Raw genomic sequence first — 57671 nt, forward strand, 5'->3', positions numbered from 1 at the left:
AACAGATATAAAAAAGCCCGAATATTCGGGCTTTCTCTTAGCATAGTGTTCAGGTTAGATCTATTATGTTATAAAATAATAGACAGTGAGTTGAAGGATTTATCGGAACTAGATATCTGCAAACATATTGTTGAATATTGAAGGCGAAAATTGCCTCAATACACAAGATATTAATTTTTCAATCTATCGAAAATAAGCGATTAAACATTGCTTGACCAGCGCTTGATAATACGTACCTATCATCTAAGTTTTTAAACATTAAACCACGTTCCAAAAGTGTATTGTTAAGCGGTTGGCTTAATGGTTGTTTCATACCACACGCCTTTAGAATTTGAGCTGCTTCTGTTTCCGCGCCCATCTCATCCACAAGCTTGGTAGATATACCTGATTTTTCATCAAAAAGAATACCTGGAGCAATTCCTTGCTTTCCTATGCCCCTAGAGAGTATTAATAGAATGGTTTGTGCATTTGCAGCAGTATCATTCAATTCATCGGCCTTATCAGGTCTTGTGATAAAGTATGCTACACCGTCTATTCCTTTAAGGGTAAAGCCTAGAAGAGTATAAAGTTCTCGATATTTATCAATATCATTTACTAACTCTCTGAACTTTGTCGATTTGACTAACTCACCGTCTATATATTCCGTTTCATTAATCATCTTTCCCGAGATTAAATCTTTATAAATGGCTTGAGAAGCTATGTGGTTTAAGCCAAAGTTATTCATTTGGTTTTTCCTCTAAACGCTTAATCATGTAGCTAAGCTTGTGCTGTTGATAAGTGATATCATTTTTGCTTAAGGTTTTCTTTAATTGCCACTTTTCATCAATAAATGGCAATGCATCATAGATATCTGACAAACGGTAATCGCTCATTCTGTGGCAAAGTAGTTCGTGTATTTCCAAATAAATATCTTCTATAGATGCTTTAGCATCAAAATCTGACATTATCTTTTGTATGTCACGAATACGTTTTCTTTCTCTAAGGGTTTCTTTAGCTGACTGGCGCTTTGCGGAAGGTTTGCGCTTATTACTACTTAGCGCTTCTACACGTTCTAGTTTAGCTCTAATATATTCATCAAGAACAAATCTTTCATTATGTTTAGGAAGTTGAAACAAGGGAGAAGTTAAGTTAGATCGCGACCAGTTATGTAGGCCTCTTATTACTCGTGAATCTTCGAACAAAGTAGACGTTGATGATAGAAGCTTGCCTTTAAGCTTTGCATCCATTGTTAATACCGCCGCATTGTGCAGGTTATTAAAGCGCTCTTCAATGCGGTTATAAAGCACGCGTTGCGCTTTATCCATGTCTACATAGCGATATAAACGCTGACGAATATCCCTTACAACCTCAGCATATGACAGCAATTTCATTTCGATTGAAGAAATATTGCGATGTTGAGCGATAAAAGGTGTAGATTCTAATTGTTGACGCATTTTTCGAATCATATACATTGCAGATGAGTCTTTAACCATTGCTTTTTCATTCAAGAAAATGAGTGTAGGTTGAATATTTCGTTTAGATATTTTAATAATTTCGTCTATAGCACTTCTTACTTGTTCCGTAGCGACAAGTTTATTGAAATCATGGCTTTCTAAAACTTCAGATAGACGTTTTGAGCTACCATCTAATGCACGAACGTTATGTGCAATTTTAGCTAAGATATCCTGCATAATATCCATCAAAGAAACGAGGTGTTCAGCAGTCTCAGTATTTTTAGTGCTTAAATCACAGTCCGAAGACTTAAAGAAGCGAAATAAGGTTTGTATTTGTGCCCTAATAATATCTAAATCGGGTTGACCTAACTCCCTAATTCGCTTTGAATCCAAACACTGTATGGTTTGCAACAGCCCTGACTGTATTGCAAAAATGCCTCGTTGGTTATTAACAAAGCTTAGTAACCCACAGTCATTTAAGTTATTCAAACTTAAAGACGCGTTGATACGTAACTTTTCTTTTTTATCTTCTATTTGATTAACCACATAATGATCAAGTACTGCCTCATATTCAGAAATCTTAAAGCAAGTCGAAGATTTGGATTCGAGGGCATAGTAATCTAGAAGGGAATAATAGATATCTACGTGTTGAAAAATGAGTACCAGCGTACTTTGAGCGTTAGTTTCCATATCTTTACTCTGGCAGCTCCGCTTCTATAGCGACATCTGGTATCACAGCTAAACGCTCTTCCATACCAGGAAAGTAAATTGCTTCGGCTTTATGGTGAACATCTACATCAGTCGCTTTAAAAATTGATAAGTCATGGGAAACTTCCAGTACATTAACGATGGTGCCAGTAGGAGCCGGATTGGCGGCGAATAAAGTTAAGCCGTTTTCTTGCATAGCCTTAAGTACTTCCTTAAGGTTATGCGCATCAAGCTTGCCAACTTCGTCAAATATGACAGGCATTCTTAAATGTAAATCTTCAGGTACTAACCTTTTTAATAGTTGGGCCAACATAACGGCATTGATCATACTATTCGTACCATTTGATTGTGGTACTGCTTCTACGCCATTTCCTCTATCAAATAGGTAGGATATAGATTCAATAATTTTAGAAATATTTATTTTGTTATATTTTCGAATATAGAACTGAGTTTGAAAAGCTGATATTTGTTTATAAAACTCTTCTGATATTAAGTTATCTGTGACACTGGTGTGTCGTGATAGACTTTTAATCATATCTAAGTACTGAGGATGCAATTCTGCTTTGATTTGTACCTTGTCTAAATTAGATATTTTATATCCTGAGAGCTCAGTATTAATTCCTGATATTTCAGACTCAATGATTTCTTTTACATTTTCAATAATACGTGCAGAAGTAGCTGCATTATTGTTGTGTGCATTCAATCTTAATTTAAATCTCTCTTCAGCCGATTTTACATTTTCAAAAACCGACTCTAATGCTGAGTAATGAGTATCAAAGCTTTCTTTATTTAATGTAACTTGGTTATGTTCTTCAACAGCTACCTTAATAACATCAGCTTTTAGGAGTTGTAGAAAGTCATCAAAAACATCTGTTCTCGATTCCCTAAAAGAAGACAGTAAATTTTTGATTGCCGTTATTTCTTGATGAATAATCTCAGCTTGGAACAAAGGTATATTAGACGGGACGTCAATAGCATCAGAAACGGACTCATAACTTACAGATCTGAATGATTCATTAGCAATTGATTTTAGGCTAGTCACAAATTGGTTAATTGATTGCTGATTTTCATGGTTGTCCTGAAGTTCATTTTTCAGATCACTTAGCTGATTTTTTAATGTGAAAAAATTGTTTTGTGCATGTTCTTCGGTTGCTTCTACCTCAGAAACTTTTAAAGTAAGTGAATCTACTTTCTTTTGTGCCTCACCTTGCATGGAAGCAATAACAGAATAACCAGACAGCGCTTCTTTTTGTTTGTTATAACTTTCTAATTCAGTATTTAATTCTACTAATTTTTCAGCCCTTAACGTTGAATTCATCTTAATAAACGCAGAGTTTTTCTGTAATTCTTTCGATAATTTTTCTTGTTTATCTTGAAGTTCATCAATTTGCTTAATCAGTTGTTCTCTAGCATCTTGGTCCGATAATTCTAGTACCTTTATAGGAGTTGTCTTATTACAAATAGTCAAATATTCACCATCTTGACCAAATAACTTTACAAATGATTCGACTATTGCTCCTTGTTCACTACTTAATTCACAAGATACTTCGGATAAACGTTTGTTTAAACTTAAAAGAACTGCTTTTCCATGGTTGGAAAGTTGGTTGAATAAACCTAAGTTATTTTCAATCAAACGTAATGATTCCGTTAAAGTTTCCAGTGTCGTCTTATTTTTCTTACTGGACTGATTAATAGTTTGCATCACTGATTGCGCATTTTCTTGGCTATTCAGAGATTCAATATCTTGTGTACATATCTTAATTTCGTCATCTAATTCTATAGTTATTGCATGATCAGAAGGTTGTTCGCATAAAGGTGATAACCTTGCTCTAGCATCATTTGCTAGCGTAATTTTTTCATTACAATCGCTTACCTGCTCAGAATATGTTGTCAATTGAGCTTTAAAGCCTGAAAGCTCTTTACCTAACTTAGTCCTAAGTTCTGATGCCTTTGTTACTTTAGGATTTAATGTTGTAATTTGACCTGATAAATTTTGCTGAACAGATTTGAGGTACTGTTCGAATATGGCTATTTGTGAAGCTGTACCAGCAAAGTCTAAGGCTAGTTTTTCTCTTAATTGCTGATAGAGGCCTTTGTTTTCTTTTAGTTTTAGCCATACAGGTTGATTAGCTTGTATTCTTGAAAGGTGATTTTCCACTTCTTTCAGTTCATTGAACTCATTTAGCGCATCTGTTATATCAATGATAATGCCGTCGTTTTTAATTACACTCATGCCACGACCATCAATCATATTACCAATAGCTTTTGGCAAGGATGTAGTAGAAGCGTCAGCTAGACTAAATGCCATTCCTACTAAGGCACGAACAGTTTCTACATTTGCTGTCGTGTATCTATTAGCCATAGGTAACAAGCTAAAGCGGGTATTGTTATTATCACTGGAAGTTCGGGTGTAAATAGCTTCACCAATCGCTTGCTTATCGGTAAATAACACACCTTTATAATCATTACTTAGTAGTACTTTTTTTACGTCAGTAATATTGATGTCTGGTTGTAATTGGCCAGCCCCTTCATTTGCCTGGGAAGTTTCGTTCCAAAATAGATGTTCAATATCATTATAGTCTTTTGGGAGTGCAATTCGTTGATAACCCAAGTCAGTTGTTTTAAATAAAATCCAGCAGAAATTACTCTTAGGGTTCTTAGCATTACAAATGATGTAAGACTCAGGTGACGGAAAATAATATCGAAAAGAGTCTACATTAGAAAAATAAGAGCCACCTGACTCAAATCCAAACTTATTTTCACAGTCTTTAAAATTAACTTCTGGTAGTAAAAACAATTTTAATGCTGCTAACGAAGATGTCTTACCTTCATTGTTACCGGCAAACAAAGCTGCATTCAAATCAAGAGGGATTCTAGAATAATAATTAGATCCGCTATTAACAAAAATCAGCTCTAATAACTCGTAATTAGTAGGTAATGCTAATGGCAAAGAATTAGAGTTCATATCGGTAAGTTTCCTGCTCAATAGTTGAGTTATAGTGACGAATTAAAGTAATTATTTGATTTGTTGTTTCCGATAAACCATAAATAGATGACAGAGCATTTAGTTCTTTAGTTGTGGCTTTACGATTAGAGTTCTTTAATCGTTTTTGAATGTCGCTGGGGATAAGGTACTTTGTGTTTGATGGCTCTAAACTCGCTTTTAAAAGATTTGAATAAATAGTTAATCCACCTAAGTCTATATCAAATAAACACATAACCTTTCCTTGAAACTTTTTTAAGTAAGGGATAATCAATGTATTTGAAATACTGTTCCCAGCTGCCCATAAAAACTCTATGTCGTCTATATCAACTTCAACATCACAGTAGTTTTTAGCAAACTCAAAAGTACGATTGAAAGCCAAGAAGCATTCAAGATTTTCAATAATTAAACAATGTTGTTTAACTGGGGTATCTACATCTCTATCTTTACTAAATAAATGATTATATGGCACATCATTATTAGCTACATTAGCAACTAGTAATGCACCATCGACATTTACAGCATGAGAATTTCCTCTATATGAAGCCGCAGATCTAGATTTAACTGAATAGCTGTTAATTATATTGATAAACTTTTGTAGTAAATCTTGAGATAAGACTTCAACACTATAGTCGTTTTGACTGTACCTCGTAGCTGCAAAGGCTTGATCAATTTCCTCCTGAATAATGCCATGTTTTATTAACTGCCCTGAAAAAGCTCTCCAGTTTAGTGATTGCTTCATTTCGATCTTTTGAAATGCCTTTGCTAATGAGGGCTTCATATCCATGCCTATTAAATAAAACCTATTTATTGAATCATATGATACATAAAAAAGTGTAAAATACCAAGCATATAAAGGCTTTGTTTTGGGTGTTGCCTTGTGTTATTGTATCATTTGATTCATAACTTACTGGACTTTAAGTTGGATAATACTGACATTCAAACGATAGAACGATTTAGTTTTCTAGACTTTCTTCTGTTATTTAAAGGTCAATTTACTCGTTCGGAGTTAGTTGAGCGTTTTGGTATAGGTGAAGCCACAGCAAGTAGAGCAATCAAATCTTATCTGAAAAAACATAGTAATCAAGCGAACTATCTGGGACCTCGCCTAGGGTACGTTACATCAGATACCTTTATCCCTAAGTTTAAACATCTCACTGACGATGGGTTAAATTATGTGGCTACGGGTGAATTAATTAGCAAGTTTAATATTTCTAATTTTGGGATAAGCATTCACTCAATTAATAAAAGCTTATCATTAGATGTTATTGCTCCGGTAACTAGAGCAATAGTTAGGTGTTCATACGTAAATATTGATTATGTTTCTACTACTAGTGGAATATCTAGCCGCGTAATAGCTCCTCATAGCCTCTTTAGAGCTTGTGGGACATGGTATTTTCGAGCCTATGACTTACAAACATCTTCTTTTAGAACATTTAAATTTAGCCGATTAAAGCAGACTGTTAATTTAGGGGGGGTAGAAAAAGATACTCATAATAAAGCGAAGGATGATGCGTGGAATCAGCAACGCCTAATTAAGCTTAAAGCACACCCCAAACTTCAACATGCAGCTGCAATTGAATTAGACCTTGAGCTTGAAAGTAACAAAACGAAGGAGTTGATAATGTCAGAGGTAACAGTGGGGTTTGCTATGTCAGAGCTGAGAGTTGATTGTTCAAAGAAGCATAAATTAAATCCCAAGGAATTTCCTTTAGTCCTTATTAATAGAGAAGAACTAGAATCAGTCGAGTCTATGATAATTGCTCCAGGATATTCCTATTCTGAAAATATGTAATTATTTACTCAAGTAAAGGCTCATATTATTTCTAATAAATAATCTGTCTATTTGTTTCCCTGTAAGAGGGTGATCTGGCCAACTTCAACAGGACACTTTTATTAAAAAATTTTCATAATCTATTGGGGACAGATCACCTTTAACGCAGTATAAAGGAGCCCATCCCCTCGAAATTGCTAGTACAGCACTTAATAAAAGTGGGTATGCTTAACTAGATAAAAAATCAGCCTTGAATTAATTATTATTTTCTAATATATTGATTTCAGGGATTTTGAGTACCCTGTTAGCCACCCTTGGCAAAGACCCCTACAGGTCATCTTTACTATTTACTAATTATTTTTTACGTATAACTTCGTGTGTGCGTTAGGTGGCAGCGTGTGCTAAATACGAGGATATTCCTATGAAAAATAATAACCGCAATAAAAATGAACAACTTCAATTCCCTTCTGGCCGTACAATCAAGCGCTGTAAAGACGATGCCAAAGCACTTAGAAAAGCGTCTAAAGAAACTGAAAACTATCTTAGTTACAATAAAGCTCTAGATGTCATTTCTGCTGATAATGGATTAAAAATGGGTTGGGATAAAGCAGTAAACTATATAATCAAATCCGCAATGACAGCAAATGAATTTGAATCGAAAACGCTCTTTAATAAGCTTGTTGGAAGAGTAGGAAACGAACAAAGCAATTTCAAAAAAAGAGGTATTAGCTAGGGGCTGTTGATCTTTCACATTGGCAGCCAAATCATTGAACATGCTAGAGCCAACATACTTTCAAACTGTAATTTTAATTTATCGTATCTTGTCGCTATGGCACGAAAGTGCTTCAGCCTTGCAAAGGCATTTTCAACTAAGTGTCTGTATTTATACAAACACCAATCAATATCACCATTTCCTATTTTCGAGTTCTGCTTCCTAGGTATTACAGGGCTTGAGTTTCGTTCACGAACTTTGTTCCTAATAGCCTCACTATCATAACCTTTGTCTGCTATGACAAAATCACTCTGCGGTAACAATTCAATAAGTTCATTCGCCACTTTACTGTCATGAACGTCACCACCTGTAATAATGAATTCAATCGGCAAGCCATAACTATCAACAGCTAAATGAATTTTACTGGTGTTGCCACCTCTACTAAGAGCAATAGCTTGTTCATGCTCTGAAGCCGCGCCTGTACTATATTGGTGAGCTTTAACATAACTGCCATCGATGAATTCCCATTCAGTATCGCTATTTTGGGCTAGTGACTTGAATAACCTCATTAATACGCCTTTTCTTGACCAGAGAAGAAACCGACGATAAATCGTATTCCATAAGCCAAAACATTCAGGTAAATCTCGCCAAGGACAGCCCACACGTAAACGATAAAGTATCCCTTCTAGCGTTTGTCGATGTTCAAGCTTGTTATAAACTCTATCTTCAAGCAATATAGCTTTTAGTTTCGACCACAGCTCATCAGTGAGCATTAATCGGGGCATGACAATCTCGTTTAGTTTGGTTTTGGCGAAGTGAATTATACGAGATTGTCACTCACGTACAAAATTCAAACAAAGATCAACAGCCCCTAACCAATGATAGTTATCATTAGCAACCTTAAAGGCCTTTGTTTCTGAACAACCACGCGCAAAAAACGTTTTCCATAACCTCAACCTCTCCTGGTACTATGGACTACCCTTTAGTTTTTATATTCAATGTTATGCTCTTTGAAATACATGACCATCTCTTCAGGAGAGTTAAATGCCCGATGCAACATTTCTATGGCGCGCTCTTGTACTGCCACATCTTCTGATTTTCTATTTTCATTCCACAACTTGACAAGAAGTAACTTGCCTTTATTTGTCAACACTTCTCCCGTGAAAGTTACCCTTAATTAAAGATACAATCTTCTTTATCTAGCTTGCCAACAGTTAAATATTTATTGAGAAAGCTATCAGCCTCGATACTTTCCAGCTCGCTAGTATCAATAGCTATATGCAGCAAAGACAAGCCAGTATCAGGATTACACATACCAACAGAAACAATACTTTGATTGTCTTGACGTGATAAAGAGTTAAACTCGTCTATATTTCCACTGATCACAAACCATGCATGAGGGCATTGAGAAGTCATTTCGTTATGTTTAATAAGAAAATCACTCTCCCGATAAACAACAGTTACTTCATCACCCTTTTGTGTTGTAAAAATCCAATTTGTAGACCCCATAAATTCGTATTTTTTCATTTAATTTTCCCTGCTATTTAGTTAAAAACTATTGTTGTACTTTTTAAGTATTCTTTAGGACATTTATCGCCTAAATAAACAGACTTAAAACCACTACCAATAACATACTTTCGTTTATTAAGGTCATGCACCATATTGTTAGGTGAAGTCTCTCGATAACACGTAAAAAGCTTACTAGATTTTTGTCTACCAAGAGCGCTTGCAGCTCCTAGACCTAAAACTAATCGCCATAAGTCACTTTTGTTAACTTTGCGACCTAAAATCGACAATACCTTGACTGTTCTGTTGGGTAATTCAGTTTCAAGTGTTTCGTATTTTTTACCTACCCTAATGTTATAGAGTAAGCCCGATGCTTCTTTAGCTGTAATCTCTAGCTTTACACCTAAAGTGGCAGCAGTAAAGTAACCACCACTTTTAAGCATTGCTTCGGCTGCTTCACCTGTACTGATTAAGCACATGGATATACACCATCTACATTTTCTTCAATCAGCCCTTGGTAAATACTTAAACAGAATTTTTCACAAATAAAATCTTGGCTATTTTCCGCATCGTATTTTAGCCTTTCTTCTAATGCCTCCTGCGTATCCATAGCAAGGTATTAATATCTTCAACATGTTCTGCACTACATTTATGAAATAACTCTTCATAAAAAGCGACCCACTCGTCAGAGCTTAAAGTGTCAATACCATTAATTAGTGACTTGGTTAATTGTGCTGTTGAAAATGCCATTGTGCTTCACTCAATTACTTAACTTGAGCATATTATCAGTTAAATATATTTAACTAATTTTCAGGTGCGGCAAACCATGAAGCATATCAATATACGCCTGTGCTTTTTTGTGACCTTGCTCTACTTCCACAGCAATTTGATGAATGCGAGTCTTGCTAATACCCCAACGCTCTGCAAGAGGTATTGGAGTCCAACCTCGCTTTTCATATTCATCTTTAAATTGTTGTCTATCCAATTCTAAATACACCCAGCAATAATAATTAATAAAACAATATACAGTTAAGTATATTTAATTTCAATTTATAAATTTTAATACATTAAAGTTGAGTGCAATAAAAGGGAACTTCGGGGAAAACGTTGGGCATTTATCTGAAGTCTGTTTTGTGAAACACAATTTGTCTTATTGAATTTATTTTAAAAACCATATAATAAATTGGCTCTATTGATCTTTCAGGGTTAAAATTTATTCAATTGAAAACGGGTTTAATCGCGGCGCGAGCTTTGTATCATAGTTGTTCTATTAAAAAAGCGAGCAACAATGAGTAAATTTGTTTTAAATGAACCCTAAAGGGCAGCACTTGTTTGAAATTTATACTACGTTATCGTATGTTCGAGTAGCCAGCTACACGTCACATACTCTTCCTTGTCTAAATACCAAACAAGTTGCTGTAAAAGTAATCTCGAAAGATCAACAGCCCCTAGTCTAATTGTGATTAATTATATCACCCTAAAAGATGCAGCAATCATTCATACGAACAAGTCACTAAATTCTGTAATTAACGGGCAGCAATCATGCTCATATCAACACTACAAAACTCTATAGCCGTTCTTATATGCCGACTTCGGGGAAAACCGTTGCACTTAGAGGAAATTGAAATGAAAAATCCGCCTTTCAAGGCGGATTTCGGAGTCAGCTATTAAGTAAAACGCTTGGCGCGTTTCAATAACGTCTGATAATCCATTTGTTGATGACAGAAAATGTGTAGATCAACCTCCACTTCGTCAGACGCTAGTTCCATTAACTCGTACACAAAGCGATAATCGCCTTGCAGCATTTCTTGAAATGCTGGATCATCAAGGTACTTACATTGAACCCCGCCATGAGGAAAGATACTTACTTTCTCTTTCCAAGCACTAATAATACTTTTGATATTATCTCTAACGACGCTCTGTTCTTGGGTTTTACTGTTCCAAGTAATAGTTTGCTTGACATGATGCTGTGCATTTTCTGAAATGGTAATACCTACGTTCATTTTTATTGCCTTAAATGGACTCTAAAAAATCATCTAAAGGCGCTGCTCTACCTTGCTTGATGTCTTTTCGAGAAGTTATTAATAACTCCATAAAAGCCAGCTTTTCTTGCACTTCGGCGTAAGCTTCGTGGGTTTGTACCACCAAAGATTCCCGCCCGTTTTGAGTTACGAACAAAGGTTCGTAGCCCAACTCGTCGTGCAAATTAGCAGCTCGCGCTTTCATGTCGCTGATGCTTGCGATTTCTAACATTATCTCTCTCCATATCATCCCACTCACCACCAATATAGCGGCTAGTGTGATATAACCCACACGGTTTTACTCTCTCAAGGTAATAGTGGACTAAATTTAGACCGACGTCAATATTTTGACCTAATTTAGACCGGAGCTAGATGGAGAACCCGATAATAGAATTAGCTTTTTGTGTTATATAGGAAAGGAAAGCGCGTTTTTGGTTTTACTTAGGGTATTCCGAACAATAAACGGAAAACCCCGTTACCGGTTGGTAGGGTTTTAGAATTAAATACGGAAATGAAATGCAAAGTTAACATCAGAGAATATTTTAACTATGGCTGGCTGGAATATACATACCCGCAACAAGCGAGTATATATATTCAGTCATTAATTTATTTTGAACCTGCTTTAACTGCTTGAGCTTTTACGCCACCAGCCACGCAACTTGAACCTTTAACACCTTGTGCTGAAGCTGATTTTGCAGAAGATCCCATAACTTGCCCTAAAGATGATGCTCCAAAACCAACACTACCTAGCAACGTCATCCATGTTATCGGTAATATATAGTAAGACATATTCACTGCCGTATAAACCCAAAGGGCAAGGCGATAATCGACCAACTACGTCGTTATAAAGTGGGGGTGGGAAACGCCACACCACACATTGTAAGCCTAGTATTTGGCACGATTCTCGTCTTGCTGAAATCGAGCATTTCCAAGTGGTTTGGGTATATATCATGGTGAGAATAAAGGTAGAAAAGGAAATAGTCGATTTACTAAAGATACTAAAATGTATAAAAATTTAGCAAAGAATCCATGGTTACTGGCGACATCAGATTCAAAATTAACAAGTCAGCAAACTGTTAATTTATATAGTGAAAGAATGAGAAAAGCATCAAATTAGGAGTTAAAACTAAACGGCTAAAAGCGGGCTGGGATGAAGCTTATATAATGAAGGCAATCACCGTTGGCTACATCTGTATAGTTTAAACCCGTTTACCCTGAGTAAAGAGTAATAATAAGTTAAAGCGCTTAGAAATAATGTATAATAAGGCACGGTAATTTTTTCTAATGCAAATAGTAATGGTGCTGTGTCAAAAATAGAGCATAACATTGTTCTTATCCGTGCATTTAAATTATCGCTACAACTAAAGTCGTAAGGATATCTATGTTAAACCCAGTGTTTTATCAATTTTCAATAAGTACAACTCTGATATTATTAGTTGGCTTTTATGGCCTTACATTTATCTTCTCAACTCTAGCTTCAAAAAAATCGGATAGCGTTGATGGCTATATGGTCGCCAACGGTGCAGTCGGATTCGGAATCGCAGCAGCAAGTATGACCGCCACCTGGATTTGGGCTGCCTCTTTTTACGGAGCGGCGAGTTCAGGTTATAAATACGGTCTATCCGGTTCTTTGCACTACGGGCTATGGGGAGCCTTAATGATATTATTTATTTATCCCTACGGGCAGCGCTTCCGTGAACTAGCCCCGAGAGCTCGTACCTTAGCAGAAATAATGCAAGCAAGGCATGGCTCGTCTAGCCAGCTAATATTAGCTATCTCAAACTTAGTCGGTAGTGTTATCAGCCTAATGGTTAACTTCACGGCTGCAGGCGCATTGGTATCGGTATTAACTCCACTGTCTTTCGAAGTCGGTGTATTAATCGCGGGTATTGGCGTTTTATCTTACACATTATGGTCGGGTTTTAGAGCGTCTATCTTGACAGACTTCGCCCAGGTTGTTGCTATGATGGTTGTCGCTATTGTTTTAATTCCTTGGGTTTATTTCAACATGGGCGGGTCAGAAGCACTCTTACAAGGTTTCGATATCATCACCACAGAACAAGCCGACTTATTCTCGACTAAAGCAATTTTAGAACAAGGTGCACCATTTTTTGTCGCTGTGCTTGCCTATGGTATTGGTAATCAAACTATTGCACAACGACTTTTTGCAGTACGTAAAGACCTGATTAAATCATCATTTGTGACAGCTACACTCGGCTACGGTTCAATTGTTATCGGTTTAGGTATGCTAGGTATGATGGCACTATTCATGGGTATTACGCCTCATGATGGTGATATGAACAACCTCATACCACAAGTCGCTTCAGCCTACTTGCCCGCTGTTGCTATCGGCATGCTATTTATCTTAGTTATTGGCTCTTTGTCATCAACGGCTGATTCAGATCTGTCTGCACTTTCTGCCATTGTGATGACGGATATCTACGCCAAGAACTTAGCTAAAAGGAAAATAGACAATAAAAAAATGCTGCTACTGGGGCGTATAACTATGATTATCGCGACCGCGCTTGGCTTAATCCTAGCTAGTTTCTCACTCGATATACTCGTTATGTTGGTCTTTGTCGGAGCATTATGGGGAACACTTGTGTTCCCTGTTATTGCCAGTTGTTACTGGGAAAGAGTTACCAATCGTGCTTTCTTAAGTGCTGTGCTAGGCGGTCTGATTTTATTTTGTGCGGTGCGTTTTGAGTGGTTCTCACTTGTGAGTGCATGGGCTTCAAGTCTAGAGCTCATTGCCGCTATCGGTGGCGGTACTGTGATTGGCCTAATGTTCTTTGGCTTTACAAATCACAAAGTCGCGCTGCTCGCAGGGGCTATTGTAGGAGTGCTATGCGCATACTATTTTCACGACTTTTTACGTGATTATAGTGTATTGCTTAGTTCTTTAGTTGCCTACGGTGCAAGTACCGTGATTTGTACTGCGGTTAGCCTAACAAGTAATGAACGCTTTGATTTTGCGTTGATCCATGAACGCATTCAACATTTTGATGATTAAAACTAGGAGTACAATATTATGTTATCACTCTATATTTTGATATGGCCCGTTATTTCGGCAGTAGTGCTATTCATTATAGTCAGGGCTTTTTTTAAAGATATGGCGGAAGCTAAACGCGAAGACCACGACATAATCTAAGTAAGGAAGTAAAGAAAAGTCACACATTGCTAGGGGCTGTTGACAGGGTGGGTTCACGCATTTCTGACAAAGAACACGGTATAATAAAAATACTTTGAACTTAATTGGCGTTGAACGTTCAGATCAGTATCAAAAACTCAACGTTGATGATGGTGCGAGAAACCTAGCCACAATCAGACGTAAATTATTGAACTTGATAAAGTCGCATCCGTTAAAAGATAGTGTTGCAGGAAAAATGCAGCGAGCATGTTGGGATGCTATATTTAGAGCGGATGTATTGTTTGGTTAAAAATCTACCAAAGCGTAATCCCGCCTGGATGAGCTAGTTAGCCAGTGGTAAAAATAAAAGAGATGGCAGAAACTAAGGGGTAAAAATAGACAGGGTTGTAGACTCCTATGAATAAGGAGTCTATTTGATCATGATTTGGCTTAAAATTTAAGATTCATCATCTCAGCCTAGCGTAACATCTATAAAATAAGATTAATTCTTAAAGCGACGTAATACTAACCCCATAAATCCTAATACGAAAATAGCTAGGGTAGACGGCTCAGGTACAGAAACAGTAGATGTAGAAAGGTTTTCAACGGCTAGGTCATAATTCGCGGAGCCTGCATTCCAATTATATAAAAATGATTGACCATTTGGGTAGATACCGTTGTCATTACCATCATCTGCAATAAAGTAATTAAAGTTTGTTCCATTTCCAGAGGAAACACCAATAACATCATCGCCATTATCTTCACCACTACCATTAAGCTCTAAATAATTAACTTGAATTGAGCCACTCTCAAATAGAATGGCTTGAAAACTGTTATAAAACTCTTCCTCATAATCGATTACATTAAGCCAGGTCATTATAAATCTCATATCACCAGCAGTTCCAAGCGTGTTTGTATAAATTTCACTATCACTGTCACACTCAGGACAAAGATCGGCAGAGAAAGCCGCAATCATTGGTCCGTAACTACCTTCTATGTCACTACCTATTCCGAAATCTTCCTCATCATCAAAAAAAAGACTACCATTAGTTGAGCCATAAACTTCATCATAATCAGTACCATAAAAGGTAAAATCGAAACCTAAGTCAAATAGTTCATTGTTATCATCATCATCACTTAAATCACTCAGCATGCCATAATTAGACTCCCACGTGGGCGTAATTGGAGCCGCATTTGCGGTCGCTATTAAAGTAAAAGTAATAAAACTAATGGTTATTAATTTCCAAATTGTCATAATTTGTCCTCTTATTGTATTTTAAGCGTTCAACAACACCCATGGTAACATAGCATTATCAGATAACATACCAGCACTAAATGCGCTGTTAAATCACCGCTGTTAGCAAGGTTAAGCGCTAACCAGCTTTTAGTGCTGATCTTTTTTTACGTCATTTTTACTTTGTGATAATGGCTTTTATTAAAGCCTGTATTAAATCGCTTTTGCATTAAATTCAACCCAAACAGGCTTATTTCAGTCAGCCCAGACTTGTGCTTATCTCGGTATATATTCAATTAGCCCTTATCGCTTTATGATTAAAGTCAAAGGGGTTTGAAAGATATAATTTATCCCTGTAAATTACCTAAAGTAAGTTACAGGGTTGCTATAGACCAAAAAATACTGTTTTAAGCCAGCAATAAGTTTATAGCGAAGTAAATTACTTAATAAAACGTCTTGTTACTAAGCCGATTAATCCCAAGCCAAAAATGGCGAGTGTTCCTGGCTCTGGCACTGCTGTAGTAGTTAACGATAACATCGGCGCACCGTTATTTGCATTTTCTTTACTTGCAAATTGAAATGAGCTATCTGTTCTTGCCGAATTAACTCGTCTTAAACCTAAGGTAACTAAGTTATCTGAATCATTGTTGATAAAGTTCACTAAAGCGTCGTTATCAAGTGTAAAACGATCGCCAACATTTATGTCCTTCAATGAGAGAGTTCCCAATAATGAAAAGTCGCTTGTAAAGCCATTCGAGTTAACATTATTTCCCGCAGCATTGTTCCAAGTAATGGCATTCTCGCTCCAGTTATTACCAACCGAGCTATCAAGTAAACCATAAACTTCGACATCAAATACATTGGCGACTAATGCATCATTATCGGTGAGGATGTTATAGGTTAATGCTAAATCAAATGAGGCGTTAGCCACGGTTTCAGTAATATCACTTAAATCAAAACGAATATAACTCTGGCGATGCCATCCATTATCACCATCATTTCTCAACAATAGTGTATTAGCACTCCCGTAATTGCTATCCTTGTTTCCATTATGAATGTACGAGTCGGCACCATTACCAAAACTGGTATCTATCTCAATAAGCCCTGCATTGGCAATCGACATAACAGACAAATTTAACGCAATAAATAATGGTTTTAACATATTTTGTTTCAATTGATGATCCTTACTACCTAGTTTGTAGCTCTTCTGAGTAACGCATTGATGTATGGTTGTATGATAAGCACAGATCATACCAGACTGTAAAACCCTCAATTTTTCAGGTGCATAACTCATCCCTTAAATTAAATAAATGAAAAGATGTAAAAAAAGCTGACACAACTCTACGTAGTGATTAAAGTTCATTTGATTTTTGAATGGTATATACCCAAGCCACTTCAAAATACAGGATTCAGCTGGAATTAGAAATGCCTTTAGACAAGGCATTGATTGAAGAGAATAGTCATTCTATTGTCGAAATTAATAACGATGTATAAAGCGCTTCTAAACCAGCCATTCTGGGACGTCTGAGCAAATCATGTTCATCGTTATGTAGTTAATTAAGGGAACAACCATTAATAAAATACAAGCCTTGACCATGAGTCGCTCAGGCGTCCTGAAACGAGCATTTTGAAGTCGCTTGGATATACAGTCAAAACTACGACTCTACGCCTGATTGATAGCGGAAGAATGTGTTGATATTATCCCTGCCAACATGTAAGATGTGTGATATGTGACAAATAATTATTACTTGATAAAAGCCTCTAAAGTTAGCTCAACAGCGATAGTCAGTTCATTTCAACAGACTGAATTATTCGATAATAAGAGGTAATTCTCAAACTATAATTGAGAAAATAGACGGTACTTAGATTTAGCAAAGCGTAATAGTTTATCTATTTTATACCCGTTACCATTCGATATGCATGTTTCAGAGCGGTTGAGCGATTTCAATTCAAGGCGCATTGATGAAGGAATGGTTATTCCCTTCTAAGTCACTGTAACGAAGAAGTGGAATTGCTCAAACGCTTCTACGATGGGTTTAAAATGACTTTATGCTGCGGTAAATAATCAAAACATAGAGTGACTATGCTTAAATTATTCTCCTTGCCTAAAGGCATTTTAATTCCCACTGAAATCGAGCACTTTGAATGGTAACGGGTATAGTAAGGTGACTTGAGAAAATCCTTATTGCCAAACAATATCAAACTAACAAAAAATCTTTTATCCTTTTGGATTATTTATGAAAAATATAAAAAATTATCGTTCCGCTATTATCAGTTTAATTATGCTGTTGGTTTGTAGTTACAATTCTCAAGCACAAAGCGTTGATGAATTTAAACAAAACAGTGCTAACTTAATTGAAAGATTAATTGGCAAAAATGATATTTTTCACATAGAAAAAATTGAACCTAAGAACAATAAGTCGCTATTTGAAGTTGAATTAGTCGATAAGAAAATTGTTTTACGAGGTAATAATATTACCGCAGTCGCCAGTGCTTTTCATACCTACCTCAGAGTAACCAAACAAGCTCATTTCTCATGGGGGAGAGATAGAGTAGATAAAGTAACAGTCCCTGCTTCATTTGATAAAATAGTAAAAACCAGCCCTGTTGATCTTTATTATCAATTTAACTTTACCGCACATGGTTATTCAACCCCCTACTGGTCATGGGAAGAGTGGGAAAGAGAAATAGATTTAATGGCGTTAAATGGTATAACACACCCTTTAATTATTTCAGGTATTGAAAGTGTCTATATTTCAACATTTATCCATTTTGGCTACACCGAAGAAGAAATCAGGAGTTGGTTAGTACTTCCCGCCCATATACCTTGGCAACTTATGGGTAATATTTACTCAACGAATGACGCCATAAGCCAGAGTTTAGTTAATAACCGTAAAGTATTGGGACGAAAAATTGCCAATAGATTACGTGAACTTGATATGACCCCCGTACTTCCAGGTTATTATGGGTTAGTCCCCAATGATTTTGCCAACAGAAATAGTGCAAGTGAGTCGGTAACCAAGCCCTTTATTCTACCTCAAGGAGGCTGGGCTGGTGGTTATGACAGACCCTCGTTAATAAACCCAAACCAAACAACCTTTTCACTACTTGCTAAACATTATTATGCCGCCATCGAGGAAGTATTTGGCGAGGTTAACTACTTTGCTGCGGATCCTTTCCATGAAGGTGGAAAAACCTCAGGCATTTTAGTACCCGCTGCAGCCAATAAAATCCAACAGTCAATGCTCGACCATGATGAAGACTCAGTCTGGGTTTTGCAGGCTTGGCATGGGAATCCAAGAAAAGATCTCCTTAGCTCTCTCAGTATAGACAATACCTTGGTGATAGATCTGTGGGGAGACGAAAGCCCCGCTTGGAATAGAGATGGCACTAACAATGCCGCATTTGAAGGCATGCCTTGGGCATGGTCTATCATTCAAAACTTTGGTGGCAACTCGGGTTTAACAGGGAATTTAGACACTATTGCTCAACAGTTTTCACCTTTAGGGGTATTTAACAATGCCAACCAAGACAATTTGATTGGTTTAGGTATGGCCATGGAGGGTATTGAACAAAACCCTGTAGTGATGGACTTTATGTTTGATATGCGTTGGCGCGACAGAAATGCAGGCTATCAGGATATAGGACAATGGCTTGATGATTACAGCGAAAGAAGATACGGAGCAACCAACCCGCATGCTCAAGCTGCATGGCGGATATTAGCTGATACCGTGTATCATTCAGGCCCATACCACCGAGAGGGAACCATCGAAAATATTTTTACTGCTCGCCCTTCGCTTACAACCTTAAAAGCTTCTAGCTGGGCTCCTAATTACGGGCCATATTATAATGAAAAAGCACTCGAGAATGCCCTTTCTTTATTAGTCGAGGCAGGCAGTAAATTAAAAGATATAGAAACATACCAATACGATCTTACTGATGTGGCAAGGCAAGTTGTTGCCAATAAAGGCAGAAAAATACTGGCCAAACTAAATAAAAGCTATCAGCGAAAAAATGTAGCCGACTTCAAAAAACAGAAGGATTTATTCTTAGAAACAATGTTGGTTCAAGATGATCTCTTAAGCTCTATTGAAGAATTCACCCTGAGTAACTGGCTTAATAAAGCAAATACATTTGCCGACAATGCAGACGATCAAAAAATCTTTGAAGAAAACTCAAAACGAATTATCACTACTTGGGCACCGATAGATTCTAATTTACAAGATTATTCAAACCGTGAATGGTCTGGTTTAATTAAAGATTACTACTACCCAAGGTGGGTAAGCTTTTTAAATTATAAAGAGGCTTTATTAACAGGTCATACTGAAGCTACCCCGCCAAACTTATGGATATTTGAAGATAACTGGGTTAAAACTCAAGCAAAAGAAGAAACCAACCAAGAAAACTTAAAAACACCTTATGAGTTAGCGAAAGCGCTTTTACTAACCGTTAATGCTCAGTGAGCAGACAAATCACATATCTCGTTAAGAAATGACTTTCCCATGACGAGATAAGGGAAACCACACACTCCCTGTGGTACTTTTGGGGGGAGCTTTGCTCCCCCTTTTTTTTATAACTATCACCCGCCCTAAATAAACTTAACTTGATATTTTTTAATTATTTTTCATCTAGAAGTGTACTCATACAGGACTCAAATCTACAAGATTTTCAATCCCCCCTTGTCAGTATTGGGACTACAGAGAAACTTGAGTTTATTGGTTAATTAATACTTACGTATAAAATGCGATGAATCCCCCTATAAAGCCTTCTTAGTGGAACTAAAACCTCCTTGATTGATATTAAAGAGGAAGTAATATCAATCAGACTAACTAAGTGATCATTCAAAATGCTCTATTTCAGTGGGAATTAAGCTGCCGTCCACAAGTTACTTAACACTTCAGCTTGCTGTAAACACAAATCGATAGCTTCATCAGATTTATCGGGTGGATACTTCCAGCGACGTAATGCTCGCCTTACAAGGTTTCTTAACCTTGCTCTAACACTGTCGCGCTTTTGCCAATCAACAGTAGTAGATTTTCGCAGCTTCTGTGTTATTTCTATTGCTAGCCCACGCAGCTGATCATCGCCTAGCTCTTTCACTGCACTTTCATTTTGAATAAGCGCTCGATAAAAAGCTATTTCGTCAGGGTTCATACCTAGCTTTTCAGCTTGAGCTAAGTCTTCTTCTATTTCTTTTGCCATTTTGATCAGCTCTTCAATAACTTGAGCTGTTTCAATACCGCGATTATGATATTTTCGCAGTGTTTCCATAATTCGATCAGAGTAAGCTTTTTCAGAAACCACATCATTTTTCATTCGAGCTTTAACTTCGTCTTTTAGAAGTTTTTCTAATAATTCAACAGCAAGATTACGCTGCGGCATATTGCGAACATCTTCAAGAAACTCTTCAGACAACAAGCCAATATTTGGCTTTTCTAAACCAACAGAATCAAATATATCAACCACCCCTTCAGCAACAATCGCGTTATCAATTATTTGCTTCATTGCAGAATGCTTTTCTTCGTCGGCTCTACGTTTATCAGTTCCTGTATATTTACTAAGGGCAGCTTTAATCGCGCTAAAGAAAGCGATTTCTTTTTTATACTCTGCTGCTTCATCTAAGGTACTACAAAGGGTGTACGCTTTAGCAAGCGGAGCCATTACATCAAAAAATCGTTTTTTACCATCAAGCTTGCCATTACCAGGGTTAGGTAGACTTAAAATGTGATTCATCGCACCAGGTAATAATGTCAGCGCGTTATTGGCAAAGTCTGAATAATCAAAACCAGCCATCATACTCTGTAACACTTCAATCTTTTCTAGCAATATTGAAAAGGCTTCATGGTTATCTAAGGTTGGCTGTCCTTTACCTTTTGAATCGGTATAGGTTTTTAAGGCATTCTTCAACTCATTCGCAATACCGATATAATCAACCACTAAACCGCCAGGCTTGTCTTTAAAAACACGGTTAACCCTCGCTATGGCTTGCATTAAGTTATGACCTTTCATCGGTTTGTCGATATACATGGTATGACAATTGGGCGCATCAAAACCTGTTAACCACATGTCACGAACAATCACTATTTGTAGCGGGTCTTTCACGTCTTTATAGCGTTTTTCAAATAGCTTTTTAGTTTCTTTATTATGAATATGTGGCTGAAATAAAGCTTTATCTGAGGCTGAACCCGTCATTACTATTTTAATAGCACCCTTAGCAGGATCATCGTCATGCCATTCTGGTCGAAGGGCAACAAGTGCATTGTAGATATGAACACAAATTTCGCGGCTCATACCAACAATCATCGCTTTACCAGGAAAAGAAGCCACACGAGTTTCATAATGCTGAACCAAATCTTTAGCCACTTGCTCTATACGCGGCTCTGAGCCAACAAGTTTTTCTAATGCCGCCCACTTAGACTTAGTGCCTTCTCTTGTGCCTACATCTTCTTCGCCTTCACTTTCTTCAAGTAAAAGTTCATCAATATCGTCATTTAGCGCTGCAATTTCATCTTGTCGAATATCTAATTTTGCTAATCGTGATTCATAGTAAATAGGTACAGTAGCACCATCTTCAACCGCATCTTGAATATCATAAATTGAAACATAGTCACCAAATACCGAACGTGTATCTTTGTCTTCTGCTGATATTGGCGTACCCGTAAAACCAATAAATGAGGCATTAGGCAAGGCATCACGCATATATTTTGAATAGCCGTAAGTATACTCACCTGTTTTAGCATTAAACTTGGCTTTATCACCATACTGGCTGCGGTGTGCTTCATCACTTACCACAACAAGGTTGGTGCGCTCACTTAATATTGGGTGCGCAGTTTCACCAGCACCATTTTTATCTTTAAGCAAAGCAAATTTTTGTACGGTAGTAAATACAATACCACCTGCTTGTTTAGCCGTTAAAATATCACGTAAGGAATCTCTATCAGTTGCTTGAACGGGCGTTTGCTTTAACGTGTCTGCGGCCATACCAAAGGTATTGTATAACTGGCCGTCAAGGTCGTTCCTGTCAGTCACTATCACAATAGTCGGGTTGTTCATTGCAGGTTGCGCCATTAACTTGCCTGCATAACACACCATAGAAATAGATTTACCAGAGCCTTGCGTATGCCAAACAACCCCAGCCTTACCAGAGCCTGCTTTAACCTTACTGTTATAGTCAGCTCTTGGCTCAGCAACCATTGCTAAATCTACTGGTTGTCTAGTTGCAACAACCGTTGCCTCTACCGCAGCGCGTACTGCATGAAATTGATGGTAACCTGCAATCTTTTTAATTATCCCTACACTATTGGCCGCTGGCGCACTACCTGACTCTTCAAATAAAACAAAGTGACGTATGTAATCTAAAAACAATTCAGGTTTAAAAAATCCACGCACGAGTGTTTCTAATCGAAACTCCAGCATAGGCTTGTCATTTTCATTATCGACGGTACGCCAAGGTAAAAAACGCTCTTTATTAGCAGTAAGAGAACCTATTCTAGCTTCCACCCCATCACTTACTACTAAAGCCTCATTAAAAACAAAAAGATCTGAAACTTCTTCTTTGTAGGTTTGCAGTTGTTGGTAAGCACTCCAAATATCAGCCGAGTTATCCGCAGGATTTTTAAGTTCAATAACCGCTAAAGGAAGACCATTAATAAAAACAATAACATCTGGGCGACGATTGCCTTTAGTGCCTGTAATAGTAAATTGGTTTACCACTAAGAATTGGTTTTTACTCACATTAGTAAAGTCGATCAACCTTACGTAATCTGTTTTATCTTCACCATTTTCTTTATATTCAACCTGTATGCCTTCAAGTAAATACTGGTGCAGTTGTTTGTTATTTTTGATTAATACAGGAGTGTCGGCATTAATTACCGTTGCTATTGCCTGCTCTAATGCATCAATGGGGATATGAGAATTAATGACTTCTAATTGGCTTAACAAGCGAGCTTTTAAAATAACCTGCCGATAATCGTCACGCTCAGCTCTATCACCATCAGGTGCAATGTCATAACCATTGGCATAGTCATAGCCTGTTTCTTTAAACCACTCAATGCATAGCTGCTCTAATTGATCTTCTGTGATCATTTTTCATTTCCTTTTGGGGTTTTAGTATATGCTTGTTGGGGGTGATTTCTTGTTGTAGGGAATGCTAAGGATAGTAGTTCTTCTGCTACTAACGGATTCAAGTAGTTACGACGAAGAGCATTAGGCTCTCTGTCCAATAATTGTGATAAGCTGGCTAAATTTATATACCTATCAGTGCATAATTTTAAAATTGTTTCTCTTACTGTAGATTTGGTAGTTGTACGCTTACTACCTTCTTTTATTGGCTTTGCAATTACTTCTAATTGTTGCCATAAAATCCTGTTTTTTTCATCTACACCCTCAACAGAAGTCCTTCCATTTTGCTCCGGTTTTAACTCCTGCTTTTGCTCCGGTTTTAACTCCTGCTTTTGCTCCGGTTTTAACTCCTGCTTTTGTAATTCATCATTAGCTGCTTGAGGATTTGAAACAAAGAGAAAATCTGCTAACAACTTTCCTGCAACATTGTCAGGTGTTGGCACCGATATATCTGGCTGGTGATACACTTTACTCTTATGCTCGCCAGAAGAAGAAATAATTTGAGCTTTTTCAAGTTTAACCAATGCAAGGGTAATGTCTCTTGTATGCGCCCCCGTTTGTGTAACTAGTTGCTGATGACTTTTATAAGCAACTGAATAAATAATAATAGCTATACTTCTTTCAAACTCAGTTAAGTGAGAAAATTTGCTCCCGTAACTACTTATCAGCTTCTCTCTAATCTCTTTAGGATATAAGTCCACCATCCTTAGCTCTAAAACCGTTTGATCATTCGGTATATTCTTTTCCATTAAAATAGGGGCTTGCCAATGCTGGCTATTCCAGCCACTAACAATATTAGGAATACCAGAACCCGCTTGTTCGCCAAATTTAATAAAGCGAAACATTTTGGCTAAGTTTCTATTTCTACAATCAGGCTCTCCTCCTTGGAAAGCCACATCTAACGGAACTCGCATTAAGCCAGGGTTTCTAAAATAAAACAGGTCTTGTTTTTTAATGACCTTAATAGAAGCTCTATCCGTATAATCAGCATGTACTAAAACATTAGCAAGCGCTTCACGTAAGGCTTTATGAACAGGTGTATCATCTTGTCGCAAACCATCTTTAAGACTAAAAGGCACCTTAAGGTCTTCTATCAATTTGCGGTAAACTTTGCGTGAAAAATCATATAAGTTCCCTGACCATGTGCCATCAGGGGCAATTCTATCTATCCATCGTTGTTCAGTTGTATCAGCAGGTTGCTCTTGATAATCAAGCATATAGTTAGGGAGTTTTTCTTGAATTACACCGTCATTACCAAACATTAATAAGCCTGCAAGTGTTAACCCTTCTTTCCCCGTATCTCTGTCTTTACGCCAACCGCCAATGCGCTGCAAAAAAGCCTGTTCTGATAGTTCATTCCAGCTATGATTTGGATTTAAATTCGCATAAGTTTGGCGATAAACTTTTAAAGAATCTAGCTCAATATCGTCCATAGAGTAATGCTCTAATATTTCACTATCCCTAGACTCATTAACTTGCTCAGCAAGCATACGTTTGACTTGTTCATCTGATAGCTTTTGATCCGATTCATTTTTACGAAAGTAACTATTGCCTAACGGAGTGTGATTGAGAAAAATAGGGCGCTCTTCTCTTTTTGCGCGCCTTACTTGTATTACAAGAATTTCTTTACCGTCAACATCAACCGCATAAACATCTTGGTTAGATAGTAGGTCGGTACTTACTTTGTTAGAATTGGCAGTATTAAAAACTTCGGCTTTCACTTTCTCTATATTTTGAATACCTTCAATAGAGAAGTTACCTTTCGATTCTCTAACGCCTAATAAAATGGTGCCGCCATCCGTATTAGCAAAAGCACTATAGCTTTCCCACATATCTTTAGGTACAGCACCTTTGCCATCTCTACCACCTGCAAGTTTACATTCAAGCTCAGATGACTCTTTAAGCAGGGAGATATCTTCTAACGTTGTAATATCAAATAATTCCATCATTCACACTTTTAATAATTTTAAACCGACAAATAAACCGTCATCTATACCGACATACCAAGGATGTTACTTTATTTAGAACATTTTAGGCATTATTGCTCCTACTTCTAACCTCTGTATTCAACTCAGGTAATAAAAGCTTTAAAGATGATTCAAGTTTATTCATATGAACCACTAACCAGTCAATATAATCAGTCCAATTGGTTTGATCCTTGCCATTAACAGCCTTACTTAGTTGAATGCGCGATGACTTTTTATCATCTAGCCTCAACCATTCAATTTCTTGCTCAAACGGCTGCTCTATCTGCTCTCTTTTTTCATAAAGCCAATCAAACATAAATTTATTATCTTCTTTACTAGAACGACCTAACCAAATTTCAACTCTAATCTCTTTTGCACCAAAAATCATTGAATAAGGACAACCTGTGACTCCTGAACCTGCACATAACCAGTGATCTTTTGTTGGATTAATGTTGTTGTACAAATCGCAATGACTATCGCGCATCACTTCTAATGCTTTTTCCCAAAATGCCAACCTCAACGTGTGGCGAGTCTTTAACTCTTGTTCAGTTTTCTTTTCATCAGACTCTTTGGCACTCATGCTAATCATTAATTCTTTAGCTTCAGGAGTAGGTATTATTTGCTCTAGATTTAAAAACAATTCTTCAGAGTTGCTGCCTGTTGAACCCACCTTCATTGAATATGGGGTCACCTTAAAACACTGAAGCTGAATACCATGACTAAGTAACCTCTTTTCGGTAGCTAGCAGCAACAAAGATTACTCGTTGCTCATTACCGGAGTTTAGTAAAACTTCACCTAAATCTGGGACTTCAAGAAAGTCACAGATAGCCTGATTCGCATCCCCACCTCCACAGTAACGTTGAAGGTATCCTTGGTAAATTTCAACAATCTGTTTCTTGTTCAAGCTAGAGCAATAAGAAGCGTACTTAAGTGCCTGCCAAACTACATCACGACCTGTATCATCAAGTTTATTCTCGATAATGACCAAGTTACCGTCTTTATCTAATGCCAATAAATCTAAACGCTCACGAGTGTCATCAAAACCATCAAATTCTTTTAGAATAATTAATAACTCTTCACCAAAAGCATCGGGTTGATAGGCTAACCATTCTTGTAGGTGGTTTCGCTCTGAAAAACCTAATTCGGTAAAGCTTTTACTTTGTAGGCGTGAAATGCGATTTGAACTTTGATCTATTTTGAACATTGTCTTATTACTTCCTTGTCTACTACTTCATATTCTTGTCTTAGTTCCTCAAGTAGGGAACCCTGACCCAGTACATTTAAACTAACGACCATATTATTTACAAAGTTTGTTTTGTTTAAAAAATGTCTAAGGTATTTTAACGACTCCCGCTCACTTTTTTGGCTATATGTTGTATCTTGCAACTCAGATTCATATATTCGATTATAAGTTTCGGAGTATTTTGGTTGCCCACTGCCTAAATTGCACGCCCCGCTGAGACTTGACACGGTAACCAACCGATATAATGATATCTAAATTAAAATGCTGAACTTGGTAGGTTTTCCCATCATCAGCAGTATGTGCATCTTTTGCACATACAGAACCTTTCTCTAATTCGCCTTCTTTAAATACATTATTAATATGCTTAGTGATAACCGAGCGTTCACGTCCAAATAGCTTGCAAATTTGAGCTTGCGACAACCAAACGGTATTTTGCTGTAAAGCCACATCTAACAGCACTTCGCCATCAGCACTTTGAAATAGCTGTACTTGCTGGTCTTCAGTTATCATTATTGTTCCTTACAACATAACTAGTTGATTAACTGCCAATAGCCTGTTTTTTTTTAGAGCCTATACGTTCTATGATATTGTTTTCTTTTAACACATTTATTCGTCGCTCAATACTTCTTACCGCTTTACTAGTTTTATCTGCAAGTTGCGCATTCGTGATAAAACGATCAGCTTTGATGTGTGCCAAAATGTCTTCATCAAGTGATGATAATTTTAAACCGCCACTTATCCCGACATTTAAACCGACATTTTTACCTGGTAGCTCCGGTTTTAACTCCTGCTTTTGCTTCTGCTTTAACTCTGGTTTTTGCGCTGTACTTTCATCAATGGCATTGTGTGCTTCTTGCACTTCCCTCGGAGGAGCTATTACTCTTTTGCCATCCAGAATTGCAGTAATCTGCTCTTCAGACAAAGTATTCCCTTCAATGGCTAGTGAGCCTTGCACTGTGCGCATACGGTTAACTTTACGTAAACGTAGTCGCTTTTCTTGCTCAAACTCGGCTGTTAAACGGCCAACCGCTTCACTAATCTGAGCGACTAGCGTTAAGGTTTTGTTGGTTAGGGTGAATGGAGGAGAGTAGCTAGGCATGATGGGATAACCACTCTTGCAAGAGATTACGTTCGGAAAAACCTAAAGCATCATCACCCCCCATGCCAAATAAGTCTTCCAATAAACGTTTATCTACCATTGATAAATTAGCCATTCACCACTGCCTTTTGATTGTTGGATAAATCGATTTCACCTGAGAGGAGTTTAGGAAGTAGCGCATCTCTTAAATCAGATAGGGTCACTGACTCTAATCTACACTCTATTTGCTTTTGAATAATTGATTCAATAATATCCAAATTGATTAAATCAGGTGTTGGAATAGCACATTTAGCTTCTGAGAGATGGCTCCTTTTGATGTGCCCCATTGTTACAGCTTTATCGGCAGCAATTTGTATGAATTTTTCTAGATGATGCTTTGTCCACATGGTGTAAAACCACTTAGGGTAGTCTTTAGATGTTACTTTAAATAAGTGTTGATTTAATGCCGCTTTACCACCACACCAAGTATCAACAAGTAATGAGGCTGACCATGAAAAAACAACGACGCCATTATCTACAATGCAACTAGGTTTTATTGAAGCTTTAGCAACTTCTTTTCCATCTGCAAAACCAGCTTTCAGTTGAGATATTTTAAGAACAGGTAAAAACTCTTCCCCTTCTTCTGGGCGAAACTTTTGAAGAGCCAAGCCATTTTGATAATGAGCGACTTCATCAAGAGCTTTAACTTCCCACCCCTCTGGTATTTCGCCTAACTCGCTTTCAACCAGTTGGTTGGGGAATAAGTCGGCAAGGGTTTGTAGTTGCTCGGTTGGAACAATATCACCCCCGCCGCTAATGGCGTTAATGGCGGCTTGTTGTTCTACCTTTTCTATCTCTTCTGGAGATGGGGTTTTTGCTATTTGCTCAGCGGTGGCAGTTGGCACCGCAGTTTCTGCTTTTGGGGCATAAGCAGCGAGCAGTGCTTCACGGGCGGCAATTTTGGCTTTAACAGGTTCAAAATCAACAAACCAAGTTTTAAAAATCGCTTGAGCGATTTGTTCTAGGGTTTGGTTGATTTGACTATTGGATTCAATCTTGTCTTCCAACGTAGATAAGTTTTGCCCTATTGCAATTTGCTCTTTTTTATCAGAAGTTGAGTAAACTTCGAAAGGGTAAACAGCATTTCGATTCAAAGATTTTTGTGCGCTACCTGAATTAAACTGGTCAAAATCTATAGTTTTCAGTAAGTAGTATATATATCTTGGATCATTTCCTTTAAAGTCAGTGATATACAAGCATGTATTTAAAGGCCAAAAGTCCACGTCACAGTAGGATACTTCTCCCATAGAGTTCCCACTTCGCCCTACAACAACACCAGGGCCTAAAGTCTTTGATACATTATGAAACCCCGTTACCCCAGACGATCCCATGATAGGAGTATTTCCATCAATTCGTTTTTGAGATGGTAGGTCATGACCACGCTGAAGAGTGATTAGATCTCCTAAAGGTGTATTAGCCCAAGTCATAACCTAGCCCCTTTAGGTTACCCTTAATCTGCTGCTCTAGCTTATCACTTTGTTCAAATTGATTTTTAAGCTGGCTAGTTAAGCGAGCCATTTTTTCGGCAAAGGCTTCGCCATCATCTTCAATTTCAGCTGCCCCTACATAACGACCTGGGGTTAGAACAAAATCATGTTTTTCAATCTCAGCTAGTTTGACTGATTTACAAAAGCCAGCAACGTCCTCATAAGGGGCGCTAGGCTCAATGCACATACCTTCAACTTCGCTCTCTGCTTCGGCTTTTTCTTTCCAAGCCATAACAGTGTCCATACTTTGAAAGTCTTTCGACTGCCACTTATGGTAGGTTTCGGTTATTTGTAATAAATCATCTTCTGCAAAATCTCGTAATACACGATCTTTCATATAACCAAGGTTACGGGCATCGATAAACAGCACTTCTCCGCTGCGATCTCTAAGCTGTTCACCTAAATCATTAGTGCGCGCTTTTTTATTCTTGGTTAAAAACCAAATACAGGCAGGGATTTGGGTATTGGTAAATAACTGCCCAGGCAAGGCGACCATACATTCTACTAGGTCATTTTCAATGAGGGCTTTACGAATTGTGCCTTCGTTACTGGTATTTGAACTCATTGAACCATTGGCAAGTAATAAGCCCATAGAGCCATTAGGCGCTAAGTGATGCAACATGTGCTGCATCCACGCAAAGTTGGCGTTATTACTTGGTGGTTGTCCGTATTGCCAACGCGGGTCGTCGTCACTTACGCCAACATCCCACTCTTTCATATTAAACGGCGGGTTTGCCATAATGTAGTCGGCACGTAAGTCTGGGTGTTGGTTGTGGGTGTAGGTACTGGCTGGCTCTTTACCAAAATCAAAATCAATACCACGAATAACCATGTTCATTGCGGCTAGTTGCCATGTGGTGTGGTTATACTCTTGTCCGTAAATAGACACATCACCTATTTTACCGCCATGCTCAGTGATAAATTTCTCGGATTGTACAAAGAAACCACCACTGCCCATAGCAGGGTCATAAACACGCCCTTTAAACGGTTCAAGCATTTCAACTATTAAGCTAACAATCGATTTTGGCGTGTAGAATTGACCGCCTTTTTTACCTTCAGCTAAGGCAAATTGGCCTAAGAAATATTCGTAAACATGACCAAGTATGTCTTTTGAGTTCATACTGACGTGGCTAAAGGGAACGGTTGCAATTAAGTCGATTAATTCAGCGAGCTTGGTTTGGTCAATTTTTAAGGTGGTGTACTGTTTGTTTAATACGCCTTTTAGTTTTGAGTTGTCTTTTTCAATAACGTCTAAGGCGTTATCGATAAGTTGACCTACTGAACGTAACTTACTTCCTTTGCTAGTCTCAATCTCACCACCAATAACCACTTTGTTGTTGTTTTGCAGGAATGACCAACGGGCTTCAATTGGCACCCAAAATACATTTTGCTCGGTATAAAAGTCTCGTACTTCAAGCTCAGCATTTACTTCGCTAATGTAGTCAGGATCTTCAATACCTGCATCAAAATCGCTTGGGTCAATAAAATAATCATTAGCTTCATCTGAAAACTGTTTTTTAAGCTCATCTCGTCGTATATCAAAGGCATCACTGGTGTATTTTAAAAACACTAAACCAAGCATTACATGTTTGTAGTGCGCGGCATCTAAAGCAGGCAGTAATTTATTAGCTGCTGTCCATAGCTTTTTTTCTAAGTTGTTTAAAAATTCTTGCTCATCAAAATTCATTGAGTCTTTGTCCTTAAATTAATGCAGCGCTTCATTTATAGAGGAACACTACTTAATACTGTATCGGCTAACCAATTTTTGGTAGCTTGGTTAATAATTCGGTCATGGCTTTTATCGGCCAAAGGCATTCTTTTTGCCCTTTGATATTACATGGGCGATCACTGAGCCAGGCGGACGTTGAATACAGCGCAATATCATCAAAGTGTTGTCCGTTATGTTTTAGGTTCCAGTCTAATTCTTCGGCCATAAGACGCATTGTGCCTTGAACAGAGCGGTTGCATTGGGTATCAAATTGGGTATCTAGTTGTTGAGAGTATTGAGTAAAATAACGCGCGGCTTTATCAACCAATGCTATGTCTACCCCTGCTTTTATTAAGCTATTAATAAAAACATCTTGCATGTGTAATTCAAACTCAGCCAAGTGTTTTTTGGTCATGTTAGGTACAAATACCGCGTAACGAGTCGCATCATGTACCGCTATTACGCACTGTTTACGCTGTACGGTAATAATATTGGCATGCCAGTGTTGCCACTCGTTTAATAAGCCAATGGCGATTTGTTGGTTTTGTTTATTGGTATTTTCGGGTAATTTGCTAGCTAACTTTTTAGTGCAGTGGATGATCATGCTTCGCCCTCAGCTGTGCTGTCTTCTTCATGCCCAGGGGCTATGGTTAAGTTTTCTGCGCCGTATAAGGTTTGTTGATTGCGTAACCAGAGTTGATACTCGCCACCGAGTAGAAAGGCTTCTTTAGTGCAATCTACATTCCAACGCCTTAGTAAGTAGCCCGCCATTGCCGCACGAATGTTTATTTCGAGCATGCCTTTGTCCATACCATAATCCAACTCAATTGCTGTAGGGTGTTTTACGTTTTTAGGGTGTGGTACAAGTTGTAATGGCATCATGCGAAGCCATTGGTGATCTGCCATTTTGTTTTCATGGCGTTCTGGCTGAGGCTCTAAAATAGTCACCTTGCTAATTCGCGTTAAAACAAAATCTCTAAAGCTATTGGTTTTTCTATCAAAGGCACGAATATGCCAACGAAGACCATTATCAACGATTGAGTGCGGCACTAACTCCCTTGCTTTTGAACCCGATGAAAGTGACGTGTAAATAACACTGACTGCTTTGTTGTTTAGCACGGCTTGCACCAACTTAGCGACAATAAATATATCAGGTACATTCAACTGGCTTGGTGCCTCGACGGGGAAATCAATATCGCCAACGGCATCAAAACCATCACTTATTTGGTGAGCTAGTTTTGCTAAAGTTTTACGGGGATCATGCTTGAAGAGTGGTTTAAAATTTTTTGTTTGGAAGTAACGTTTTGTTGCATTGTCGTAAGTAAGGTTTTTAGGGCAATGCTCTTTATAAAGGTTAAAATCGCGTGATGCAGCAGATAACCCCATTTCAAATCGGTTTATTACTTCTATTCTTGAAATATGCCCCTGAAAAAGCAGGCGAAAATCAATGTAGGCTAAGCGCTGCCTTTGCGCGTAGCTAATGTCATCTAACTGGGTTGGTGATTTGTCCACTTATGATCATCCACTGGTTATTACACTTTTACATTATGAACATCAGTGTGACTTAAAATAAACCGAACCTCAATTGGTATTTTGTTTTTGTTTGTAAAATAAAGAAGCTCAAGGCACTGACTACTATACCCATTACCATTCAATATGCATGTTTCAGAGCGGTTGAACGATTTCAATTCAAGGCGCATTGATGAAGGAATGGTTATTCCCTGCTAAGTCACTGCAGCGAAGAAATGGAATTGCTCAAACGCTTCTACGATGGGTTTAAAATGACTTTATGCTGCGGTAAATAATCAAAACATAGAGTGACTATGCTTAAATTATTCTCCTTGCCTAAAGGCATTTTAATTCCCACTGAAATCGAGCATTTTGAATGGTAACGGGTATATAAGTGGGTTATTGACAAAATATCGACTGGAAAAAATCCAGTCGATATACTTTGAAACGAGCCAAGCCCTGCTTTTTACAGGACAATATTTATACTATTTTACAGAAATAGCGCGTAACCGAAATGTATATTGGTAAGATTTGGCTGGTAACAGATATTTTTTCATTGGCCAAGAGCGCCAACTATCAATACTACCCAAACCCATTTGTTGGTGATCAATATCAAGTTCAACAAGATCTCGCGCGTGAATTTGGCCTGCGTGTTTTTGTTTTTTAATATTGTCTGCACCCAAACCTAGTTCTGCAAGGGTATAGTTTAACGCACTCATATTCAGTAAGCCCTCACCTTCAATAGCAAGTCCAAAACCCTCTTCGTTGGTGATTTCCAACCAACGCACATCCGTTTTATTACCGACTTCCTGTGGGCGAATATAAGGATGATATTGCTCAGCTACCGTACTTTGATATATGCCAACTAGGGCACTGAGTTTTCTATCAAAATAAGACTCATGAGGCCCACGACCATACCATTTAAGTTGCGTGAAAGTGGCTGGCAATTGCATTGTCATACCAAATTTAGGTAATACTGGCAGTGCTTTGGCAGTGCCAACTGTGAAGCTATTATCTACCTCCACCATACCGTCAGCATAAATGCTGTAAGTGCTGCTATAGTTTGCACCTGCTAACAATTGATAATCAGCTTTAGCGATAATTTTATTATCTGAGACACTAATCCAGTTAAAGTCAGTAAGACGAGCATTTTTCCATGCATCACGCCATATGCCAAGCTTGTTATGAATTCCAGCACCATAGTCATTATCTGTAATAGGGCGCCAGAAGTTAGGCACTAGTGGCTTAAGCATTAATTCATTGTCAGCAATGGTGTAAGAGTCTAGCGCTCCACTTTCAAGATTAAAGCGCACAGTGAAGCGCTCTGCTCCATTATGCCCAGTAATAGTAGCCTTGCTTTTATCAAATGACAGTAACCCTTCTGAATGTTGACCCTGTTCACCAACAATAGTCGCATGGGGATTACTCAGCGCGATTTGATCTTTAGCAAGTTCATGAGCTATTGCTAAGAAAGGCTGCGCGCCCTTAAGTTTGAAACTGGCATTGATAAAATACTCTACACCGGCTTTCATTTCCGTTGAAAATGGAATTGTAATTGTTGTTTTTGTGCTTGGCTCAGAGGAAAGCTCTTCAATAATACCTTGCTCAACAACAACACCATTTGCGATCACCTGCCAATGTAGCGCAACCGATGATAAATCGGTAAAAGTAAACTCGTTGTGTAGTTCAAACTGTTTGCTTGACTGATCTGTCATGCGTAACCAAATATTTTGGTATACCTTTTTGACTTCTTCAAGTGCAGGGCTAGGACGTCGATCTGGCATCACTAAACCGTTATTAAGAAAGTTATTATCGCTAGGCGTGCCTTCTGGACCAAAGTCACCGCCATAAGCAAAATAGCGCTCACCGTTTTCTTGCACCAATAACCCTTGGTCAACCCAGTCCCAGATAAAACCACCCTGTAAGCTAGGGTACTCTCGGATAGTATCCCAGTAATCGGTCAAGTTCCCCATACTATTTCCCATCGCATGAGCATATTCACACATGATCAATGGGCGGTAAGGTTTACTCTGAGCGTATTCAATCAACTGTTCTACTCGCGAATACATAGGCACAACAAGATCGGTATGCGCGGCTTCTTCGGCTCGCTCATATTGTACTGGTCGGGTTTTATCTTGGTGCTTCATCCACTGATAAGCCGCTTGAAAGTTGACGCCGTCTCCTGCTTCATTACCCAGTGACCATATAATGATGGACGGATGATTTTTGTCTCGTTCAAACATGCGCTCAATTCGCTCTAAGTGAGCGTGTTGCCACGCCTTTTTCTTCGCTAATGAACGTTCGCCATATCCCAAACCGTGTGACTCTACATTGGCTTCATCCACTACGTACAAGCCGTATTGATCAGTTAACTCATACCAGCGAGGATCATTTGGATAATGAGAAGTACGCACCGCATTGATGTTATTTTGCTTCATCAACTTTATGTCTTCAATCATTGACGCTTCTGAAATGACGTGCCCAGTAATCGGATCATGCTCATGACGGTTTACCCCTTTAAGTAATACAGGTTTGCCGTTAATCAATAATTGCCCACCTCTGATTTCAGAGGTTCTAAAACCTACTTTTGAGCGGATCACCTGGAGAGTATTGTCGCCCTCAGCTAAGGTTATTTGCAAATTGTAGAGATTAGGATGCTCTGCTGACCATTGAGCAACATCAGTAATGGTATGATTAAAGTGGCTATTGTCATTTGCTGGCTTTGAGGCAGTATAAAGCGTTTGCCCATGCAAATCTGCCAACTGAACACTGACGGTTGCTGTCTGGCTAGCCAGCTCAGAGAAGTCGAGCGCTAAATCAAACAAGCCATCTTTGTAACTCGTGTCTAATGCGGCGGTAACCGTATAGTCTTTAATCTGACTTTTTGGTGTCGCGTAGAGATAAACATCTCGCTCAATACCGCTAATTCGCCAAAAATCTTGTGCTTCAAGATAAGAGCCATCGCTCCAGCGATACACTTCCAGCGCGATGATATTTTCACCTGGGTGGACAAATTGGGTTATATCAAACTCAGCCGGTAATTTACTGCCTTGGCTGTAACCTACTTGTTTACCATTAACCCAAATATAAAAGGCTGATTTTACCGCCCCTAGATGAATGTAGATATTTTGTCCTTGCCACTGTTCGCTCAATGTCACTGTCTTACGATAAGAGCCAACAGGGTTATAACCATTAGGAATATCTGGCGGTGTTGGGTTATCCATGTTGAAAGGGAATGATGGATTGACATAAATAGGAATGCCATAACCGTTAAGTTCCCAGTTTGCGGGTACGGCAAGTTCAGGCCAGGATGAATCGTTAAAGGCTACCTGATAAAAGTTTTCTGGTCGATCACTGGGGTCTCTCACCCAATTAAACTTCCACAAGCCATTAAGTGATAAAAAGTTTTTCGATTGATGCTTGTTATTCGCCTTGGCAAGCGTCTCACTTTCAAAGGCAAAAAACGAAGCCCTTGCAGGCAATTTGTTAATGCCGACCACCGCTGGATTTTCTAATTCCGGCTTTAAGTCTGACGGCTCTGGCCCCTGAGACAAAATGCAGCCTTGTAAGGCCAATAAAGATAATAACATTACTGTATAGCAACGTTTCATCACAAAGTACTCCTAAAAAATAGATATGAAATAAGCCTACAGATATCACCGAAGGCTACGAAAAATTAGCTCGACTATAGCCGATCCAATTGAAGGTGCAGTAGAAGCGTTTTAGCGATTATATTTTTTGCAAGCCATATTGCTTTATCCGCTGTAATAATTCTCGATGTGGTAAGAGCATCCCCTGTACTTTAGCCTTTTGCTGAAGGATAAGAGAGTGCTTCTGCTCAGCTTTTCCTTGCTCCGTATAACGATAAGCAATAGCGCTAATGTCAGTATTAAATGCCATTCCATATAGTACATACAGGTAGTTTGTTCGGTAAAAAACCTCTTGCTTGGTGATAAAATCATAATCACTGGGTGGTCGTTCACGCCACAGTGCTAGATTATCAAGTAATTTTTGTGGCGTGCTTTCTTGGCTGCGATTGTCTCGCCAAAATGGTGCGTCATCGCGATCAGACAAATAGTAGTGCAACTTGATAAAGTCAATAACTCTGTCCCATTGATACCGCCCGATTTTATTAAAACGCTCAGCGATAATAGGCATAGTACTCATTTTACTTGGTAACTGTTCAGCCAACATTTTTGCTGTATCATCAAAAATTAATAAACCCGTTGCTTCTAGCGGCTCAACAAAGCCTTGAGATAGCCCTATCGCAACACAATTTTTTACCCAAAACTTTTCGCGGTAGCCAACGTTCATTTCAATGCGACGACAGGGTAACTCGTCAACTTTGTCACCGATAGACTGCCTTAAATAATCCCTAAATACTTGCTCTGCTCTAGCATGACTAGAGTATTTTTCTGAATAAACGTAGCCTGTACCGCGGCGCTCACTTAAGCCAATATCCCAAATCCAACCAGCCTCTTGCGCGGTTGAAATAGTATAGCTGGGTATAGTTTGGTTCGGGTCAGTGTAAGGCACTTGAATAGCCAAGGCATGATCAGCAAAGAGTACATCATTTTTACTGATGAAGTTAACCCCTAACGTTTGCCCTAACAAAAGTGAAGAAAAACCAGTGCAATCAACAAACAGATCCGCAAAAAACTCGCCTTGATTATCAGTGACTACGGAATCTATAGCACCGCAATCTGTTAATCTTATGTCCTTAACTTCAGCAAGCACATGCTTAACGCCCAGTTTTTCAACTGCATGACGGGTTAATAACTGAGAGAATTTAGCTGCATCAAGATGATAAGCGTAGCCATTGATGCCCGCATATTCTTCATGAGTCATTAGCTTAGGCGCCAAGTGTAGATCGCTCACATAACTCTGTATGCCAATTGTATCGGTATAAGAATGCCCCTCAAATTGACCATTTAACCAGTAAGGGGTTAAATCAAATTGATTGCTATCGATGTAATCAAATGGATGGTGATAATAATTATTATGACTATTTCCCTTTGGCTTCATCCAATTAACAAATTTAATACTCTGTTTAAATGTTGCATCGCATTCTCTGATAATATCTGTTTCACTTATACCAAAGTAACGCAAACTCTCTAAAATAGAAGGCACAGTCCCCTCGCCCACACCAATCGTTGGGATATTGGGGGATTCAATTAAGGTAACTCTTAACCCTTGCGGTGTATTAGACCCATGCTTTTTCGCTAGATGACAAGCCGTTAACCATCCTGCAGTGCCTCCACCAATAATGACAACCTCTTTTACTAAATCATCCTTATGTATATCAGTCATGATTGCTCCAAGTGGCATTGTTTATTGAGTATAATTTTTAGCATAAAAAAGGGCCAAGTAAAACTACTGGCCCTTACACAGTGTACTAACTATTTATTAGAACGAAGCTCTAACACCTACGGTGAAACGAGCACCTGTTGCTGTTTTAGATAGGAAACGTGATGTATACGTGCTGTACGTACGTGTATCTTCATCCGTTATGTTTATCCCTTCAGCAAAAATACTAAAGTTGTCATTTAGATCATAACTTACCGATGCATCAAACTGGCCGTAATCTTCTGATTGCTCAGGCTGACCGTTCTTACATGTAGTACACTTAACATATTCACCACGCCAGTTGTAAGCAATTCGCGCTTGTAACGGACCGTTTTCATAGTAAGTAATTAAGTTATATGAATCTTTTGATAATCCTGCTAACGCAAATGACAAGTTTTCTTGACCTGGTGTAAAGGCAGCAGAACTATCCATGTAAGTATAGTTAAACTGAACACCAAAGCCATTATCAAAGTTATGCATTAGAGCAAACTCAAGACCTGAGGCATCAGCTGAATCGCTGTTATAAGGTGCGGTATTATCAAAGTCAAGCATCATTGCATCACTAGGAACATCATCAATATAAGTAGGGACTTCTAATGTCACTTGACGTGTTTGAGTAGTTATCCAATCTTTAATCTCTTTATTAAAATAAGTGGCACCAATATAGCTATCATCAGAGTAATACCATTCTACCGCTAGATCAAAGTTCACTGAAGTATACGGGTTTAAGTTAACGTTTTGACCTACTATCGTGCCATCAAACTGAAGTTCGTTATTAGCATCATATATACCTGTACCACTATAATTTTGTGTTGGTGTTAACTGTGATAATTGCGGACGCGTCATTGTTTCAGAATAAGCAACACGGGCGACTACATCATCAGCGAGGTCAAACTTCAAATTCATGCTAGGTAATAATTTGCTGTAACTTGAACTTGCGCTAATATCTTGACCTGATGCAACATCTAGAATGCCAGCACCTTGAGCTGAGTCAATGTTAAAGCCGACAAGATCATTACCGTTACCGTATGAGGCGGTATCAGTACTGATGTAACGTAAACCAATATTACCAGACCAACCTTCACCTTCTAATATCGCTTCAATATAAGCTGCGGTGGTTTCTTCTGTCACTTTCCATGACTTGCCAGCATTATGTTCAGGCGCAAATGCGCCAAGTGGACTACCGTTTGCCCCTTCAGGCATGTATGCTTGCGCTGCAATAAGTTTTTCTCGTGCATTCTCAACTGCTATTGCGGCTGCCGCTTCAGCATCAGCACGTGTTGCATGAGTTGGATCACCGTTTTCAAAATTGTTAATGATTTGGTTACCAAAACTAGGTAATTGATCAAATATTTCATCACCTAAGAAAAAGTCGACTAAATCTTGTGGGTTGTAATCATACCAACTGTTCACTAAGCCAGCATTCCCTCCCAAAATTCCACCCGATGGCGAAACCGTGTTCATCATACTAGCCGGTGCATTATAATGAAAACCTCTATAATTGCTAATTACCGTACCCCAATTAGTTTCTTTTCTTTCATTAATTTTTTCACGGTCTGAATAATAAACGCCACTTTTAATTGCAGCAAGCACACCCATGTCATCTAGCGTCCATTCAGTATCAATATGTAATTCAGTGATATCATCATCACGGTTTGTCTGATTAAATGAAACTGTATTGGCATAATACGAATCCGGCGTACCAGTAAAGTCAATCGCTGGGCCATCCCATGAAAAGGCGTCACCACTTAAGGCAAAATTAGTAACATTTTGTGTTGGGTTAGCTAAGGTGCCTCCAAAGTTATCACCTGAGCGCGCTTTAGCACCAGAGGTTTGTAAATCGAAATCGACTGTGAAATTATCACTCACTTCCCAATTAGCATTTATACCTACCATGGTCGTAGTCACATCACGACCATTTATTCCCTGGTTAGCGCTGTTCCATTGACCTGTACCTAGCCTTTCACCATTTTCCCACAACTGATAGACACCTTGTGAAACAAGCGGTTTAGGCACACGACTAAGTGATTGAACGGTATTATTTTCATCAATAACTGAGTTAAAGTTAGGATTTGAAAACCAACGAGATAATGAGCTAGTTGAGTCATCAACGGTGAGTTTTGAATAAATAACATCAGTTGTTATTAATAAATTATCAGACACTGCCCATTGCCCAACTAATGAAGCACCAATGCGATCACGCTCTTGAACTTTGTAAGTTTGATCGGCACTTTGTGGGCGCCAAGCTTTTTCTGTTGTTGTAGGCCCTTTAGGATCACTACCCGGGATAACAAAATCTTCACGATAACGACTAACATTAGCTGCATCCGTACGTCCTTCACGACTTTGATATGAAAATGCAGCTAAGATACCAAAATCATCATCGAAGTTTTGGCTAATTAAGCCTGATACCGATGGGTTAGTTGTTTCAGCTAACGTATCATAAATGGCTTTAGTAGAGCCTACAGCTCTAAAGCCTTCAATTTCAAGAGGCTTAGCTGTTTTTATGTTTACTAAACCACCGATACTGCCTTCAGCCATTGATGATCTAGAGGTTTTATAAACGTCTGCGCCACTGATTAATTCTGAAGCTAACAGGTCAAATGAGAATGCTCGGCCACCGCTATCTGTTGGCACTGTACGATTATTAAGCATTACACTATTAAATTCTGGACCAAAACCACGAATTGAAATACTACGACCTTCACCCGAATCACGGTCAATCGTTACCCCAGTAATTCGTTGTAAAGATTCAGCAACGTTTTGATCTGGAAATTTACCAATATCTTCAGCAGCAATGCCATCGACAACAGAACCTTCAAAACGTTTATTCTGTAAAGAAGAGACCAAACTGCCACGAATACCCGTGACTACAATAACCTCAGTATCATCCGCTTTCTTTTTATCTACGCTTTCTTCAGCTACCGCAGCACCAGAGATGCTTATTGGAGCCAGTACAGCAAAAATTGCGCTTGCCAGTTTATTTTTCCTAAACATTAGATTTGCATTATCGTTTGAATTATTTTGCATTTTTATTCCCCTAACATGTATTTATATTCTTTGACTTCACAGTCAAATTATCAGACTTCATGTTATCATACAAGTAAAAATGTGTCTTTATTGCTCAATAATAAGCATTAGTGTTTAAAAATGTTAACTTCAGGCTCTAACAAGATCGAGCTACCCCATTCTTTAGCGTTACCACTTAATTTTTTATAGCTATACCCGTTACCATTCAAGATGCATGTTTCAGAGCACTTTGAATGGTAACGGGTATAACAAGCACAGTTCATAATATAAAAATTATTTATAACAGGTGTTTATCTTAATTATAGCGTTATCTTCCTGCTCATTATAAATTTCGACTAGGCTTAACATTTGCTCTTTAGCAATAATTATTGCGCTTATTGCGGCCAAATAGTCTTTTTGATGTAATTCAACAATGTCATTATTACTGAGCTGCTCAAAAGCAAGCTCATCAATCGTATACAAGCCCTTGATATTATGTGTTTTCTCATCCTTAAAATGCAGCGTAACTTGCCAAGGTTTTATTAGATTTTTTTCTAGCAAGACTAATAGGAATTCTTTTGTAGCTACTTCATCCTCAAAATTAAGCCTAAGTTGAGCAAGAGTTTGTTCTAAATATTCACTGTTCATTCCTTCAAGATCAAACAAGGATTGTCCTTCTTCGGTACTGACAAATTGACTATCGACATCGATAAAAACACTTAGTTTTCCTGTATCATCGGCAGTTTCCAATAAATATAATGGAAACTCTGAACTTGCATTAGGTAAATAATGTGCCCTCCGGCTGTCTTGTTGAGAAAACAAGTTTTGATCAGCACTTAAGCCAAATAAAGCAACACTACAAAACTGCCCTGTTGCCTCATCTTTGATAAAGAAAATAGGGAAGTTACTTGCGGCATGACGTAACTCACTGAAGTTAACTTCACAAAATTGCGTTTTATGCATAAAACTAGTATTAGAAGTTACCTTATATTCGCGATGTACATGTTTACTTAGTGGAATAATATTCATGTTATTTTCTTTCCTTTAAAACCCGATCTGATATGGAGCGGACAATGATTTTTATTAACATTTAACGCTCAATTGTAAGACATCATATACCAATATAACTATTTTTGTGAAAGAATAATAAATTATAGTTATACTTGGAATACAAGCACGCCAGAACATGGGAATTTAGTTTAGCTTTGCTCTGTAACTACAGAGAATGATCTGAGTCAGAAGAATGTGCTGTTTTACAAACGACTTTTTTACTTGATTACCAGCCATATTCGGCTCTATTAACTTAAACCACAGGTGTTAGAAAATCTGAAGTTACCAATGGGCGGTGTTGTAGTTCAGTGAAGCTAATCTTCTGAACTCATATTTTCATTCGCTAAAAAAGAAAGTAATACCATTAATTAGACTAACTAAGTGATCTTTTTAAATGCTCTAAATAGCCAATAACATTGTTAATTTCAATCACACACACCTGCGATTGATCAATCAAGCGCCTTGTTCTTGAGAATTTATTCTGATTAATATAGCTGAATCAGTAAGCTTTATTGAAATAACCTTTGAAAAATAGCAGCTATATGCAACGTTTTTGTTTCACAAACTTTCACTTTAAACACCACGATGAATAGACAAAAAATAATTTTGCAACCGACCTGTATTAAATTTAATTTTGCTTCTACACTTGGTTTTGATTGAACTAACCAACTGGCAATGCTTAAATTAATTGATGAAACTTCTTATTGGAAGTATGTATTTGGGATAAGTTTTATGCAAAACGTGCAGGTACAATCAAACAGTAATGGCATCCTAAAAAAAAGTACAGACTCTTCAAAGTTTATACATAAATTATTGATCCCCTTTGCTTCACTGATGATCATTATTTTATGTAGCTTCACTATTAGTTTATTTTATATAATATCTGAAGAGCAAAGCTTTTCTTTTATAGACAATAGGGCGACCAATACTCAAATAACTGCCGAAAACATGTACCAAAACAGCTTGCAAAGTAATGTTAACGCGACTCTAGCAATGTTGACAATGTTACGCCAAGACAGAAAGTTAGCAGCGTTATTTGAGAAAAAAGATCACACCGCTCTCTATAACCATACAGAAGCTTTATATAACGATTTATTCCGCCATTACCAAATTACTCACTTTTATTTTACCGAACCTAATAGGATTAACCTGTTACGTGTCCATGCTCCTCAAAAGTCTGGTGACAGAATCGACCGAGTGACAACACTAAATGCTCAATTAAGCGGGGCCCCTGAATGGGGTATTGAATTGGGAGTTTTAGGGACTATCACTCTTAGAGTAGTAGCTCCCTGGCAGCACGCCGAAACAGGAAAGTTGATAGGTTATATAGAATTAGGAATGGAGTTAGACCACATTTTTAAAAGCTTAAACAATATATATGACATGGAGGTAGCTGTTATTGTTTTTAAAGAGTTTCTCAATGAGGAAAGATGGTCTTCTGGCATGAAATTATTAAATCGTGACGCTAATTGGGATCAGTATTCAGATGTTGTTATAGCCGGTAATAATAAAGCGATTCCTCAAGTAATGGAGAATTATCTAAAATCTATTGACCATGAACACAATACAAATGTACTAAATCTAAAAGAGAAAGATCACACTTACTGGTTAATGAATATTCCCATAGTAGATGTAAAGCAGAATGAAATTGCTCATGCTATCCTTTTGACCGATGTATCAGCTGAGATGCAAGCTATCAAACAAACAGCCAAAGCCGTCGGCATTACAATATTCATAGTCGGCTTAATATTAATTATATTATTTTACTCTCTAGCAAAAACAGTAAAAATACGAATTAGCAATGAAGCACAACTACTTAACCAGCTTGCCTCTAAAGATGGACTAACGCTGCTCTACAATAGGCGCGCTTTTAACGATTTTCTCGCGATAGAAATTAATCGTTCTAAACGCTTTAATCACCCGATATCGCTTATTATGATCGATGTAGATCATTTTAAGAAAATCAATGATAACTACGGGCATCCAGCAGGAGATACTGTACTCAAAGTTCTCAGCCAAAGACTTATTCAAGAAAGCAGACAGGAAGACTATGTGTGTCGTTATGGTGGAGAGGAGTTTGCGGTTATTTTACCTGAAACACCGCTGCATGAAGCCAGTAAGTTCGCCAATCGCTTGATAAAAATAATTGAGTCATTACCCATAGAAATAAATAAAGATGATAGTAAACAGGTTTTAAAAATTACTGTCAGTATTGGCTTGGTAAGCAACTTAGGTGACTCATGCTCATCTCAGCAGATCATTTGCGAAGCCGACAAGGCGTTGTATCAGGCCAAATACGAAGGAAGAAATCGTATGTGTATCGCGAAGTGAGACGTATAATTCCCTAAACTACCTCAACACCCGTTACTATTCAAAGTGCACTCTGAAACATGCATCTTAATTAGTAACGGGTATATACACAAGCAACTTGAGATTAAGGCTTCAACAGGCATTAGAAACGCTTTATGCTGCGTTATTGATTTCGAGGACGCTAAATGGATGTAGCTTATTAGAGAATGCAGGAGATGTATTCTCCTGAACAACCAATCTCTTCAATCAATATATACCCATCCGACTTGAAGATGCAGGATTCAGCTGGAATTAGAAACGTCTTTAGGTAAGGCAAATTAGTTGTTTAATAGTCATTCTATTTTCAATTAATTTAACGTAGCATAAAACGTTTCTAAACCAGCCCATAGGGGAAACCAGAGAAATTTATACTCAGCGCTGTATTTGTAATTAAGGGAACAACCATTAATAAAAAATACATCTTGATTATGAGTCGCTCTGGATTCCTGAAACGAGTATCTTCAAGTGGGATGGGTATATTGCCTAAAAGCGTTTACTTTTCTACTGAAACATACTATTTCATTGATAACGGGTATAACTGGAACGGTATATTATCATTTAATAGACCATTTGGTAATTTTATGTCCCTGTAATGCGTACCATAAAATAATCAAGTAACAAGGCAACATGATCCAATATGCATTTTGTGAATTACCCGTAGATTCAACTAAATAGCCGTATAACAGAGGCATTAATGCGCCACCAGAAATCCCCATGATCAATAACGCAGACCCAGTACTGGTATGCTTACCTAAGCCATCTAATGCCATAGGCCAAATAGCAGGCCAAACAAGCGCATTAGCAAAACCTAATAAAGCGACATAAAGCACCACATTCGGAATTTCAGGCGCGCCCGTCCAGAAAAATAGAGTATTCCAAACACTCGCACTGTCGACCGAGGCAGTTAATAATAATATCGTTAATACAATACCTAAGGCACCTGAGAGTGCTAACGCGGTTTCTTGACTAATAAATCGTGGTATTACCACCATGCCAATAAGATATGCTGCCACCATAAATGTCATAGTATAAGACGTCAGTTGACCAAAGTTAGTCACCCCCATCTCCTGACCAAATAAGGCAATAGTATCCCCAGCGATGACTTCAACACCAACATAAAAAAACAAGGTTAAGGCACCAAAAATTAATTGCGGGAAGTGTAAGATAGCCCATTTACTATCACCGTCATTTTCATCACTTTCAAGTACCGGCTCAGGTAAAGGAGCGAATTTTATTACTAGCGCTAAGATAGCCAATACTATTGCCATGATGATATAAGGAGTCACTAAGCGACTGGACAAGTCCATGAGTGCAGCATTACGCTTTACTTCATCAAGCGTAGCTAAGCGTGTTTCATCAAACTGAGACATATCACTTAACACAAAAGCTGTAAAAACAATGGGAGCAATAATACCCGCACCTTTATTTAACAAACCCATAATACTGATACGTACTGCTGCGGTCTCTTTTGGACCTAACAAGACAATGTAAGGATTAGCGGCTGTTTGCAACATGGTTAAACCGGAGGCGAGAATAAATAACGCCACTAAAAATATGCTATACATACGTTCTTGGGCTGCGGGGATAAAAATAACAGCACCGACCGCCATCACCAACAAGCCCAACACCATACCATTTTTATATCCGGTTCGTTTCAATACTGCCGATACTGGCAAAGCCATAACGGTATAAGCAATATAAAAAGCCATAGTAACTAAATAAGCCTCCATGTGGTTGAGTTCACAAGCAATTTTTAAAAAAGGGATTAAAGAGCCATTTAGCCAAGTGACAAAACCAAAGACAAAGAATAGCCCACCAACGATGGCCATAGGGATCAAGCTAGATTGTCTAGCCTGTGTATTATCATATGTAGCGTCCATATTTCTTCTCAACTCGTTAATTACAAGACAATTTATTAATAATTCATGGTTGCAATTATTTAATAAATCCAATTTTACTATCACATCAACTTTCGGTTGGTTTTATTTAGTAAAACGAAAACCTTTGAAAGAATGCTTTATTCTGCTAGTATGTTATCAGACAAGCAGACATCTTAGCAAGAGACCGAAATATGAGCGACGATAATAATGTTAAGTAGCATTGAACGACATAATGAAATTCTTAGGCTAGCCAGTAAAACAGGCAAAGTGTCTGTCGATGAACTTGCACATTTATATTCAGTGTCAACTGTGACTATTCGAAATGATTTAAACTCCCTTGATAACAAGGGCTTGCTGGTTCGTTCAAGAGGTGGTGCCATTTTACCTACGGGCTTTATAAAAGAATTATCGATTGGCCAAAAACAAACTAAAAACCAGGCGATAAAACAGCAACTTGCCACCGAAGCGGCAAAATTGATCTTCGATGGTGACGCTATTATCTTGGACTCTGGCACCACAACAGAAGAAATTGCCTTGCAACTTTGCAAACATAAGCAATTGAAAGTATTAACCAATGGTTTAAATGTTGCCGCTAAACTCGCTCAAATTGTCGATATTGAAATAATGGTCACTGGCGGTACCTTACGACAAAAATCTTTATCATTTTTTGATGATAAAGCAGAAAGCAGTTTACAACATTGTCACTTTGATAAAGTCATACTTGGTGTTGATGGCTTTGATTTAGCGGCCGGTATCACCACACACTTTGCGCAAGAAGCCAGCTTAAACCGTTTAATGTGTGAAAAATCATCCCAAATTATTGTTGTCACGGATTCATCTAAATTCGGTAAACGTAGTTGTTACATTGTTCAAGCATACAACAAGGTTAGCACTGTCATTACCGACAAAGGCATTCCCGCTGAATACAAAAAGGCATTCACGCTTGCAGGCATTCAATTAATTATTGTCGACGAGTAAAGAAACTAGCGACCTCCTAACTGATTAAGGAATAAAAATGAAAGAAATAATAGACGTTCTTAAAGCAAATCGAAACGGTGAAAATTGTGGCATATATGCAATATGCTCTGCTCACCCACTTGTTATAGAAGCTTCCATCGAGCAAGCATTAGCTGATGACTCACCAATTCTAATTGAGGCGACCGCCAACCAAGTCAATCAATTTGGTGGTTATACAGGTATGTTACCAGCAGACTTTTTAGAGTTTATTGGTAAAATAGCAGATAGCAAGGGCTATCCACGTGAACGTATCATTCCTGGTGGTGATCATTTAGGTCCAGTCTGTTGGGTTGATGAACCAGCCGAATCAGCGATGGCTAAAGCACAAGCGCTAATTAAAACCTATGTCGCTGCCGGCTTTAAAAAAATTCATTTAGATACCAGCATGGGCTGCGCTGATGATCCACAATGTTTACCTGATGAAGTTGTCGCAGAGCGAGCGGCATTATTATGTGCTGTTGCCGAAAAAACCGCGATTGACACCTTTGGTAAATCTGATCTAGTTTATGTAGTGGGCACAGAAGTGCCTCCTCCAGGTGGCGCGGCCGAAGAAATTGAAGAGTTAGAATTAACCCCGGTAAGCCGAGTAAAACAAACGTTAGCTTTACATCAAAATGCTTTTGCAAAGCTTGGGCTAGAAGATGCGTGGCAACGTGTTATTGCGTTAGTTGTGCAACCTGGTGTTGAATTTGACCATACTAGCATCATCGACTACGAGTCAGAAAAAGCACAAGCACTTAAAGCGTGTGTAACAACACTGCCAAATATTGTTTATGAAGCGCATTCTTCTGATTACCAAAATGATGAAGCCTATGTAGCCTTGATTAAAGACCATTTTGGTATTTTAAAAGTAGGCCCGCAATTAACGCTAGCCATGCGCGAAGCGATTTTTGCATTATCCTATATAGAAGATGAATTAATCCCGGTAGAGCAACGCTCATGTTTACGTGAGGTATGCGAGCAAGAAATGCTTGAAGTACCAAAAAATTGGCAGCGTTTTTACCCTGTACCGGCGAGTAAAGGCACACTTTATCGCCGCTATAGTTACAGCGATAGAATTCGTTATTACTGGTGTCAACCTCGCATACAAAAAGCCGTTGATTGTTTGTTTGACAACCTAACCAACTCAGGTATTCCTTTACCGCTAATTAGTCAATTTTTACCGGAGCAATACCGCGCCATTAGAAATAACGACTTAACGGTAACCCCTGAAGAGTTAGTCAAAGCTAAAGTAAAACAAGTGACAGAATCATACGCTAAAGCGTGCTGGAAACAGTAAAAAATACAGCACAAATAATCAGATTAATGAATGGTTGAACTTCAACCAGGGTGACGCTTCAACACAAGAGGCTAGATTGAGCAATAACAGGTGTGCGCTAGAAAACCATAATGTTATTGCTATTTAAGCTATTGAAAAACCACCTAGTTTTTCTGGTTGCATAACCATTACGAAAAATAATCAACCAATTTAGGAACCCCCATGACAACATTATTAACCTACACTGAAGACGCATTAAAAGCTCAAAATGGCTATTGGACAGCGAAAGAAATCTGTCAGCAACCTCGTATATGGCGTGAAGCAGCAGCAAATGTTGATAGCAATAGGGCTGACATTAATGCTTGGTTAGCACCATTGTTAGCGCAATCAGATTTACGTATTATTTTAACAGGTGCTGGCACCTCAGCTTATGTTGGTGATGCAATAGCACCACATTTAAGCCAACAAACAGGCCGTTTAGTTGAAGCGATCAGCACCACAGATATTGTCAGTAATGCACCACAATATTTATTAAAAAACATTCCAACGCTAGTTATTTCTTATGGCCGCTCAGGCAATAGCCCAGAAAGTGTTGCCGCTGTTAAATTAGCCGATCAAGTCGTTGATAATTGTTATCACTTAGTGATCACCTGTAACCCTGAGGGCGCGTTAGCCACTAATGCTCAAGGTCAAGATAATGCCTTCTCATTATTAATGCCTGAAGGCACACTGGATCAAAGCTTTGCCATGACCAGCAGCTTCACCTCAATGCTTGTTAGTACCTTAGCCATTTTTGCACCACAAGCAGAGCAAGTGGAAATTGCCGCACAATGGGCAGAAGGCTTTATCACTAACAATGTTGAAGCGCTAAAAGAAAAAGCAACCTTGTCAACGCAACGTTTAGTCTTTTTAGGCGCCGGTGGTTTACAAGGTATTGCGCGAGAAGCCGCTCTTAAAGTGCTTGAACTTACCGCTGGACAAGTACTAAGCTATTGTGAAAGTCCATTAGGCTTTCGTCATGGACCAAAATCATTAATGGATGAAACCACTGAGGTTATCTTCTTCTCGTCAAGCGATGATTATACTAAACAATATGACCAAGACTTATTGGCTGAATTACATCGCGATGATCAAGCGTTAGCCATTACTACCTTAACCAAAGAAAGTTTTGCGCACTCAGAAGAGCTTATCGATGTTTGGGCCGGTTTACCTTATATTCTTTATTGTCAAATACTTGCATTTTTCAAGTCAATGCAAGCAAATATTACACCTGACAATCCATGCCCTACAGGTGAAGTAAACCGTGTGGTTCAAGGGGTGACTTTATATCCTCTTAAAGCTGAGTAAAGGTTGTTCTCATGTTACCAACAAATAGACAAAAAGTTTCACCTCTGCATTATGGTTTAGATATTGGAGGTACCAAAATAGAAATTGGTCTCTTCAACTCTGAATTAACCATGCTTGAGAGTTGGCGTATCGAAACGCCTACGCAGAACTATGATGAATTTCTTGATGCCATTCATGGGCTAATTAAACAGGCTGATGAACTAAGCGGACAACGCGGCAGTATTGGCATTGGTATGCCGGGCATCATTGATAATGAAAATAAAGTCAAATCTGCTAACGTTCCTTGCGCGACAGGGAAATTTATCGTGCAAGATTTACAAAAACGTGTCGGTCGAGAAATATCCATTGCTAATGATTGTCGCTTGTTTGCGCTGTCTGAAAGTTATGGTGGCGCTGGCGATAATCAACCTGTCGTTTACGGTGCTATTATTGGCACAGGTGCTGGCGGCGGACTATGCATTAATGGCAAGCTGTTACAAACCGCTAATAACATTGCCGGTGAATATGGTCATATAGCAGCTTCAGGGAAGCTATTACAGCAATATAACTTACCCGTTCGCGATTGCGGTTGTGGTTTACGGGGCTGTATTGAAAGCTATATTGCAGGCCCAGGTCTTGGTTGGCTCTATAAGTTTTTTGGTGCTAGCACTGAAAGCACAACAGAGTTCGTTGAGCAATTACGAAAAGAAAACCCTATTGCCCAAAAAACATTCGAGTGTTATATGGATTTATTAGGGTCGTCTTTTGCGTCTCTCGTGCTTTACTATGATCCCAATGTTATCGTGGTAGGTGGTGGTCTTTCAAAAATTGATGAAATTATTCAAGCATTACCTAAAGCCATTGAACAACATTTATTTAAAGGTGTAACGTCACCGCTGATAAAACGCGCCGTTTTTGGTGATGCTAGCGGTGTACGTGGTGCTGCTATTTTAGGGAAACAACATGATATTACCTAACCAATACTACATACGCGCTAAGCAGGTATTTAGTGAAGAAGCTATTTTAGATGATCACTTTGTACTGATCACCGATGGCATCATTGCGTCGATTGATAAAAGTGCTGACGCTAATATCCCTGTCTTTTCTTTTGACAATTGCCAACTACTACCAGGATTTTTAGATTTACATATCCATGGTCGAGAAGGCTGCGATATTATGGATGCTAAACGTGAATCCATTGAAACCATATCAACTTCGTTAGCTAAGCATGGGGTTATTGGCTTTCTTGGTACCACAGTAACCTCTACTTGGGACAATACGTTAGCCGCCTTTAGTACTATTGGTGAAGCCTATCAAAACCAGCCTAGTGGCGCGCAGGTATTAGGTGCCTACAACGAAGGGTTATTTTTTACCGAAGATCATAAAGGTGCACACGATGAAAAGTACTTTTTACCTCTGAGTAAAGACAATATAGATGCCATCATAGCGGCTTCTCAAGGTGCATTAAAGGTCGTTGCCTTAGCACCAGAGCTCCCTGATTCTGAAGATATTATTAAATACTTAACCAGCAAAGGCATCAAAGCCATGCTAGGTCATACTAATGCCAATTATCAACAAACTTGTGATGCTTTACACTCAGGAGCCTGCGGTGGAGTACACGTATTTAATGGTATGAAAGGCATTCATCATCGTGATCCTGGTTGCGCTGGTGCGGTATTATTAGAAGAAGATGCTTACGTTGAAGTGATCGCTGATGGCGTTCATCTACACCCTGCAATTTTACAACTAATTTATCGATTGAAAGGCGCAAAAAAAATGGGGCTGATCAGTGATTGTATTGTTGCTGGCGGCATGAAAGATGGTACCTATCGCTTAGGTATGTTAGACGTTAAAGTGCTTGAAGGCGTTGCTCGCACGGAAAGTGGTTCACTGGCGGGTAGTACGTTAACCCTGGAAAAAGCGATTGCTAATTTAATATCACTGGCTGATATCCCTCCGCTTGAAGCCGTTCATATGGCAAGTTTGATCCCCGCAGAGTTCTTAAGTGTTCAAGACTCATTAGGCAGTATCAAAGTAGGAAAAAGAGCGTGCATGACGCTAGTTGATAACAACTTTCAAGTGCAGGCAACGATAATTGATGGAAACATTGCCTACTGCAACGAAGAAACTGAAACAAGTAAATAGCGCTGATATACCCGTTACCATTCAAGATGCATGTTTCAGAGCGGTTAAGCGATTTCAATTCAAGGTTCATTGATGAAGGAATGGTTATTCCCTTCTAAGTCACTGCAACGAAGAAGTGGAATTGCTCAAACGCTTCTACGATGGGTTTAAAATGACTTTATGCTGCGGTAAATAATCAACACATAGAGTGACTATGTTTAAACTATTCTCCTTGCCTAAAGGCATTTTAATTCCCACTGAAATCGAGCACTTTGAATGGTAACGGGTATATTATGAAGCCACAAACGTTAATGTTATGGGTCATTACTCATAATATTAACGTTTTAATATGGCTAGTATATTTACCCCCCCTATAGTGAAGAAACCTTTCCAACGGTTTATACCCGTTAGCATTCATATTCAAACGCTAGTGAAGAATGCAATTAATGTATTGAAAAAGTGACGATTTATGTGTACTTTGCGTCTAACAAGGTGTGCAGGAGTCTTGATATTTTAGTGTTATATAAAAAATGTTGCTTAGCTTGTGCAAGGCAAGAAAAATATATTTATTAGTCAGTAAACTTGCCTATACTCTAGGGGCTGTTGATCTTTTGAGATTACTTTTACAGCAACTTGTTTGGTATTTAGACAAGGCAGAGTATGTGACGTGTAGCTGGCTACTCGAACATACGATAACGTAGTATAAATTTCAAACAAGTGCTGCCCTTTAGGGTTCATTTAAAACAAATTTACTCATTGTTGCTCGCTTTTTTAATAGAATAACTATGATACAAAGCTCGCGCCGCGATTAAACCCGTTTTCAATTGAATAAATTTTAACCCTGAAAGATCAACAGCCCCTAGTTTAATAATAAAGGTTTCAATCACAACTGATTAATAAACAAATAGGACGTTACTTTGAAAAGAATGATTTTTGTAACAATATTTTTCAGCACTTTATTAGCATTTACGCTTGTATGGTCATTAATCTCATTAAATTCTTTAAAACAAAGTAATTTCGAACAAATTAAAGCAAATAATATCAGTAATCAAATTCGGTTAAGTACCGACAGATTAACACAAGCAGCGCGGGCATATGTCATTACCGGCGATGAAAAACACTTGGCATTTTATCATAAAATTGTTGACATCAGAGAAGGACTCTTACCAAGGCCTAAACATTACCATCGAGTTTATTGGGGAGTAATGCTAGCTGAAAATACTCCCCCTCCCTTCCCATTAAGTGATAATCAGTCCCTCAAGCAATTATTAGAAAATGAACACTTCAGTACTCAAGAAAAGCATAAGTTACTCTCGTTTTATGAGAAGTCTAAGAAGCTTTCCGCAATAGAGCAGCGCGCCTTTAAGCTCGTCACACCAAACAAACATATGCTAACCAAAGAAAGTCGATTCGACAGTACATCTCTACTCTTTAACGAGGCTTATTCTAAATATAAGGCAGAAATATATTCTGATATTAATGATTTTTACCAATTACAAGAACAAAGAACAAGTATTAAGCTTGCAGAAGAGGGTACTAATCAACAAAACTTAATTATTGCGAGCATACTTTGCTTTTTATGCTTGTCGTTATCATTTTTAGTATTATTGATGAAGCTGCAAAATGAAAATCGTGAAAAAGTTGCGACATTAAATAAAGAAGTGCGAGAAAAAACTCAAGATATAAGAGTCAAAAACCAAGCATTAGAAGACTCTTTAGAAAAAACAAGAGCGGCACAACGACGGGTAGTAGAGGCTGAAAAACAATCTGCTTTAGCTAGTTTAGTTTGCAATGTTGCTCATGAAATTAATACGCCTCTTGGCGTAATAATTACCGCCACTAGTCATGTCGAGCATTATTTACAAGCATTAACTTCTGGGGTCAGCCAAAAAAGGATCTCTAAACGTAAATTAAATGATATTTGCGACAACCTAGATCATGGTGTCGATATAGTATTAAAAAACTCTGAACGCATTAGCAGTTTAGTTCAAAAACTTAAGACGATTTCAGGAGATAACTTGTTTGAGGAGTTACAATCATTTCATTTAATAGATTGCATCAATAATGCAGTGGAAGTATCAAAAGAACTCAATCAGCAAAACAACGTTCAATTTCAAATAATAAATCCCCCAAATACCCTCTGTCATTCCTATCCAAAAACAGTTGAAACTGTCATTATAAATTTAATATTGAATAGTTACGAACATGCTTTTACTGAAAACGGTGGTAATATTAAGATTACACTTAAACCAAAAAATTCTGATTTTATTTTGACCTACACTGATGATGGAAAAGGCATACCAGAGAGTATTAATAGTAAAGTATTGGAGCCATTTGTTACCACTAAAAAACGAAATGAAATAACTGGTTTGGGTTTATCGCTCGTAAGTAACTTGGTGACGGATAAGTTAAAGGGCCACTTAAATTATGAATCAAAGGAAGGAGAAGGCCTAAAGTTTGAAATACATATCAAGAATCAAATTTGATCTTTTTAAGTCAAATAGTATATATCTAAATGCCAATATTCTTTGTTAATTTGATTGCAGAACTGACAGTCTGTGTATAGTAACGTTTAAAATAGCTATATTTTGATGTATGAAAATAATAAGGATGACGATACCTGAAGTAAGTATTGCCAATTAATTCAGGGGACATTGATTATGGAGCTAACTTTCTCTAATGATATAATCGAATTCTGATAGTGACGTTATTGCACCTTAATCCATTGTAATAACAATTTGCTTATATACCCGTGACCATTAAAAATGCATGTTTCAGTGGGAGAAAAAACGATTTAGGCAAGGCATTGATTGTAGTGAATGATTGTTCCATTATCGAAATCAATTACGACGTATAAATTGCTTTTATCCCCATCAAAGAAGCGCTTGAGGAACAATTGAAACATCGCCTGCGGCAAAAATACCTGACACACTTTGTTGTTTCACTTCACCGGAAGCTAGATCTTCATAAGAAAGGGCGACGACTATACCGTTGTCTGCGATCACTTCTTTGGTAGCGACATTTTTTGATAATGGTAATTTTCCTAAGTTCTTTCGCCTTTTCTACCAATATTTTATCGGCCTTTAAGTCAGGTGAGAATTAAACGCTGCTTCTATGCCTGAATTACCCCGCCATATTTACCTTTAAAAAATGGGCCATAGCAATACGGATAATAGACAACACCTGAGTCAATATTTTCTTTCTCGCCAAGAATCCCTAGCTCACGCCACTTTGCCCCGTTGCAATAATTATCGCTTTCGATTCAATCACTTCACCACTAGATAAATGCAATATCTTAGGTGCCTTACTATCAGGGTATTGATTCTCAGCTTTATCAACACGTAAAAATTCTTTATCGTGATATCGTAATCATTCAAATGAGCTTGCATATTACCCGTTAGCTCTGTACCCGGTGTTTTAGATACCGAAATGAGGTTTTCAATATCGACAGTATCTTTTACCTGATCCCCAATGCGGACTGCAATCATGATGTTAAAGCGCATCAACATAGCTTCAGAGCACGAGTAAGCTATCGCTTGAAGTCAGGTGGCAACACCAGTAAAATTCATTTAGCTGTTGATAGTTATGGCTTGCCGATTGAATTCATTATTACAGGTGGTGACGTTCATGACAGTAAAGTGGCGAATGAACTTATTGAATTGTTACCGCAGAGTGATTTTGTCATAGCAGACAAAGGTTATGATAGTGAGGCTATTAGGAACAAAGTTCGTGAACGAAACTCAAGCCCTGTAATACCTAGGAAGCAGAACTCGAAAATAGGAAATGGTGATATTGATTGGTGTTTGTATAAATACAGACACTTAGTTGAAAATGCCTTTGCAAGGCTGAAGCACTTTCGTGCCATATCGACAAGATACGATAAATTAAAATTACAGTTTGAAAGTATGTTGTCTCTAGCATGTTCAATGATTTGGCTGCCAATGTGAAAGATCAACAGCCACTAGAAAAAATACTATACAATAATTATCAACAGTTTAAATCATCGTCCATATCGGTATCGATAAAGAACTTCAATAAACTACCCGCGGATTTCAATTTGGTTCTAACAATATTTACATCTTCAATGATACGCTGTTTTGCATAGGCTTTAGCTGATTCCGTTAACTTCCTAACTAAGTAAATAAATGCAGCAACAAGGTTATCGTTAGTTTCTCGGTAGCTGAAGAACAAGTAACAAACGAGGTATAAAATAGTTTGGCTATCTGTGTGTCTTCTGAGTTTATACACGGTCTTGTGCTTAACCAAGGGCGCGTAGTATTCAAGGTTCTTAGGTGACAATTCAAGTTCTGCAATAAGTCCTTTAATTTCAGGATAAAGCGAACGTATGATTTTATGTGTCTTCAGCTCTTGCGTTATTTGGCTGGTTGAAAAGTCTTTAGCCATCTTTTTTAACTTGGCTAAGTCAGTAAAGCTATTATTTGATTCAAGTAATTTCAGTAACGTCGCTTTTGTGGATTGTTTTAAGTTTTCATTGAGAACAACTTCAATACGGTTTCGTTCATTTGATAATACTGTTGATATAGTATCTTGCAGTGTTGTGTAACCCGCTAGCGCTATTCTATTTCCCCAAAATAGGCAATGCACTCATCGAAAACATATCTAGGCTCTAAGTTTATTTTTACAACATCATTTAACCTTCTGATTAATGGGACTTTGTTAATTTTGCTTTGGTAAATTGAAACACCTACTTGTTTAAGTAATTTACTAACCAGTTTTGTTTTTGTTGTTCGAGATAAATCGGCTAATAGCATGCTTTTGCCATTGGAATATTTGCTTCGAACATAGTCAAAACCACAACATCATCAAACGAGAAGTTGAAGATAATAGGCCGTGATCTGAAATACCCTAATAGCAGAATAAAATATACTCTGGTTTCTAATCACCTTAACTCATTAACGAGCTTTTGGGTTTCATTATCAAGTGAAAAATAGTCTTCCCTGTCTGTACGACTAAAGTTAGGTAGAGCATAAAGTTCGCTTATTTCAGATTCGTTAAGTATGTGAATTCGTTTATTGGTTGAGTTAGTGATGATGGTTGACCTTTATAATTATTTCTCATCATCATAACTTATGATCGGTCAAAAAATAATCTTAAGGTTCATTTCGAGGGGATGGGCACCCTCCCCCTATTTGGCTGTTTTTTTTTCAAAAGAGACATTGAAAATTTACCTGCTTTTGGCTTTAATGGCTTAAGGCTTTTATTAGGGTCTGTATGCCTCTTACCCTTTCGCTATCGTGATTTATCCCGAATTAATCCTATCGTTCTTATTAAGGGCTTTTGGTAGGCAATTTATTAGGTTGTGCTTTATTGTTATGGATTTATGCAGTATCTGTTAGTGAAACATTAGGTTAAGATGCATTTATTATGACCTTATCAAAGCTGTTTCCCCCTTGATTGCTTGGTCATTGTTTGGTGATAAACCAATAGGATCCTTTTGGTTTTCTTACCCTTTTACGTCACCGATTTAGCGTTGTTATCAGTGGTGGGTGAATGGAATCAATCTAGTCATCAATTGTGTTTTTTTTGTTAGCGCCAATCATGTTGACTGTGCATTTTAATTTCAATAACCGATACGCTCAGCGTATCCTGTGCTGTTGTTAACTTGTATTCAGCCTT

Annotated in this window: 46 protein-coding genes and 1 pseudogene; 14 read left to right on the top strand and 33 right to left on the bottom strand. The window is 38.1% G+C overall.

Translation table 11 applies throughout. The features are described from left to right. Positions 1–178 precede the first annotated feature (178 nt). The 4 genes from ND2E_RS04425 to ND2E_RS04410 are packed head-to-tail and all read right to left on the bottom strand — an operon-like array spanning position 179 to position 5905. On the bottom strand, positions 179–724 hold the full coding sequence (locus tag ND2E_RS04425; protein ID WP_033095161.1) for a condensin complex protein MksE: 546 nt from the start codon (positions 722–724) through the stop codon (positions 179–181). Then, entirely contained in the window at positions 717–2123 is a 1407-nt protein-coding gene (locus ND2E_RS04420) for a hypothetical protein (RefSeq protein ID WP_033095162.1), read from the bottom strand. The genes ND2E_RS04425 and ND2E_RS04420 overlap by 8 nt, the downstream gene beginning before the upstream one ends. 4 nt (positions 2124–2127) lie before the next feature. Continuing rightward, positions 2128–5106, bottom strand: a complete 2979-nt coding sequence (locus ND2E_RS04415; RefSeq protein WP_033095163.1) for a coiled-coil domain-containing protein — start codon at positions 5104–5106, stop codon at positions 2128–2130. After that, complete coding sequence (locus tag ND2E_RS04410) at positions 5096–5905, bottom strand: hypothetical protein (RefSeq protein ID WP_033095164.1); 810 nt, start codon at positions 5903–5905, stop codon at positions 5096–5098. Before ND2E_RS04410 ends, ND2E_RS04415 begins: the two co-directional genes overlap by 11 nt. 141 nt (positions 5906–6046) lie before the next feature. Between ND2E_RS04410 and ND2E_RS04405 the strand changes: the two genes are divergently transcribed. Together ND2E_RS04405 and ND2E_RS04400 are read left to right on the top strand one after the other, a co-directional pair. Continuing rightward, positions 6047–6919, top strand: a complete 873-nt coding sequence (locus ND2E_RS04405; protein ID WP_033095226.1) for a WYL domain-containing protein — start codon at positions 6047–6049, stop codon at positions 6917–6919. Between the two features lie 400 nt (positions 6920–7319). Beyond that, positions 7320–7631, top strand: coding sequence for a hypothetical protein (locus tag ND2E_RS04400; protein WP_033095165.1), 312 nt, complete (start codon positions 7320–7322; stop codon positions 7629–7631). Between the two features lie 14 nt (positions 7632–7645). Here ND2E_RS04400 and ND2E_RS04395 read toward each other — a convergent pair whose 3' ends face one another. From ND2E_RS04395 to ND2E_RS0121850, 9 genes are all read right to left on the bottom strand, one after another. Beyond that, entirely contained in the window at positions 7646–8395 is a 750-nt protein-coding gene (locus ND2E_RS04395; protein WP_033095166.1) for an IS5 family transposase, read from the bottom strand. Between the two features lie 197 nt (positions 8396–8592). Further along, a complete protein-coding gene (locus tag ND2E_RS23180) occupies positions 8593–8760 on the bottom strand; it encodes a hypothetical protein (RefSeq protein ID WP_190277862.1) in 168 nt (55 codons plus the stop codon). Between the two features lie 23 nt (positions 8761–8783). Continuing rightward, positions 8784–9137, bottom strand: coding sequence for a hypothetical protein (locus tag ND2E_RS04390; protein ID WP_033095167.1), 354 nt, complete (start codon positions 9135–9137; stop codon positions 8784–8786). 17 nt (positions 9138–9154) lie between these two features. Continuing rightward, positions 9155–9595, bottom strand: a complete 441-nt coding sequence (locus ND2E_RS23185; protein WP_052056877.1) for a hypothetical protein — start codon at positions 9593–9595, stop codon at positions 9155–9157. Next, on the bottom strand, positions 9586–9726 hold the full coding sequence (locus ND2E_RS23190) for a hypothetical protein (RefSeq protein WP_190277859.1): 141 nt from the start codon (positions 9724–9726) through the stop codon (positions 9586–9588). Before ND2E_RS23190 ends, ND2E_RS23185 begins: the two co-directional genes overlap by 10 nt. A gap of 189 nt (positions 9727–9915) precedes the next feature. Next, positions 9916–10101 carry a hypothetical protein gene (locus ND2E_RS04385; RefSeq protein ID WP_033095168.1) on the bottom strand — a complete coding sequence of 62 codons (186 nt, stop codon included), beginning with the start codon at positions 10099–10101 and terminating at the stop codon, positions 9916–9918. Positions 10102–10783: 682 nt separating this feature from the next. Continuing rightward, complete coding sequence (locus tag ND2E_RS04380; protein ID WP_033095169.1) at positions 10784–11119, bottom strand: hypothetical protein; 336 nt, start codon at positions 11117–11119, stop codon at positions 10784–10786. Positions 11120–11129: 10 nt separating this feature from the next. Next, positions 11130–11369, bottom strand: coding sequence for a type II toxin-antitoxin system Phd/YefM family antitoxin (locus ND2E_RS04375; RefSeq protein ID WP_033095170.1), 240 nt, complete (start codon positions 11367–11369; stop codon positions 11130–11132). A gap of 374 nt (positions 11370–11743) precedes the next feature. After that, positions 11744–11926 (bottom strand): hypothetical protein, encoded by a 183-nt coding sequence (locus tag ND2E_RS0121850; RefSeq protein WP_033095171.1) that lies wholly within the window; start codon positions 11924–11926, stop codon positions 11744–11746. 592 nt (positions 11927–12518) lie between these two features. Between ND2E_RS0121850 and ND2E_RS04370 the strand changes: the two genes are divergently transcribed. The 3 genes from ND2E_RS04370 (at position 12519) to ND2E_RS0121855 (ending at position 14577) form a co-directional block, all read left to right on the top strand. Further along, entirely contained in the window at positions 12519–14150 is a 1632-nt protein-coding gene (locus tag ND2E_RS04370) for a sodium:solute symporter family protein (protein WP_033095172.1), read from the top strand. Positions 14151–14168: 18 nt separating this feature from the next. Continuing rightward, the gene (locus ND2E_RS23385; RefSeq protein ID WP_223303672.1) at positions 14169–14288 is read left to right on the top strand and encodes a putative transporter small subunit; all 120 of its coding nucleotides are present in this window, start codon (positions 14169–14171) and stop codon (positions 14286–14288) included. A gap of 94 nt (positions 14289–14382) precedes the next feature. Continuing rightward, positions 14383–14577: a hypothetical protein gene (locus ND2E_RS0121855; protein WP_033095174.1), complete on the top strand. Its 195-nt coding sequence runs from the start codon at positions 14383–14385 to the stop codon at positions 14575–14577. Between the two features lie 192 nt (positions 14578–14769). Here ND2E_RS0121855 and ND2E_RS04360 read toward each other — a convergent pair whose 3' ends face one another. Together ND2E_RS04360 and ND2E_RS04355 are read right to left on the bottom strand one after the other, a co-directional pair. Next, positions 14770–15522: a PEP-CTERM sorting domain-containing protein gene (locus ND2E_RS04360; RefSeq protein WP_033095175.1), complete on the bottom strand. Its 753-nt coding sequence runs from the start codon at positions 15520–15522 to the stop codon at positions 14770–14772. A 418-nt stretch (positions 15523–15940) separates the two neighbouring features. Next, a complete protein-coding gene (locus ND2E_RS04355; protein ID WP_033095176.1) occupies positions 15941–16675 on the bottom strand; it encodes a PEP-CTERM sorting domain-containing protein in 735 nt (244 codons plus the stop codon). A 1063-nt stretch (positions 16676–17738) separates the two neighbouring features. Here ND2E_RS04355 and ND2E_RS04350 point away from each other — a divergent pair. Further along, positions 17739–19964 carry an alpha-N-acetylglucosaminidase gene (locus tag ND2E_RS04350; RefSeq protein ID WP_033095177.1) on the top strand — a complete coding sequence of 742 codons (2226 nt, stop codon included), beginning with the start codon at positions 17739–17741 and terminating at the stop codon, positions 19962–19964. A gap of 403 nt (positions 19965–20367) precedes the next feature. Here ND2E_RS04350 and ND2E_RS04345 read toward each other — a convergent pair whose 3' ends face one another. From ND2E_RS04345 to ND2E_RS04295, 15 genes are all read right to left on the bottom strand, one after another. Continuing rightward, entirely contained in the window at positions 20368–23586 is a 3219-nt protein-coding gene (locus ND2E_RS04345) for a type I restriction endonuclease subunit R (RefSeq protein WP_033095178.1), read from the bottom strand. Then, positions 23583–25571 (bottom strand): RNA-binding domain-containing protein, encoded by a 1989-nt coding sequence (locus tag ND2E_RS04340; RefSeq protein ID WP_081962095.1) that lies wholly within the window; start codon positions 25569–25571, stop codon positions 23583–23585. Before ND2E_RS04340 ends, ND2E_RS04345 begins: the two co-directional genes overlap by 4 nt. An 82-nt stretch (positions 25572–25653) precedes the next feature. Further along, positions 25654–26265: a DUF4268 domain-containing protein gene (locus tag ND2E_RS23390; protein WP_223303673.1), complete on the bottom strand. Its 612-nt coding sequence runs from the start codon at positions 26263–26265 to the stop codon at positions 25654–25656. 43 nt (positions 26266–26308) lie between these two features. Next, the gene (locus tag ND2E_RS23395; protein ID WP_223303674.1) at positions 26309–26794 is read right to left on the bottom strand and encodes a PDDEXK family nuclease; all 486 of its coding nucleotides are present in this window, start codon (positions 26792–26794) and stop codon (positions 26309–26311) included. Between the two features lie 201 nt (positions 26795–26995). Next, the gene (locus ND2E_RS04335) at positions 26996–27343 is read right to left on the bottom strand and encodes a virulence RhuM family protein (protein ID WP_052056879.1); all 348 of its coding nucleotides are present in this window, start codon (positions 27341–27343) and stop codon (positions 26996–26998) included. 28 nt (positions 27344–27371) lie between these two features. Further along, positions 27372–27932 (bottom strand): winged helix-turn-helix domain-containing protein, encoded by a 561-nt coding sequence (locus tag ND2E_RS04330; protein ID WP_033095181.1) that lies wholly within the window; start codon positions 27930–27932, stop codon positions 27372–27374. Continuing rightward, a complete protein-coding gene (locus ND2E_RS23515) occupies positions 27925–28047 on the bottom strand; it encodes a hypothetical protein (protein ID WP_263281889.1) in 123 nt (40 codons plus the stop codon). Before ND2E_RS23515 ends, ND2E_RS04330 begins: the two co-directional genes overlap by 8 nt. Next, a complete protein-coding gene (locus tag ND2E_RS04325; RefSeq protein WP_033095182.1) occupies positions 28040–29398 on the bottom strand; it encodes a restriction endonuclease subunit S in 1359 nt (452 codons plus the stop codon). Before ND2E_RS04325 ends, ND2E_RS23515 begins: the two co-directional genes overlap by 8 nt. Continuing rightward, positions 29385–31145 carry a class I SAM-dependent DNA methyltransferase gene (locus ND2E_RS04320; protein WP_033095183.1) on the bottom strand — a complete coding sequence of 587 codons (1761 nt, stop codon included), beginning with the start codon at positions 31143–31145 and terminating at the stop codon, positions 29385–29387. Before ND2E_RS04320 ends, ND2E_RS04325 begins: the two co-directional genes overlap by 14 nt. A 67-nt stretch (positions 31146–31212) precedes the next feature. Next, positions 31213–31770 carry a DUF6933 domain-containing protein gene (locus tag ND2E_RS04315; protein WP_033095184.1) on the bottom strand — a complete coding sequence of 186 codons (558 nt, stop codon included), beginning with the start codon at positions 31768–31770 and terminating at the stop codon, positions 31213–31215. Next, the gene (locus ND2E_RS04310) at positions 31767–32678 is read right to left on the bottom strand and encodes a WYL domain-containing protein (RefSeq protein ID WP_033095185.1); all 912 of its coding nucleotides are present in this window, start codon (positions 32676–32678) and stop codon (positions 31767–31769) included. Before ND2E_RS04310 ends, ND2E_RS04315 begins: the two co-directional genes overlap by 4 nt. Before the next feature lie 482 nt (positions 32679–33160). Further along, on the bottom strand, positions 33161–36286 hold the full coding sequence (locus ND2E_RS04305; RefSeq protein ID WP_033095186.1) for a glycoside hydrolase family 2 TIM barrel-domain containing protein: 3126 nt from the start codon (positions 36284–36286) through the stop codon (positions 33161–33163). A 118-nt stretch (positions 36287–36404) separates the two neighbouring features. After that, a complete protein-coding gene (locus ND2E_RS04300) occupies positions 36405–37985 on the bottom strand; it encodes a tryptophan halogenase family protein (RefSeq protein WP_033095187.1) in 1581 nt (526 codons plus the stop codon). Between the two features lie 96 nt (positions 37986–38081). After that, positions 38082–41051, bottom strand: a complete 2970-nt coding sequence (locus tag ND2E_RS22250; protein WP_035142537.1) for a TonB-dependent receptor — start codon at positions 41049–41051, stop codon at positions 38082–38084. A gap of 273 nt (positions 41052–41324) precedes the next feature. Further along, positions 41325–42059 (bottom strand): SapC family protein, encoded by a 735-nt coding sequence (locus ND2E_RS04295; RefSeq protein ID WP_033095188.1) that lies wholly within the window; start codon positions 42057–42059, stop codon positions 41325–41327. Positions 42060–42755: 696 nt separating this feature from the next. On the opposite strand from ND2E_RS04295, the gene ND2E_RS22495 reads away from it, so the two are divergent. Next, entirely contained in the window at positions 42756–44411 is a 1656-nt protein-coding gene (locus tag ND2E_RS22495; protein ID WP_052056881.1) for a sensor domain-containing diguanylate cyclase, read from the top strand. Between the two features lie 572 nt (positions 44412–44983). On the opposite strand, the gene ND2E_RS04290 is transcribed toward ND2E_RS22495, so the two are convergent. After that, entirely contained in the window at positions 44984–46309 is a 1326-nt protein-coding gene (locus ND2E_RS04290; protein WP_033095189.1) for a sugar MFS transporter, read from the bottom strand. Positions 46310–46516: 207 nt separating this feature from the next. Here ND2E_RS04290 and agaR point away from each other — a divergent pair, with 207 nt between their 5' ends. The 6 genes from agaR (at position 46517) to ND2E_RS04260 (ending at position 54520) form a co-directional block, all read left to right on the top strand. Further along, positions 46517–47287: a transcriptional repressor AgaR gene (agaR, locus tag ND2E_RS04285; protein WP_033079108.1), complete on the top strand. Its 771-nt coding sequence runs from the start codon at positions 46517–46519 to the stop codon at positions 47285–47287. Between the two features lie 37 nt (positions 47288–47324). Further along, on the top strand, positions 47325–48605 hold the full coding sequence (locus tag ND2E_RS04280) for a D-tagatose-bisphosphate aldolase, class II, non-catalytic subunit (RefSeq protein ID WP_033095190.1): 1281 nt from the start codon (positions 47325–47327) through the stop codon (positions 48603–48605). A gap of 201 nt (positions 48606–48806) precedes the next feature. Beyond that, positions 48807–49931 (top strand): SIS domain-containing protein, encoded by a 1125-nt coding sequence (locus ND2E_RS04275; protein WP_033079106.1) that lies wholly within the window; start codon positions 48807–48809, stop codon positions 49929–49931. Positions 49932–49942: 11 nt separating this feature from the next. Continuing rightward, the gene (locus ND2E_RS04270; protein WP_223303675.1) at positions 49943–50887 is read left to right on the top strand and encodes an ROK family protein; all 945 of its coding nucleotides are present in this window, start codon (positions 49943–49945) and stop codon (positions 50885–50887) included. Then, the gene (nagA, locus tag ND2E_RS04265) at positions 50874–52055 is read left to right on the top strand and encodes an N-acetylglucosamine-6-phosphate deacetylase (protein ID WP_033095191.1); all 1182 of its coding nucleotides are present in this window, start codon (positions 50874–50876) and stop codon (positions 52053–52055) included. Before ND2E_RS04270 ends, nagA begins: the two co-directional genes overlap by 14 nt. A gap of 905 nt (positions 52056–52960) precedes the next feature. Further along, positions 52961–54520: a sensor histidine kinase gene (locus tag ND2E_RS04260; RefSeq protein WP_033095192.1), complete on the top strand. Its 1560-nt coding sequence runs from the start codon at positions 52961–52963 to the stop codon at positions 54518–54520. A 387-nt stretch (positions 54521–54907) separates the two neighbouring features. Here ND2E_RS04260 and ND2E_RS23520 read toward each other — a convergent pair whose 3' ends face one another. After that, a complete protein-coding gene (locus ND2E_RS23520; RefSeq protein WP_263281890.1) occupies positions 54908–55039 on the bottom strand; it encodes a hypothetical protein in 132 nt (43 codons plus the stop codon). Between the two features lie 486 nt (positions 55040–55525). On the opposite strand from ND2E_RS23520, the pseudogene ND2E_RS04255 reads away from it, so the two are divergent. Continuing rightward, a pseudogene (locus ND2E_RS04255) lies at positions 55526–55981 on the top strand (IS5 family transposase); the annotation flags it as partial. A 40-nt stretch (positions 55982–56021) separates the two neighbouring features. Here ND2E_RS04255 and ND2E_RS04250 read toward each other — a convergent pair. Continuing rightward, positions 56022–56639 (bottom strand): hypothetical protein, encoded by a 618-nt coding sequence (locus ND2E_RS04250; protein WP_033095193.1) that lies wholly within the window; start codon positions 56637–56639, stop codon positions 56022–56024. Between the last annotated feature and the right edge of the window lie 1032 nt (positions 56640–57671).

It is taken from the genome of Colwellia psychrerythraea, assembly GCF_000764225.1.
GTDB classification, from domain to species: domain Bacteria; phylum Pseudomonadota; class Gammaproteobacteria; order Enterobacterales; family Alteromonadaceae; genus Colwellia; species Colwellia psychrerythraea_D.

Bases quoted from the DNA above. Each gene is read 5' to 3' on its own strand.
- ND2E_RS04425 (WP_033095161.1), bottom strand. From the start codon at position 724: ATGAATAACTTTGGCTTAAACCACATAGCTTCTCAAGCCATTTATAAA.
- ND2E_RS04420 (WP_033095162.1), bottom strand. From the start codon at position 2,123: ATGGAAACTAACGCTCAAAGTACGCTGGTACTCATTTTTCAACACGTA.
- ND2E_RS04415 (WP_033095163.1), bottom strand. From the start codon at position 5,106: ATGAACTCTAATTCTTTGCCATTAGCATTACCTACTAATTACGAGTTA.
- ND2E_RS04410 (WP_033095164.1), bottom strand. From the start codon at position 5,905: ATGAAGCCCTCATTAGCAAAGGCATTTCAAAAGATCGAAATGAAGCAA.
- ND2E_RS04400 (WP_033095165.1), top strand. From the start codon at position 7,320: ATGAAAAATAATAACCGCAATAAAAATGAACAACTTCAATTCCCTTCT.
- ND2E_RS04395 (WP_033095166.1), bottom strand. From the start codon at position 8,395: ATGCCCCGATTAATGCTCACTGATGAGCTGTGGTCGAAACTAAAAGCT.
- ND2E_RS04390 (WP_033095167.1), bottom strand. From the start codon at position 9,137: ATGAAAAAATACGAATTTATGGGGTCTACAAATTGGATTTTTACAACA.
- ND2E_RS23185 (WP_052056877.1), bottom strand. From the start codon at position 9,595: ATGTGCTTAATCAGTACAGGTGAAGCAGCCGAAGCAATGCTTAAAAGT.
- ND2E_RS23190 (WP_190277859.1), bottom strand. From the start codon at position 9,726: ATGGATACGCAGGAGGCATTAGAAGAAAGGCTAAAATACGATGCGGAA.
- ND2E_RS04380 (WP_033095169.1), bottom strand. From the start codon at position 11,119: ATGAACGTAGGTATTACCATTTCAGAAAATGCACAGCATCATGTCAAG.
- ND2E_RS04375 (WP_033095170.1), bottom strand. From the start codon at position 11,369: ATGTTAGAAATCGCAAGCATCAGCGACATGAAAGCGCGAGCTGCTAAT.
- ND2E_RS0121850 (WP_033095171.1), bottom strand. From the start codon at position 11,926: ATGTCTTACTATATATTACCGATAACATGGATGACGTTGCTAGGTAGT.
- ND2E_RS04370 (WP_033095172.1), top strand. From the start codon at position 12,519: ATGTTAAACCCAGTGTTTTATCAATTTTCAATAAGTACAACTCTGATA.
- ND2E_RS23385 (WP_223303672.1), top strand. From the start codon at position 14,169: ATGTTATCACTCTATATTTTGATATGGCCCGTTATTTCGGCAGTAGTG.
- ND2E_RS04360 (WP_033095175.1), bottom strand. From the start codon at position 15,522: ATGACAATTTGGAAATTAATAACCATTAGTTTTATTACTTTTACTTTA.
- ND2E_RS04350 (WP_033095177.1), top strand. From the start codon at position 17,739: ATGAAAAATATAAAAAATTATCGTTCCGCTATTATCAGTTTAATTATG.
- ND2E_RS04345 (WP_033095178.1), bottom strand. From the start codon at position 23,586: ATGATCACAGAAGATCAATTAGAGCAGCTATGCATTGAGTGGTTTAAA.
- ND2E_RS04340 (WP_081962095.1), bottom strand. From the start codon at position 25,571: ATGATGGAATTATTTGATATTACAACGTTAGAAGATATCTCCCTGCTT.
- ND2E_RS23390 (WP_223303673.1), bottom strand. From the start codon at position 26,265: ATGAAGGTGGGTTCAACAGGCAGCAACTCTGAAGAATTGTTTTTAAAT.
- ND2E_RS23395 (WP_223303674.1), bottom strand. From the start codon at position 26,794: ATGTTCAAAATAGATCAAAGTTCAAATCGCATTTCACGCCTACAAAGT.
- ND2E_RS04335 (WP_052056879.1), bottom strand. From the start codon at position 27,343: ATGATAACTGAAGACCAGCAAGTACAGCTATTTCAAAGTGCTGATGGC.
- ND2E_RS04330 (WP_033095181.1), bottom strand. From the start codon at position 27,932: ATGCCTAGCTACTCTCCTCCATTCACCCTAACCAACAAAACCTTAACG.
- ND2E_RS23515 (WP_263281889.1), bottom strand. From the start codon at position 28,047: ATGGCTAATTTATCAATGGTAGATAAACGTTTATTGGAAGACTTATTT.
- ND2E_RS04325 (WP_033095182.1), bottom strand. From the start codon at position 29,398: ATGACTTGGGCTAATACACCTTTAGGAGATCTAATCACTCTTCAGCGT.
- ND2E_RS04320 (WP_033095183.1), bottom strand. From the start codon at position 31,145: ATGAATTTTGATGAGCAAGAATTTTTAAACAACTTAGAAAAAAAGCTA.
- ND2E_RS04315 (WP_033095184.1), bottom strand. From the start codon at position 31,770: ATGATCATCCACTGCACTAAAAAGTTAGCTAGCAAATTACCCGAAAAT.
- ND2E_RS04305 (WP_033095186.1), bottom strand. From the start codon at position 36,286: ATGAAACGTTGCTATACAGTAATGTTATTATCTTTATTGGCCTTACAA.
- ND2E_RS04300 (WP_033095187.1), bottom strand. From the start codon at position 37,985: ATGACTGATATACATAAGGATGATTTAGTAAAAGAGGTTGTCATTATT.
- ND2E_RS22250 (WP_035142537.1), bottom strand. From the start codon at position 41,051: ATGCAAAATAATTCAAACGATAATGCAAATCTAATGTTTAGGAAAAAT.
- ND2E_RS04295 (WP_033095188.1), bottom strand. From the start codon at position 42,059: ATGAATATTATTCCACTAAGTAAACATGTACATCGCGAATATAAGGTA.
- ND2E_RS22495 (WP_052056881.1), top strand. From the start codon at position 42,756: ATGCTTAAATTAATTGATGAAACTTCTTATTGGAAGTATGTATTTGGG.
- ND2E_RS04290 (WP_033095189.1), bottom strand. From the start codon at position 46,309: ATGGACGCTACATATGATAATACACAGGCTAGACAATCTAGCTTGATC.
- agaR (WP_033079108.1), top strand. From the start codon at position 46,517: ATGTTAAGTAGCATTGAACGACATAATGAAATTCTTAGGCTAGCCAGT.
- ND2E_RS04280 (WP_033095190.1), top strand. From the start codon at position 47,325: ATGAAAGAAATAATAGACGTTCTTAAAGCAAATCGAAACGGTGAAAAT.
- ND2E_RS04275 (WP_033079106.1), top strand. From the start codon at position 48,807: ATGACAACATTATTAACCTACACTGAAGACGCATTAAAAGCTCAAAAT.
- ND2E_RS04270 (WP_223303675.1), top strand. From the start codon at position 49,943: ATGTTACCAACAAATAGACAAAAAGTTTCACCTCTGCATTATGGTTTA.
- nagA (WP_033095191.1), top strand. From the start codon at position 50,874: ATGATATTACCTAACCAATACTACATACGCGCTAAGCAGGTATTTAGT.
- ND2E_RS04260 (WP_033095192.1), top strand. From the start codon at position 52,961: ATGATTTTTGTAACAATATTTTTCAGCACTTTATTAGCATTTACGCTT.